The following is a 57,671-nucleotide window of genomic DNA, read 5'->3' as shown; positions in this document are numbered from 1 at the left end:
CTATCCCAGCGAATGGGCCGCGCGAGCATTACATGCGCGCTATCGTGACTGGTGATGGAATTAAAGCCTGCCAAAACCAGGACAGTTCGCTGCTCAGCGTGCTTGCCGAAGCAAACGCGCTTTTGGTTCGGCAACCCAATGACCCGGCACGCCTGGCCGGAGACGAAGTGATGTTCCTCCCGATCTGAGACCGCGCAAAACCATTGACACAAAACGTGAACATGCGTAGAACAAAAGAAAACGTATGAGCGACGAGGTGTGAGCAATGCTGACCAAGAAGCAGTTGGATTTGTTGGAGTTCATCCATAAACGCGTTCAGGCGGATGGCGTCCCCCCAAGTTTCGATGAAATGAAAGCTGCGCTGGACCTGCGGTCCAAATCCGGCATCCATCGGTTGATCACAGCGCTTGAAGAACGCGGCTTTATCCGTCGTCTGGCCCATCGTGCCCGTGCCATCGAAATCGTCAAACTTCCTGAAAGCCTGGGAGGAGAGCCAACAGTCGCTTTCAAACCCCGTGTTATCGAAGGTGACAAGCCCGAAGGCAGACGCCCCGCGAATTTCGAACCAGTGACCGTTGACGCAATGGAATTGCCGGTCATGGGACGCATTGCAGCAGGTGTTCCGATCGAGGCGATCAGCCATGTCTCGCACCGCGTTGCCGTCCCCGGAAGCATGGTTTCCGGCAGAGGCGAGCATTACGCGCTTGAAGTACGCGGCGATTCGATGATTGACGCTGGCATCAACGACGGCGATGTGGTCGTCATCCGCGAGACCTCTGCGGCTGATAATGGCGATATCGTTGTCGCGCTGGTCGAAGATCAGGAAGCAACGCTCAAACGGTTCTTTCGGAGAGGTCAGGCGATAGCGCTTGAGGCTGCCAACCCGGCCTATGAAACGCGTGTACTGCCCGAAGATAAGGTCAAGGTTCAGGGCCGTTTGGTTGGGCTGATCCGAAGCTATTGATCTTTAGCTGTCTGGCGACCACAGCCTTTTGCCTATGACTTCGGCACTGGTCATTACGTTTCCGCTGGACAGTGCAATACTTCCTGTCTTGTTCAACAACTCGGGATCAATCACCATACAGGTGCCGGACAGCTGGACCGGAACAGCAGAGATGACGATTTGGTCATCTCCACATTCGCTGAATTCGCGCGCAGATCGTTTGCCAGTGAGGTGAATCAGCTCTTTGCCCTGCCAGAAATATCTTTGCGACAGATCTTTCCCATCGGGCCAGCGATTTGCGGCAGTTTTCTGGCTCGCGCCGTCTCCGTCGTTTTCAAGCCATACAGTTGCAATAAATTTGCTGCCCTTTTCCTTGCTCAGCGCGCGCCCCTGATCAGTCATCACACCAACCAACCCACCGGAGTCTGCGACCAAAACTTCCGGACGGTTACCGTGCCCCCAAAGCGCAATCGCCACCATGCAAGGTGCGACGCCGACCCATCTTGCCCCACCGCGCCACAAGGCGATCCACAGCGCGCCCAATGCAAATATGGGCAAGACGTAGGACGGTGGACTGACCACATAACCTTGCGCACCTTCCAGTCCCGAGATCCAGTCTGAAACCGCCAGAATCCATTCCAACCCTGCCCCCATGACCGCCAGCCCAAACCACTCAAGCCCGAATGGCGCCAGGATTGCGGCAATAACGGCCGCAGGAACCACGACGGTTCCCATCACCGGGACCGACAGCATATTCGCAACCAGCCCATAGTGAGACAGTGAATTGAAATGCGCCGCCCCAATCGGTGCGGTGGCAAGCCCCGCTATGGCAGATGACATCAACACCCCGATAATGGGCCGTAGCCATTTTGGCCCGAAAGCAGAACCGAAACCGCGTAAGGCTCCGAAAACGGCCACCAGTGCCGTTGTTGCAGCAAAGGACATCTGAAAACCGGGACTTAACAGAGATTCTGGTCGCAACGACAGCACGATAAGGGCAGCGACGGCCACCGCGCGTAGCGAAATTGACCTTCTGTCGATCAAAATGGCCCCCAGCATTACGCTGACCATGATAAAGGCCCGCTCTGTTGCGACATTCCCGCCAGACAGCAATAGATAAACAACCGCTGCGACCAAGGCGCAAACCGCTGCAATCTTGCGGACCGGAAGTCTAAGAGCGAGCACCGGGACAGCAGACAGCGTGACCCTGCAAATTAGGTAAACAAAACCTGTCAACAACCCCATATGCAATCCGGATATCGCCAACAGATGAGCCAGATTAGATGCCCGTAGATTGTTCAGCGTTTCCTGTCTCATTCCGCTGCGATCACCCGTCGTGACAGCCGCGGCGAAACCTCCGACCTCTCCAGGCAGCAATGCGCGCACATGTTCAGAGATCGCCGTCCTCCACGCCGTGATGCGGAGATTGGTCCTGTCCGGCGGGGCAACCGACAACACCGGTACGCGCGTGTACCCGACCGCCCCTAAACGTTGAAACCATGCGTGGCGACGGAAATCGAAACCGCCGGGCTCAACAGGACCCTGGGGTGGCGACAGGTAGCCGGTCGTCATGATCCGTTGCCCCGGCACAAGCTGGGCATCACCACCGTGTAAGGAAAGTCGGACGCGCTGCGGGCGTCGATCCAAAGGCACGTCCCCTAATCGCACCCGATCGAGCGTTACCCGCAGCGCATCCGACGCAGAGCGGTCTATGGCGACAACACGTCCCTCGACCGGGCCATAGTACCGCCAAGACAGAACCGGCTCTGCCACCGTATGGGCACGTGTACCAGCCAGGATAAACCCGGCAGCGATCAGCGCCCCCCCGATTGCCAACGAAGCCCAGCCAGACCGTGACTTGCGGGCCATCCCCATAGCCACAACAATCACCGCGCCGAAACAGACGTAAATCTGCCACCCCGGCTCAAACCGGAGCGCGAAATAAAGGCCGATGCCAATGGCCAAGCACACTGGTGACCATTGAAACAAATAGCCTGTCTGGCTCAGCAATGCGGTCTCGACCCGTGCCAGAACACGCATGGTTGCCCCCGTCCTTCGGGCTCGTTAGACAGGCGCCAAGTTAAGCTCGACACGGTTACCAAAAGGTTAATCCACACAATGTCCGATCAGGTCGTCACCCGTTTTGCCCCCTCACCCACCGGTTTCCTTCACATCGGCGGCGCGCGTACTGCGCTGTTCAACTGGCTCTTTGCGCGGGGACGTGGTGGCAAATTCCTGCTGCGGATCGAAGACACCGACCGCGAGCGTTCGACACCCGAGGCGACGGCTGCAATTCTTCAAGGAATGTCCTGGCTGGGCCTGGACCATGATGGCGACGTGATCAGCCAATTCGAAGGCGCCCCGCGTCATGCTGAAGTGGCACATCAGCTGCTGGCGGACGGCAAAGCCTACAAATGTTTTTCGACCCAGGACGAGATCACAGCCTTTCGCGAACAGGCGCGTGCAGAGGGAAAATCGACACTGTTCCAGAGCCCCTGGCGCGACGCTGACCCTTCGACCCAACCTGACGCCCCATATGCGATCCGCATAAAGGCACCGCGGGACGGGGTCACCGTGATCCGCGATCAGGTTCAGGGCGACGTGACAATCCGCAACGATCAGTTGGACGACATGATCCTGCTGCGCTCGGACGGAACACCGGTTTATATGCTGGCGGTTGTTGTGGATGATCACGACATGGGTGTGACCCATGTTATCCGGGGCGACGATCACCTGAACAATGCCGCACGCCAGATGATGATCTATGAAGCCATGGGTTGGGATGTTCCGGTCTGGGCACATATTCCGCTGATTCATGGTCCGGACGGCAAGAAACTATCCAAACGTCACGGAGCTTTGGGTGCCCAAGAATATCAGGCGATGGGGTACCCGGCCGCGGGTATGCGCAACTATCTAGCCCGTCTCGGCTGGAGCCATGGGGATGACGAATTCTTTACAGATGAGCAGGCGAAAGAGTGGTTCGATCTGACTGGAATCGGTAAAAGCCCTGCACGGTTCGATCTGAAAAAGCTCGAGAATCTATGTGGTCAGCATATTCCAATCACTGGCGATGCCGCATTGCGGCAGGAAATTCAGGGATACCTGGCGGCGGCGGGACTGCCCGCTCTCACCAATGCACAATCAGGTGATCTGGAACGTGCGATGTATTGCCTCAAGGATCGGGCACGCACTTTCCCGGAACTCCTTGAAAAAGCGCATTTTGTGCTGACGTCACGCCCGATTAAACCTGATGAGAAGGCTGCAAAGGCGCTGTCCTCTGTATCCGACGGTATACTGAGTGAATTGACGCCGCACGTGCAAAATGCTAGCTGGACCCGGAACGAACTGGAGAGTGCCCTGAACTCGTTTGCAGAAGCGAAAGGGCTAAAGTTTGGCAAGCTAGCAGGGCCATTGCGCGCTGCATTGGCTGGTCGGGCTGTAACGCCTTCGGTTTTTGATATGATGCTTGTGCTTGGGCGGGATGAAACCCTGGCACGGCTCTCCGACGCAGCGACATAACCAAAGGTTTCACATTTGGGTAACGCTGCTCCGCTAACACCCGGGCTGCGCCCCTGTGCGCAACCGTTGCCCGCCGAAACGGACGACGATCCGTTTCACGTATGAATGAGGAAGGGACATTATGACCGACAGCAATAAATCAGCCACTTTGACCGTACATGGTAAAACATACGAGTTGCCGGTTCATTCGCCTACCGTGGGACCTGATGTCATCGACATCCGCAAGCTGTACAGCGAAGCGGATGTGTTCACCTATGACCCCGGCTTCACCTCGACAGCCAGCTGCGACAGCACCATCACCTATATCGACGGCGAAAAAGGTGAACTGCTGCACCGTGGCTATCCGATCGACCAGTTGGCCGAGAAATCGCATTTCCTCGAAGTGTGCTACCTGTTGCTTTATGGAGAGCTGCCGGCGGCCAAGGAACTGGAAAAGTTTGAAACCACGATCACCCGCCACACCATGCTGCACGAACAGATGCAGTATTTCTATCGTGGCTTCCGCCGTGATGCACATCCGATGGCGATCATGGTTGGTGTCGTGGGCGCGATGTCTGCGTTCTATCACGATTCGACCGATGTTTCGGACCCGCATCAGCGTGAGGTCGCATCCCATCGTCTGATCGCCAAGATGCCGACCATCGCTGCCTGGGCTTACAAGTATCACACCGGTCAGCCCTTCGTGTACCCGCGCAACGATCTGGATTATGCTTCAAACTTCCTGCGCATGTGCTTCAGCGTCCCTGCCGAAGAATATGAGGTGAACCCAATCCTCAGCCGCGCGATGGACCGCATCTTTACTCTACACGCGGATCACGAACAGAATGCCTCGACTTCGACTGTGCGTTTGGCCTCCTCCTCGGGGGCGAACCCGTTTGCGTGTATTGCCGCTGGTATCGCGTGTCTTTGGGGCCCTGCCCATGGCGGCGCAAACCAGGCCTGCCTTGAAATGCTGGAAGAAATTGGCACGGTTGACCGTATCCCGGAATATATCGCCCGCGCCAAAGACAAGGCTGATCCGTTCCGCCTGATGGGCTTTGGTCACCGCGTCTATAAGAACTTTGACCCGCGCGCCAAGGTTATGAAGCAATCCGCCGACGAAGTGTTGGATCTGCTGGGGATTGAGGACAATCCCAAGCTGCAGGTCGCCAAGGCGTTGGAAAAACAGGCGTTGGAAGATCCGTATTTCTCCGAAAAGAAACTGTTCCCGAACGTGGACTTCTATTCAGGGATCATCCTCGAGGCGATGGGTTTCCCGACGTCGATGTTCACCCCGATTTTCGCACTGTCGCGCACCGTTGGCTGGGTCAGTCAGTGGAAAGAGATGATCGCAGATCCACAGAACAAAATCGGCCGCCCGCGCCAGCTCTATCTGGGCGAAACCAGTCGCGATTACGTGGACATCGAAAAACGCTGATTTCGATTCCCAACAAACCAAACAGCCCCGGACCAGAATCCGGGGCTGATTTGTTAGAACAGCGTCAACTGGTCCCCGGCTTGGGGCGGGATATCGAACAAATCGCACCGCAGCTTCGGGGTGCGCGTTGCAAGGCCTAGCCGCTTTACAGCCAGTGAAAACCGTTTAGCCACCATCTCGGCATATTCGCCCTCACCGCGCATTCGGTGGCCCCAACGCGGATCATAGTCCCGGCCCCCGTGCATTTGCCGAAGCTTGGACATGACTTTTTCGGCGCGCGTTGGCTCTTGCTCTTGCAGCCAGGTTTGCCAAAGTTCCGAAACTTCGCGCGGCAACCGCAGCATAATCCAGCTTGCTGCATCCGCCCCGGCATCCCTGCCCGCCTCTAACAGGCTTTCCATCTCATGATCTGTCAAACCGGGAATTGAAGGAGAGGTCATGACCCGCACCGGAACCCCCGCTTCGGTCAGCCTGCGAATGATTTTCAGGCGCCGATTTGGCGCGGGTGCCCGTGGCTCCATTCGGCGCGATAAATCCGCATCTAACGTGGTCAGAGATATCCCGACCCGAACCAAACCCTGTTCCGCCATCTGTGCGAGCAGATCGAGATCACGTTCGATCAATGCCCCCTTGGTCACAATCGCAACCGGATGGCGAAACTCTGTAAGCACCGACAAACAAGACCTTGTGATTCCATGGTTTTTTTCAACTGGCTGATAAGGGTCGGTATTGGGTCCAATCGCAATCGGCGCAACACTGTAACCTTTCGCAGAAAGCTCTTTGCGAAGAAGCTCGGCCGCATTGGGTCGGGCAATCAAGCGCGTCTCAAAATCCAGCCCCGGCGACAGACCCAGATAGGCGTGGCTGGGCCGTGCAAAGCAATAGATGCAGCCGTGCTCGCACCCCCGGTAGGGGTTGATCGAACGATCAAATGGCAAGTCGGGGGAGCGGTTATAAGTGATTATGCTGCGTGCCGTCTCGTGCCTGACTTCAGTCCGCAACGGAGGAAGATCGTCATCATACCCCCAGCCGTCATCGCAGGGGATTGTGTCAAACCGTTCGAATCTGCCTGCCGTATTTTCCGTGGCTGCTCGCCCCTTGGCAATGGCCGAAGGAAGGTTTGTTCTACTTTTGTTCATGCCATTTGGTATATGGAATATCGACCGGTCCGGCAAGCGGCACATTTACCTTTCTGAGGCATCATCAGAGCCCCAATCAGCCCCTGGACATTTGGTGCATTTGAACGAATTGCAGGATGTTCATGTGTAAAATGACGTCGAGATAACGACAAATTTGGCCTATAGGTCGGTCTCGGAACTGCCAAGGTCGCAATCGTCACAGTAGTATTACGGCGAAATGGCCAAAACGGAAAAAATGCCACCACGGGCGCAAGGCCCGAACAGCTCAGGGAAACGCCCCATGTCCGATGAAGAAGACATCGTCCTGTCCGAACTGAACGACGACGAACTGGTCGAACAGATGTTCGATGACCTTTACGACGGTCTGAAAGAAGAAATCGAAGAAGGTGTGAACATCCTGCTGGAGCGCGGATGGACACCTTATGACATCCTGACCAAGGCACTGGTCGGCGGCATGACGGTTGTGGGCCACGACTTCCGTGACGGCATTCTGTTCGTACCCGAGGTCTTGCTGGCCGCAAACGCAATGAAGGGCGGCATGTTTATCCTCAAGCCGCTGCTGGCCGAAACCGGCGCACCGCGCGTTGGTAAAATGGTGATCGGCACTGTTAAAGGCGACATTCACGACATTGGCAAAAACCTGGTGTCAATGATGATGGAAGGAGCCGGATTCGAGGTTGTTGATATCGGCATCAACAACCCCGTCGAAAACTATCTGGAAGCGCTTGATACCGAACAGCCCGATATTCTGGGCATGTCGGCCCTGCTGACGACGACCATGCCATATATGAAAGTCGTGATCGACACACTGATCGAACAGGGTCGGCGCGATGACTATATCGTTCTGGTTGGCGGCGCGCCCCTGAACGAAGAGTTCGGCAAGGCGATCGGTGCTGATGCCTATTGCCGTGACGCGGCCGTAGCTGTTGAGACGGCAAAGGATTTTGTTTCGCGCAAGCACAATCAGCTGGCGGGTTGATCGACATCTAAACCATTTCAGGGCCGTCCGGTTTTCGGGCGGCCTTTTTCATTTATTCACCCTACCCTGATCCGAAGCCGACATTATGTGTCGAATACGGGCTTGCCAGCCACCGAATAAGCCGATTTTCTAGATAACGAGAAAGAGGCGCGAAATGACTCAGGACCAACTTCCCGACGATGCCAGCCTGACAACGCAGGGCTATTCAGACCATCACGGCGCAGGGCGAATTCTGTTATTGGCCTGCGGTGCGCTGGCGCGGGAAATCCTGGACCTAAAGCGTCGTAATGGCTGGGATCATATGGAACTGACCTGCCTGCCCGCCATCTTGCACGTCCACCCGGAACGGATCACGCAGGCGGTGGAAGAGGCCGTTGCCAAACACCGCGACCAATACGATAAAGTTTATGTCGTCTACGCAGATTGCGGCACCGGTGGCCTGTTGCAGAAAGCCTGCGGGGAGATGGGCGTGGAGATGATTAAAGGGCCCCACTGCTATTCTTTCTTCGAGGGGAACCAGGTCTTTGAAAATCGCGGCGAGGATGAAACTACAGCGTTCTACCTAACAGATTTTCTGGCACGTCAATTCGATGCCTTCGTCTGGAAGCCGCTGGGGCTGGATCGCCACCCCGAGCTTAGGGAAATGTATTTCGGCAACTACACGAAACTGGTTTATCAGGCACAGACTGATGATGCGGTTCTGACCGAACGCGCCAAGGAGTGCGCAGACCGAATGGGCCTGGCTTTCGAGCGCCGATTTACCGGCTATGGTGATCTGCAATCCACGCTGAGCGACTGGGCCAGCCGCCCGCTTTAGGCGGCCTCTATCGCGACCTCGCGGATACGGTCGATCATCGCCCTCAAACCGTTAGATCGTTGCGCGGAAAGATGATCGTTTAACCCCAGCCGCGCCAGTTCGCCTCCTGCGTCAACCTGCGGGACTTCTTGAACCGGCAGGCCGTTATATAGGGATCGCAGAACCGCAATCAGCCCCCTCACGATCAGAGCATCACTGTCGCCGTCAAAATGAAAGATCCCTCCCTCGACACTGGGATGCAGCCAGACCTGGCTGGCGCAACCATGGACTTTGGTTGCCTGCACCTTCAACGCATCATCCAATGGCGCCATCGCTTTCCCCTGCTCGATGACATGGCGGTACCGGTCTTCCCAGTCCTCCAGGAATTCGAAATCTTCGACGATTTCTTCAAAAGCAGGTGTCGCCATCTCGGGGCTGTCCTCTCATTGGGTTCACATTTTTGAACTATGATCCTGACCAGCATCTGTCCAGCCCCCCACGTGGCTTTTCAAACCCGGAAAAGTGCGATAACTCATTGCCATATAGACTGCTCTGGGTGTTGTGACGATGAAGAAATCACTGTCTGTTCTTTTGGCTGCTGCCTTGACCCTGTCGGCTTGCAGCGCTTGGCGTGATTCTCGGGTCAACCCGACAAACTGGTTTGGGTCCAGTACTCCGGCACCCTCTGAAGTCTCGGTGAACGATGCAAATGCACTGGTTCCCCAGACAGACGATGGTGTTGGCCTGTTTTCCAAGAAGCCACCCGAGGATAAGAGCTTCCCGATCGCCAAGATCGAAGAATTGCGGATCGATCCAATTCCGAATGGAGCTATCGTTTACACGACTGGGATTGCTGCAAGGCAGGGTGCATATAATGCGCGGCTTGTTCGTGTTGAAAGCGAAGAGAATGCAAAAAACGGCATTCTCGAATTCACGTTCCGTGTCGACTACCCGTCATATGCGACAAGCCAGGGGACCGAACGGTCCCGAAGGGTATCCAATGCAATCAATATCAGCCGAGACGAGCTTGCAAACATTCGGCTGGTCCGTGTCAAAGGGGAACAAAATGCCCTGGAATCCCGCCGCAGATAATTCCTGCTAAAGCTCTACGACCGTGACGGTCTGCCCTTTAGCTGCCAGGGCGATTTTGCCATCGCACAGTTTCAGGGCATCTTCGCCGAATACCTCGAACCGCCAACCGGACATTGCAGGTAATTCCCGTTCACCGGCTGCGATCTGATCCAGTTCGGAACTGGTAGCAATCAGTTTGGCGGCCACGCCCGAGCTTTCCGTTTTTGATTTCAGCAGCACCCGCAATAGGTCGGCAAGCGCAGGATTTACCTTCAACTTGTCACGGCTGGTATCAATCTTGGGCAATTTTTCTGGTGGGCAATTAACACCCTTTTTGACGGCGGCCAGAATCCCATCCGCAATGACCCCTTTGCGGGCCTCGCGCAGCAGCAGGCGCGATCCACCCAAATCTGAGAAAGATTTCGGCTTGGTCGATGCCAGTTCGATCAGCGCGTCATCTTTGAACACACGGCTGCGCGGTACGTTGTTTTCCTGCGCATAGGCTTCGCGGAACTCGGCCAACTCGCGAACAACGGCCAGAAACTTGGCCGAGTTCGTCCGGGTTTTGATACGCTTCCACGCGTTTTCGGGCTGGATCTCATAGGTGCCGGATTGCGTCAGCGTGCGCAGCTCTTCCGCGACCCAATGGCTGCGCTTGGTTTTCGTCAGCTCGGCCGCCAGATATTCATAGATTTTCCGCAGATGCGTTACATCCGCCAGCGCATAGGTCTTTTGCGCCTCGGACAGCGGGCGGCGTGACCAGTCGGTGAATCGAGAGGTCTTGTCCACGCCTTCCTTACAAATCTTGCGCACCAGGGTTTCATAACCAACCTGCTCGCCGAATCCGCAGACCATGGCGGCGACCTGAGTGTCGAACAGAGGATTGGGGAACACACCCGCCTCAACCCAGAAAATCTCAAGATCCTGACGGGCTGCGTGAAAAACTTTGACCACGCTTTCATCGGCGAAGAGCTCGTACAAAGGCTCCAGAGTCATCCCTTCGGCCAACGGGTCGACCAAAACGGCGCTGTCTTCGTCGGGCGACGGGACCGCCAGTTGAAGCAGGCAAAGTTTTGAATAGTAGGTCCGTTCGCGCAGGAACTCGGTATCTACGGTTACGTAATCAAAGGCCGCAGCCGCTTTGCAGAAATCGGCCAGCTCTTGCGTCGTCGTGAGGGTTTTCATTCGTGGTGCTATTCTTGCTTTTGTTTTTAATCACCCGTCAGTCCTACACGTTTCCGGGCCGTCGGGCGAACCATAGGCCGAATGGCAACCGCGTGTAAATCACCCCGCGGGATTCACGGCAAAAGCACCGGCGTGCGGTCATTTCCGGCAAAGCGGCGCAATACGGCCGGATAAAGCCTGTGTTCGTAGGTCAGAACGCGCGCCGCCAAAGTCTCAGGAGTGTCTCCAGCCTCAATATTCAGGCGGGCTTGCCCCAAGATTGGGCCATCGTCCAGCGCTGCGGTCACCTCGTGAACCGAGCATCCATGCTCGATATCACCTGCTGCAATCGCACGGGCATGGGTGTTCAGACCCTTGTATTTTGGCAACAGTGACGGGTGGATGTTCAGCATCCGACCCTGAAAACGCAAGACGAAATCACCGGTCAGCACCCGCATGAAACCGGCCAGGCAGACGATATCGGGCTGTGCCTCCTCTAGCGGTTTCAGCAGCTCGGCTTCGAAAGCCGCGCGGTCGCCTTTAAAGGGACGGTGATCTACGGCAGCGGTCGCGATTCCCCGATCAGCGGCCTTTTTCAGCCCGCCTGCCCCGGCATCGTTCGACAACACCAGACAGGGCCGCGCCGGATGGTCGCCGGTCATGCTGTCGACCAGAGAGACCATGTTCGACCCCCCGCCCGAGAGCAGAATGGCGACGCGCTTATGGCTCACAGCAATTTGCCCGAATAGGCCACTCCTGCGGTGTCGGTCACGGTGCCAATCCGCGAAACCGTCTCACCAGCTTGGGCCAGCAGTGCCGACAGGTCGTCGGCCTGCTCTGCGCCGCAAACCACGATCATGCCGATGCCGCAGTTGAAAGTCTTGAGCATCTCGGATTCAGCAATACCGCCGGTTTCTGCCATCCAGCGGAATACGGGTGGCAAATCCCAGGAGTTCAAGTCGATCTGGGCACCCAGCCCCTCGGGCAGCACCCGTGGCAGGTTTTCGGTCAGGCCACCGCCGGTGATATGGGCGAGCGCATGCACCCCGCCTATCCGGATCGCCTGTAGCGCAGGTTTCACGTAAAGGCGCGTCGGGGTCAGCAGTGCCTCGCCCAGCGATCCATCCCCAAAGGGCGATGCCGCATCCCAACCCAGGCCCGAGATCTCGACCAGCTTGCGCACTAGCGAATAGCCATTGGAATGCACCCCGTTTGAGGCCAGCCCAAGCAACACGTCACCCTGTTGAACATCTGCAGGAAGGTGTGCGCCGCGCTCCATCGCACCGACCGAAAACCCGGCCAAATCGAAATCACCATCGGGATACATGCCCGGCATCTCGGCAGTTTCGCCACCGATCAATGCGCAATCCGATTGAACGCAGCCTTCGGCAATGCCCTCAATAATCCGTGCGGCGGTCTCGGTATCCAGTTTGCCTGTTGCGAAATAGTCGAGGAAGAAAAGTGGCTCGGCACCCTGACAGATCAGATCGTTGACGCACATGGCCACAAGATCGATACCGACGCCATCGACCAGGCCTGTATCAATCGCGATCCGCAACTTGGTGCCTACACCGTCGGTGGCGCCGACAAGAATCGGATCCCGATAACCTGCATCCTTCAGGTCGAACAATGCGCCGAACCCGCCCAGCCCGCTCATCACACCGGATCTGTTGGTCCGCTTGGCAGCAGGTTTTATCCGGTCGACCAGAGCATTCCCCGCATCAATATCAACGCCCGCATCCGCGTAGGTGATTCCGTTTTTGCCTGCTGTCATGGCCAACCTCTTTTGAATGGTTCCCGCGCGGGTTAGTCGATTGTTGGAGATGTTGCAACGGTCAGGCTTGACGCGGGCGTTCACCATGATAGGCAAAGCGCCTAGGCGGGCCTGTAGCTCAATTGGTTAGAGCAGAGCGCTCATAACGCTTTGGTTGGGGGTTCGAGTCCCTCCGGGCCTACCAAAATCCGCAAATTTTCCTTTAGAAACAACGATCGATCAGCCCGAAAATAGAGAGAGATGCTCCACGACCTAACAATAGGTTGCGAGGCAAGTGCCCCACGGTTTCAGGACATATCTTCGATTCCCGCCCGGGATATCCCGGTAACTTTTCAGGCGCTTGAATCAGTTTATCGGTCACTGAACATCCGACAATCCAAGATGAACTCACACCAGATTTGGCAGAGCAGAGGTCCGGTGCACGATGCTCTAGCGACCGATGATAATATCGGCACACAGACCGCCCAGATGTTCGCTTTTGCCCAATCGAAGCACGCCGCCATGGGCTCGGGCGACATCTGCCACAATGGCCAACCCCAGACCAACACCGCTGCCCCGATTCTGGTTGCGCGCAGGATCCAATCGCGAGAAAGGTTTGACCGCTTCGGTGCGCTGCTCGGGCGGAATACCCGGACCATCATCTTCGACGCGGATACGCAGCGATTTGGAGGAGACCGACAGGCTGATCTCAGCGCGATTTCCGTACCTGACCGCATTCCCGATCAAGTTCTCTACCGCGCGACGAATAGCCGTCGGGCGCAACATCGCGGTTCCTGCGCCATCAACCTTTACCAATTCGACCTTATGCCCTGCCCTGCACGCATCCTTGACGATCTGCCGAAGGAACCTCTCAGGGTCTACGGATTCCGGCGCCACCTCTGCCGCTCCTTTGGAAAAGTCCAAAAACGCGTCCAGCAATAGCTGCATTTCATCCACGTCCTGTTGCAATGGCGCTGCCTCACCTTCGGGCAACAAAGACAGCCCAAGCTTGAGACGCGTCAAAGGCGTTCGCAAATCGTGGCTGACACCGGACAGCATCATGGTGCGCTGCTCCATCTGACGCTCAATCCGGGCGCGCATATCCAGAAATGCACTGCCAGCGGCCCGCACCTCGATCGCGCCGCCTGGCGAATAAGGAACAACCCGCCCGCGTCCGAACGCCTGTGCAGCCTCGGCCAGACGGGTGATCGGTCGTAGCTGGTTGCGCATGTACAAAAACGAAATGGTTGTCATGATGATCGCAAAGAACAAGACGGTCACAATCAACTGATGCGGCGCGGTTGGGGACAATCGCCGACGGTCGAAAGTTAGCTGCAATACACCCAAATCCGTCTGCAGATACAATCGAGCCTCCTGCCCGCTTGGCAAGGCGACCGCTACAAGATCGGGAAGCAAAGCGCGCAACTCGGATTCGACTTGAGGTGCAATGAAATCATACCAGCGGCGATTCCCGATGACTGGCGTTTCGTTTATCCCGAGAAACCGCAGTTTCATATCAAGCGCGGCCAGATCGGGCCGAAGTTCGGCCACCGCCTGATGCTGCGTTTCAGAATGTTCTATCACATCCGTAACCAGCGTAACCTCACGCGATGCGGCACGAGTCATTTGCGCGGTGACATCTTCCAGGTGCTTTTGCAAAAAGGCGACACTGATCACCAGCAGCATCACCACCACCGGCAAAATGAGAATCAAAGCCGCCCGTGCGTACAGGCTGCGCGGCATATAAAGTTTGAGCCATTGCGTCGTCATGGGTTAAACCTAACGGGCTGTTCAGACGAGAGAAAGAGTGCAGAATGCAAGCACCGGACGATTTCAATCCAATGCCAGGTCGAGATGACGAGTTACAACCGGGCCTAAGGCGGATTCTCGCCCCCAACCCGTCTCCGATGACATATCGCGGCACCAATACATACTTGCTTGGCCAAACCGATCTTGCGGTGATTGACCCCGGCCCTGCCAATGCGGACCATCTGGATGCAATCCTGAACGCGGTTAAACCCGGACAACGGATCAGCCACATCATTGTCACACATTCTCATCTGGACCACTCTCCGCTGGCTGCACCGCTGGCCGAACGAACGCAAGCAAAGATCATTGCTTTCGGAGGCCCTGAAGCAGGCCGCAGTGAGGTGATGTCCGAATTGGCCAATCAGGGGCTCGCAGGCGGAGGTGAAGGGATCGACACGGCGTTCCGCCCGCATATCGAAGTCGAAGATGGTGATGTAATCGCCGCCGAAGGGTGGCAGTTGAATGTGATCCATACGCCTGGTCATCTTGGTAACCATATTGCGCTGGGTTGGGGGGATGTCTGCTTTACCGCCGATCATGTGATGGGTTGGGCCAGTTCATTGGTGTCACCACCTGATGGTGATCTGACCGATTTCATGGCGGCTTGCGAAAAGCTAGGACAACATAACTGGTCCGTATTCCACGCAGGGCATGGCGCACCGATTAACGACCCTGCCAAAAGGCTCGATTGGTTGATCACCCACCGGCGCGCCCGGGAAAAACAGATTCTGTCCGCATTGGAAACCAGGCCAGGAACCGCCCGGGAATTGGCCGAGCGAATCTATACCGAAACCCCCGCTGCCCTGTTGCCCGCTGCCGAACGGAATGTATTCGCCCATCTCGTTGATCTTACATGCCGATTTCTGATTGCACCGCAGTCAAAATTATCCGTCGGCGCGATCTTCGCCAGAACCCCATAGATGCCGAGGTAATTTTTTTTCCAAAACCGCGCTTCCCCTCTGGACGGCGAAATTTCGGGTTGCTATATGGCGCGAACCGTTCCGGCGTAGCTCAGCGGTAGAGCAGTTGACTGTTAATCAATTGGTCGTAGGTTCGATCCCTACCGCCGGAGCCAATTTCCCCAAAACACACCGCAAATTATCATGGATGCCCGCCTTCGCTGTGTGCATGTTTTTTCGACGAAAAAACTCACACCCCCCTCTGGACGCCGAAGAGTCGGGTTGCTATACGGCGCGAACCGTTCCGGCGTAGCTCAGCGGTAGAGCAGTTGACTGTTAATCAATTGGTCGTAGGTTCGATCCCTACCGCCGGAGCCAATCTTCCAAAATCTTTACGACTATAGAAACACCCTGCTTCAGGCCGTTCGCCATAACTCAGGGCAGATGATAAACGGTTTCAAAGGTTCATCTTCTAATTTTTCCATTCCCTTCAACCCAAAGTTGAGGGATAAGTTCCCAATTACATTTGCATTGAAGGACTTAGTCTGGGCCCAAGTTATTAGCAGGCTCAGGTGAACTTGAGATAAATTGAAAGAAGATTTTATGCCGGTCACGCTTGTCCCAAAGCCAAACCAGGCAGATCAGAAACGCCACTGGCAAGTCGCGAAACGGACATACGAGCATAAGGAAGTATCATGAAGCAGGTGAACTGTTTGATCATAGGTGCTGGCTTTGGCGGCATTGGTATGGGCTACCAGCTCAGACAAGCGGGAATCGACAGTTTCGCAATACTCGACAAGGCCACTGATTTTGGGGGCACTTGGCAGCATAACACCTATCCCGGTGCGGAATGCGATGTGCCCTCGCATTTGTATTCTTACTCTTTCAGCAAAACGCCGGACTGGAGCCGAAAATGGTCGGGACAGAAAGAGATTCTGGATTACATCCGGGATTGTGCGGAAACATTCGGAGTGATCGCGCATTTACGCCTTGGCTGCGCCGTCACTTCAGCAAGCTTCGATCCGACAAGTGAAATGTGGACTGTAACGACCAAGGGCAATGGAGATGAAACCTATCTCTGCCGCCACGTGGTTTGCTCGGTTGGTCAGTTGCACTTTCCCAACCGTATTGGGATACCGGGGATGAAGCTCTTCGGGGGAACCATATTCCATTCTGCCGAATGGCGCCATGATATCGACCTGAAGGACAAATCGGTTGCTGTGATTGGAAATGCAGCCAGCGCGCTGCAGTTCATCCCAGAGATCGCCAAACAGGCAGACATTCTGACAGTTTATCAACGCACGGCAAATTGGGTCATGCCCAAAGGCAACAAGACCTATGGCGAGAGCTTCAAGTCGCTGATGCGTTCGATGCCCTTCCTTCAAAAACTTTATCGCTTCCGCCTTTGGGCCGAGAATGAATTCAAGATCTTTCCAGTCATGAAAGGATCGAAACTGCACGAGATGCTGATGCAGAACATACTGAACCGGCATCTGGAAAAGACGATATCGGACCCAAAACTGCGCGAGGCGCTTCGGCCCAAATACCCGCCCGGCGCGCGTCGCCTTTTGGTCTCGGACAGCTACTATCAGACCCTGAACCAGGACAAGGTTGAGTTGGTGACGGACGGAATCGACTGTTTCACCAAAGATGGGATCAAGACCACAGACGGTACCGAACGCAACCATGATGTGGTCATTCTTGGCACCGGGTTCCAATCCAACCCCTTCCTGCAAGCTATTGATATCAAGGGACGTGATGGTATCTTGTTGCGCGATGTTTGGGATAAGGGTGGTGCGCGGGCCTATCTTGGTATTTCGGTTCCCAAATTCCCCAATCTGCACATTATTTACGGACCAAACACAAACCTTGGCCACACGACGGTACTGGCCATGATCGAAGCGCAAATCGGTTTTGTCATCCAACTTATCAAGGCGGCCGATCACGGCACGATCGAAGTAAAACCTGAGGCGGCATTGCGTTTCGATGACGAGATGCAACAGCGTCTTGCCAAAAGTCAGTGGGCGCGGATCAAGCGCAGCTATTACAAAGATGGCGAGCGGATAACCACCAACTGGCCAGGCAGTTCGTTCGAGTATTTCAGGCGCACGAGGAAACCCAAACTGGCAGATTTCAGGCGTGGAACTTCAGAAGGCTGAGGGGCTATAGATCTACGTTCGCCGCGAAGTCAGAAAACCCGGCAAACCATCTCGCTTGTGTCTGCCAGACCAGTGATCTTGCGCTAGGTACTCAGCAGACCTTTGAAGTCTTCCCGCAGGTTGCGTTTCAGGATCTTGCCAGTCGCGTTCAGTGGCAGCGCGTCCACAAAGACTACCCTGTCCGGGATCTGCCACTTGGCGATCTTACCACCAAAAAACGCCAGCAATTCTTCTTCGCTTGGGTTTGCCCCCTCGGCTTTCACCGCCACAAGAACGGGCCGTTCGTCCCATTTCGGATGCGGCACACCTACAACGGCTGCGCCTGCCAGCTTTGGATGTGCCACCGCGATATTTTCGAGCTCGACCGAACTGATCCATTCACCGCCGGATTTGATGATGTCCTTTGAGCGATCTCGGATCGTCATATACCCGTCTGGGTCCAATGTCGCCACGTCGCCAGTGGCAAACCAACCGTCTTGCAGCAGACCCTGATCCTGCATCATGAAATAGCTGTCCAATACCCAGTATCCGCGCACCATCAGGTCTCCCTGTGTTTCACCGTCGCGCGGAAGCTCATTGCCGAGATCATCAACGATTTTCAATTCGACCCCATAACAAGGACGGCCCTGACTTTCCCGAAGCCCATACTGCTCTTCTTTGGGCAGTTTTCCATGTTTCGCCAAGGGCTGGTTCGCGGTTCCCAGCGGGCTCATCTCGCTCATCCCCCAGGCGTGGACTGTATCAACACCGTAGGTTTCGCGGAACGTCTCGATCATCGACGGCGGACATGCGGCCCCACCAATAACTGTGCGCTCAAGACTGGACAGTTGACTGCCCGACTTCTTGGCAGAGGCCAGCAGACCCTGCCAGATCGTCGGCACACCCATGGCCAGTGTCACCCCATAGTTGTCAATCAAATTGACCAATGCCTCGCCATGCAAATCTGGTCCCGGTAATACCATCCGAGACCCCGACATCGCGCAAGCGTACGGCGATCCCCAAGCGTTCACATGGAACATCGGTACAACTGGCAGTACCACATCCATCGCCGAAAACCCGATCACGTCACGCGTGTTGGACCCAAAACTGTGCAAAACTGTCGAGCGATGGGAATAGAGCACCCCTTTGGGGTTGCCAGTTGTGCCCGAGGTGTAACAAAGGCTTGAGGCTGTGTTTTCGTCCAGTCTGGGCCATTGAAAGCCGGAATCACCGGTTTCGATCAGCTCATCATAGAACTGCACCCCTGGAACCTGCGCGATTGCGTCATCATTCCGCGGACCCATTAACACGAAATGCTGCACCTCTGTCAGGTAGTCCTTCAAAGCGGCGACAAGCGGGATGAATGTGGCGTCGAAAAACAGAACCCGGTCCTGCGCATGATTGATGATATAGGTCAGCTGCTCTGGAAACAGCCTGGGGTTTACGGTGTGGCACACGAATCCAGCACCCGAAGTGCCATAGTAAATTTCCAGATGGCGGCGGTTGTTCCATGCCAATGTCGCTATCCGAGCGTGCGGTTCCAGCCCAAGACCTAACAGTGCAGAACCCAATTTTCGCGCGTTTTCGGCGACTTGCGACCAGTTTGTTTCAGTTAAACTGCCGTCAGTTTCGACAGAATAAATCTCGGTTTGGCCATGATAGCGATCGGCATGCTCGATCAGTGACGAGATCAGCAACGGTTGCGTCATCATTTGTCCCAGCATGGACATCCTCCCTGTGTCGGGGCCGCTTTTTGCAGCACCTTCTTGTTTGCCACGCATCTTTGACTGTTGGCGCGGTCAAAAGAAATCCTGCCAAGCATTTAATTGTCTGACAATAGAAGAATGCGTCATGCAAGGGCTGCAAAGCTGGCTTTTATTCGGTTTCCCGGTGCAACATGGCATAGGCAACAAGGGCGGCCGTTGACCCGTCTTTGGTCTCGGTACCTTCTGCACCGTCCACGATTGGCCCCAGTGAAGTCGCCAGTTCCTTGCCCAGTTCAACGCCCCACTGGTCAAAAGAGTTGATCCCCAACAGGACCCCTTCGACGAATACGCGATGCTCGTACAGGGCGATGATCTGCCCCAGAACAAAAGGCGTTAGCTTGGGGTACATCAGCGTGGTCGAGGGACGATTGCCAGCAAACACCCGATGTCGGGCCTGACGTTCGCATTCTTCACCCGTCAACCCTTTGTCGGCCATGCGCTGCCGCGCCTCGTCCAGCGATCGGCCGCGCATCAGCGCCTCGGACTGGGCCAGACAGTTGGCCAGCAGCAGACGGTGATGGTGGGTCAGCTCGGGTTCATGTCCCTCGGCAGCGACCATGAATTCGCAAGGGATAACGTCTGTGCCCTGATGGATCAGCTGATAAAACGCATGCTGACCATTGGTACCAGGCTCACCCCAGACCACCGGACCCGAAGGAATGGTCAGCGCACTGCCGTCCACGGCAACGGATTTGCCATTCGACTCCATCTCGAGCTGCTGAAAATATGCGGGCAAGCGCAGGAGACGCTGATCGTATGGCAGCACGGCCCGGCTGGCATATCCCAGAACCTGCCGATGCCAGACACCGGTCAAAGCCAACATCACCGGCATATTCTCGGACCAATCGGCGGCGCAAAAATGCACGTCCATTGCCTGTCCACCACGCAAAAACGCGTCAAAGGCCGTCGAGCCTACGGCAATCATCACCGGCAGGCCCACAGGCCCCCAAACCGAATAACGCCCGCCGACCCAATCGGCGAAACCAAACACGCGCTGTTCGGGAATGCCAAAGGCCTGAGTCTTGTCCAAAGCGCTGGAAACCGCAGCAAACTGTCGGGCCGGCTCCCCGCCGCCATCGACCATCCAGGCGCGCGCGGTGCGGGCATTGGTCATGGTTTCAATGGTCGTGAACGTCTTGGACGCGACAATCACAAGTGTCCGCGTCGGATCCAGCTGCCGTAGAACATCGGCAATATGTGCCCCGTCTACATTCGAGACATAGTGCAGCCGCGGCCCGTCGTGATACGGAGCCAGCGCATGCGTAGCCATAACCGGTCCCAGATCAGACCCACCAATTCCGATATTCACCACATCGGTAAAGCTGCCCCCTGCCCCGGACACGGCACCCCCTCGGACCTCTTCGGCAAAGACACGCATCCGCTGCAGCGTATCCAGAACGCCAGGCATGACATCCAGACCATCCACGTCGACCGGACCGCCATCCAGATTCCGCAATGCCGTATGCAGAACCGAGCGTTCTTCGGTTTCATTGATCTTGGCACCCGCAAACATCGCGTCGCGCCTGTCGGCAAGCCCCGCCTCGTCGCATAGGCGGATCAGGGCTGCGCGAATGTCTGCGTCAATCTGCGTCTTTGAATAGTCAAACAGCATATCGCCCGTTGAGGTCGAGAAAACCTGTGCCCGATCCACGTCTTGTTCAAACAAGTCCAAAATGGAATGACCGCCATCTGACGCAAATGCCTTGAGAGTATCCAGGTTCATAACTCTACTCCGCCCAATGGACCGTCATGCCGCCCAACACAGCAGCAATCGGCGCCTCTTTGGGATGCAGGGACATGGCCCGGTCCAGCGCCTTGCGTTTGGTTTCCCCAAAAATCACCAGATGCTTAGACAATGCGCCGTCCAAGACCGGAGCCGTTAATGTAATCCGCGCCTCGGGCTGAACTTCGGGTCGGGCCACGGCCAAAGGTGGCGCATGCCCGTCCAATGCGGCGGCCAACCCGTCCATCCCCGGAAACAGCGAGGCGGTGTGCATATCTTCGCCCATACCCAGCATGAGAACCGAAAGAGGCAGCACAGGCGCAATCAAGCTTTCAATTTCGGGCAGCACCGATTCCGGATCTTTGCCATCCAGATACAGCGGCACATATTGCGCGACCGAGGCGCGATTGGTCAGCAAACGCTCTTGGATCAGCTGCGCATTTGCGCGATCGCTGTCGCTGGATACGCACCGTTCATCTGTTGGCAGAATTCGGACCCGATCCCAATCCAAATCAGCGGCACACAATCCGTCAAAGACCGGCCCGGGTGTGGTACCGCCCGGCACAGCAAAAGAGACCAGATCGTGATGCAGCAGCGCCGCCTCAAGATCTCCGGCGATAGCATTGGCCACGTCGATGGCTAGCATATCCCGGTCGGCGTATTCCTGAATTTTCATGGGTTTATCCCTTGCCAACGGCGACCGTCCCGTTTCATCAGCAGCTCGGCGTCGCCCGGCCCAGTGCTGCCGCTCTCATAAGGTTTCGGCACGTCGCCACGCGACTGCCATCCTGCGATGATCGGGTCTGTCCAGGCCCAGGCGGCCTCGACCTCATCACCGCGCATGAACAGCGTCTGATTGCCTCGGATCACATCCATCACCAGACGTTCATAGGCGTCTGGCGGGTCCTGGTTCTCGGCGCCCAGGGCCTCGGCAAAGCTCATGTCCAAGGGCACGTCGACCAAACGCATGCCGCCTTGCCCGGGCTCTTTGATCGTTACTTTCAGCGTGATGCCCTCATTTGGCTGCAGGCGGATCGACAGCGCATTCGCATGACGCCCGGCATCCGCTCCAAAGATCGAGTGCGGCGCGTCTTTGAACATCACATTGATCACCGAAGACCGGGCCACAAGGCGCTTGCCCGTGCGCAAGTAGAACGGTGTTCCCGCCCATCGCCAGTTGCTGATATGCGCCCGCAGCGCCACATAGCTTTCCGTGGTCGAGCGCGGATTTCCAACGGCTTTGCGGTAACTTGAACTTTCGCCCTCAAACTGCCCCCGCACGATATGATGCGGCTTTACCGGGTCCAGAGCGCGAATGACCTTGAGCTTTTCATCACGCACCGCATCCGGGTCGAACTTGGCCGGAGGTTCCATGGCGATCAGGCACAAAAGCTGCATCAGGTGGTTCTGCATCATGTCGCGCATCGCGCCTGCGCGCTCGTAATACTCTTCACGGCCGTTAATTCCGACGGATTCGGCTACGGTGATCTGGATATGGTCGACATACTGGCTGTTCCAAAGTGGTTCGAACAACATGTTGCCGAACCGAACAGCCATCAGGTTTTGGACGGTTTCCTTGCCCAGATAGTGGTCGATTCGATAGATTTGACTTTCCCTGAAATGCGCGGCCAGCGTGGCATTCAAAGCCCGCGCACTTTCCAGATCATGGCCAAAGGGTTTTTCAACCACGATCCTCGTCTGCGGCGTAGTCAGATCATAAGCCTCGATCCGTTCCGCCAGAGGGCCAAACAACCGCGGCCCCACCGAAAAATAGAACGCCCGAACCCGATCCGGCTGAAGTTTCTGCGCAAGCTCGGCCCAGCCATGATCCGCAACAGCATCCAATGTCACATAATCAACCCGCTGCAAAAACGCGTTCTGTGCAGCGGTGTCCTGACTGTTTCGTCCGGCATGTGACTCAAGCGAGTTGCGGACCAAATTGCGGAACTTGTCACGATCGTAATCCGTTCGGGCCGCCCCGATTACTTGCGCGCCTTCAGCCCACTGGCCAGCACAAAACCGGCGAAACAGAGCGGGCAGGATTTTACCCTGCGCCAGATCGCCGGTTCCGCCAAAAATGACCAGATCAAAGGGGTCTACAGGTATGACGCGAGAAACCATGTGTTTTCCTTACCTTGCCCTATGCTCAATGTCCAATGTTAGCGCAACCATTTTTGCGGATTTCCGCGACATCAATTCTCTGTCAGTTCACCCATGTCTCACTTTGCGAAACGGTCTGAAACCTCTAATTCAAGGTGACAACAGAAAAGAACCGGAAACCGGAATGAAAGACAACGCCCCTCAGATCGTCAATATCGGCAAGTTTCAAAACAAATTGGTGACAGCGGATGGCCAGACTCGTGCCTCGGTGGCGTTGACCAACCCCGAGACGCTCTGGTTCAATACCGGGACTCTGTGCAACATCGAATGTGTGAACTGCTATATCGAAAGCAGCCCGACCAATGATGCGTTGGTCTATATCTCGGCGGGTGAAGTGCGGGACTATCTGGACCAGATCGAAGACAGAAACTGGCCCGTGCGTGAGATTGGCTTTACCGGTGGTGAGCCGTTCATGAACCCCGACATGATCGAGATGGCACGCGCGGCGCTGGAACGCGGCTATGAGGTGTTGATCCTGACCAACGCGATGCGGCCAATGATGCGCCAGAAGATGCGCGAGGGATTGACTGAACTTCAGCGCGACTACGCTGGGAAACTGACGCTGCGGGTATCGCTCGACCATTATCGTGCCGACCTGCACGATAAGGAACGTGGCAAAGGCAGTTTTGACAAAACCGTGGAAGGTATGAAGTGGCTACTCGATGGCGGATTCCGGATGGCTGTTGCCGGCAGAACCGTATGGGGCGAGGACGATGAAAAAAGCCGTCAGGGATATGCTACGTTATTCAACCACTACGGGTTTGACATCGACGCGCATGATCCTGCGCGAACGGTCCTTTTCCCTGAAATGGACGAAACCGTCGAAGTGCCGGAAATTACCACCGCCTGCTGGGGTATCCTGGACAAATCACCCGCGACTGTGATGTGCGCCAGTGCCCGGATGGTGGTCAAACGCAAGGGCGCTGAAAAACCGGCCGTTCTGGCCTGCACGTTGCTGCCTTATGAGCCGGAGTTCGAGATGGGGCATACGCTGGCCGAGGCGGAAGCGGACGTGCACCTTAACCATCCGCATTGTGCCAAATTCTGCGTTCTGGGCGGGGCCAGCTGCTCGGGTTGATCAGTTCAGTTCCGGCGATTTCCAGAATTTTGTACCCGACGCGCCCGCTGCCACGCGCCACCCTGTCTTGGACAGTGCAAAAAAGGACCGACCGTCGGTGAATCGCACGGTTTCCGTCGTGTTTTCGTCGCCGTACATGGCACCGGTTTCGGCGGTCGCGTCATAGCCTTGAGTGATGAACTTATCCAGATCAGCAGATGTTTCGAACATGATCACAAATTTGGATTCAAAACCGCCGATGCCGATCGCGCCACCCACGCCGCCTGTTCCCATGTTCATATATGTGTGCTGGCCGGTGTCCTTTGACACCGCCACACCCCGCCCATACCCAGCCGAGACTGGAAACACCGTAACCTTGCGCGAGTCGAACACGGCATAGCCGGCACAGACCTCGTACAGCGCATGCGCTTCGTGATTTTCGGCCAGCAACTGATCCAGAATCTGCGTGGCCAATGTGTCCAGCTTGGCGCGCGTCTCTTCCGGAGTGGCCTCATTGCTTAGCAATTCGGTGGTCGAGTCGACCGTACCCTCAACAGCTTTCGCGCCTTTATCGATTGTCTCGCCAACGGTTTCGGCCCCTTGCCCGACAACGTCAGCCGCGTTTGCCGCACCTTTTTTGATCTTGTCCAAAACTCCCTCAGCGGCGACTGGCCCACCAAGCAAAACGGCGGCGACAAACAGCAACATTCTGGGCATGCGGCATTTCCTTAGCTGATCAATGGTTTGGACACGACCCTAGCCTAAGAAAATCAAATCGAACACGCCCTTTCGTTACACAGCCGATAATCTGTCAGGGCGGCTAATTCACCCGAAACTCGCCAACTTGATTGCGCCACTCGCCGGGCGCGATCATCTTACGGTGGGTGAATTTTACGGAATGTAAGGGGCCTTCGATCTCTCGCTGCCAGAAATCAATGAACTCGAACAGTTTCGGATGATCCGGCGCCAGATCGTATTCCTGCCAGATGAAGGTGTTCAGAACATGGATATAGTCGGGCATGTGGTAGAATAATTCCGCCGTTGTCAGCCCATAACCTTTAAGCATCAATTCCGTTTCGCTGCGCTCCATTTCGACCTCAATATTAATTGCAAGGTCCCCCTATTGTATCACGAAAACACCCTAATCCTTAGTTAACAATATGTTACCGTGATGTTACCGGAGTTTCTCACTTGCAAAATGGTTGCTTGCTTGCACCTTATGTGCCGGGTCTGATAAGGTGTATCCACAAGATATAGAGTCTGCATACAGAACGGGCAGTTTACGTGAGCGATACGCCAGAAGTTCCTGAAAATATGGATGAAAACCCACCAGAACGCCCCGTTTACGGTGGCCCGACGGTCTCCATCGAATCCGAAATGCGCACGTCCTATCTGGACTATGCGATGTCGGTCATTGTTAGCCGTGCGATTCCTGATCTGCGCGATGGGTTGAAACCGGTACATCGGCGCATCCTTTACGCGATGCACGAGACCGGAAACACCCATGACAAATCCTATCGCAAATCGGCCCGTCCGGTCGGCGACGTAATGGGTAAATACCACCCACATGGCGACAGCGCGATCTATGACGCGTTGGTGCGGATGGCTCAGGATTTCTCGATGTCGCTGCCGCTGCTGGACGGTCAGGGCAACTTTGGCTCGATGGACGGCGACAACCCGGCGGCCATGCGCTATACCGAAGTGCGGATGGACAAGCCCGCCGCCTCTCTGCTCGCGGATATCGAGAAAGACACCGTCGATTTTCAGGACAACTATGACGGCAAAGACAGAGAGCCGACAGTCCTGCCCGCACGGTTCCCGAACATGCTGGTCAACGGCGCTGGCGGCATTGCCGTGGGCATGGCGACCAATATCCCGCCGCACAATCTTGGTGAGGTGGTCGACGCCACCCTCGCCCTGATCGACGATCCCGATCTGACGTCCGAGCAGCTGATCGAGTATGTTCCAGGCCCCGACTTCCCGACCGGCGGCGTAATGCTGGGCCGGTCCGGCGCGCGTAAAGCCTATCTGGAAGGTCGCGGCAGCGTCATAATCCGCTCGAAGACCCGCGTCGAAGAGATCCGTAAAGACCGCTATGCCATCGTGGTTGATGAGATTCCCTATCAGGTGAACAAGGCTTCGATGATCGAAAAGATCGCCGAGGCCGTGCGTGAGAAGAGGATTGAAGGCGTCAGCCACGTTCAGGACGAATCCGACCGTAACGGCGTACGCGTGGTGGTCGAACTCAAACGTGATGCCACGCCCGAAGTTGTTTTGAACCAGCTTTTCCGTTTCTCGCCGATGCAGACCTCGTTTGGCTGCAACATGCTGGCGCTGAATGGTGGCCGGCCCGAGCAGTTGACCCTGCGCCGGTTCCTGACCTCCTTCATTGACTTCCGCGAGGACGTCGTCGCCCGTCGCACCGCCTACGACCTGCGCAAGGCCCGCGAACGCAGTCACATCCTGTGCGGTCTGGCCGTGGCTGTGTCGAACGTGGATGAGGTTGTCGCCACAATCCGGTCATCCGCTGACGCGGCGCAAGCGCGAGAAAAGCTGATGACCCGTCGCTGGCCCGCGGCTGAGATCGAAAGCTATCTGCGCCTGATCGACGACCCTCTGTCCAAGATGAACGACGACGGCACCTATAACCTGACCGAAGTTCAGGCCCGCGCGATCCTCGACCTGCGTCTGCAGAGATTGACCCAGATCGGTGTCAAAGAGGTTACAGACGAACTGGAAGAACTGGCGGGTAAGATCCAGGAATACCTGGATATTCTGTCCTCGCGAGAGCGCATCATGTCGATTATCGGGGATGAGCTGCGCAGCGTGCGTGAACAGTTTGCCGTGCCCCGTCGCACCGAGATCGTCGATTGGTCCGGCGACATGGAAGACGAGGACTTGATCGAGCGTGAGGATATGGTCGTGACCGTCACGTCGGGCGGCTACATCAAGCGTACTCCGCTGGCCGATTTCCGGGCGCAAAAACGTGGTGGCAAGGGCCTGTCGGGAATGCAGACCAAGGAAGAGGACGTCGTTACCAACCTCTTCGTGGCGAACACGCATACACAGTTGTTGTTCTTCACCACTGACGGGATGGTCTACAAACTCAAAACCTGGCGTCTGCCGCAGTCGGGGCGCACTGGTAAGGGCAAGGCAATCGTCAACATCCTGCCGATTCCGACCGGGGTTTCCATCGCGGCGATCATGCCCGTGGATGTGCCGGACGAAGAATGGGAAAACCTGCAGATCATCTTTGCCACCAGCGCAGGTGATGTGCGACGGAACCGACTGTCGGATTTCACCAATGTCCGCCGCAACGGCAAGATTGCGATGAAATTGCCCGAGGGCATCGAACTGGTGAATGCACGCATCTGCTCAGAAGACGAAGATGTGATGCTGGTCACCAATTCGGGCCGCGCAATCCGGTTCCGCACCACTGATGTGCGCGTGTTCAATTCACGCGAATCCACCGGTGTTCGGGGGATCAGGCTGACCAATGGCGACCGTGTCGTCTCGATGTCGGTGATCCGCCACTTTGAAGCTGATCCGGATGAACGCGCCGCCTATCTCAAGATGCGCCGCGCAGTGGCAGGCATCGCCGATGACGGTGAGACGGATGAGGATGAAGTAACCCCCGGCACCATCACGCAAGAACGCTATGCCGAGATGTCTGCGGCCGAAAACATGATCCTGACGATTACCACGGGCGGTGCAGGCAAGCTGAGCTCCAGCCACGACTACCCGGTCCGCGGACGCGGCGGCATGGGTGTTGCGGCGATGGACAAGGCAATGCGCGGCGGGGCACTTGTGGCCTCGTTCCCGGTCGATATCGAAGATCAGATCATGCTGGCCACGTCCAAAGGTCAGTCGATCCGGGTCCCGATCGAAGGCATCTCATTCCGTTCGAGGTCGGCAGGTGGTGTGAAGGTATTCAACACCGGCAAAGGCGAAGAGGTTGTCAGCGTCGCCTGGATCGCCGATCAGGGTGACGAGGAAACCGAAGAGTAACGCGGCCGTCGAGAATTGCGGATCGTGGAACCTGTTTCCGCGATCCGTTTTATGTTTGGGGCTATTGGCCGTGGTCAGCTAGGCCCTCAAACCAGTTCAGGATAAGATCCGCCCACCCGGTTGGAACACTGTGTCCGCCTTGAAAACCGATCACTGACAAGGACCTTTCCTTTTCTGCAACCGAACGGCATCCGTGATAAGTTCTTTGATCAAAGCCGTTTCCTTGGGTTAGATCGACCGTATCGCACCCCAATTTATAGGCCATTCCGTCTGCAGCTTCGACAGCACCCATATAGTTATGCGCCCGAAGGGATGAGTCTGTCCCGGCAAATGGAATGACAGAGTCTGCGTAGCCATGCATATAAAGCAAATCAAAGTCGAAACTGGCCGTGGCACAAGGGCCAGGCTGACGGCGCATCGGCGTCCCACCTATTGGCGCGAAGGTCTTAAGGCGCGGATCAACCTCAGAGCAAGCCAAATACCAGGCGAATGAACCGCCACGAGAATGTCCCGCGACTAGAATGCCATCCGGTTGGATGGAAAACCTTTGAATTGCATCTTCGACGACGACCGCGACAAACCGGAAATCATCCCGGCTGTATCGGGTAGAATCCCACACCCACCCAGTACCAGGGCCGTTTCGATATTCGATCTCCAATGCTGTTGGTGCGATCACCGCATAACCACGATTCAGAAAAGGTTGAACCAAATCAATGTTTTCTACCGTTTTTTGTCCACTTCCGTTTGAGCCATGCAAGAACACGATGGCTGGAAAAGGTCCATCCCCGATTGGGATCAGGGCGTTATAGTGTCGGTCTGAAACCTGACAAGGCATGTCGGCACCACCGCAGTCGGTCACCTGATACAATTCGGAAAAGGACGCGTTTGGCCTATTGCCACGCAACGCCAAATAACCAGCGAGTGCTGCGATGCAGATTGTAACCAGCCTGACGACCAATGCAGGTTTCTTTGCGATCAAAATTTGTACAAGGCCCTGAACTTCGCCTCGAGATAGTCCAGCAGAGGCTCCGGCCCAGGTTCCATGCCACTGGCGCGTTGGATGATGTCGCGGGGGGCGAACAGGCCACCATGGCGCTGCACGTTGTCGCGCAGCCAACCAGTGGCACCCGACGTATCGCCTATGGCCAGTTGGGCGTCCAGATCAGGCAGTGCGGACCGCAGGGCCTGATTCAAGCACCCTGCATAGACATTGCCCAACGAGTAAGTCGGGAAATACCCGAACAGACCGACGGACCAATGGACATCCTGCAAGCATCCGTTCGACGGCCTATCGACCGCATAGCCGAAATCCGCCTTGAACCGGTCGTTCCATGCACCCTCAAGGTCTCTGACCTGCAGATCGCAGCTCATCAACGCACGCTCAAGATCAAAGCGCAGCATGATGTGCAGGTTGTACTGCACCTCATCTGCCTCGGTGCGGATATATCCATTATGGACCCGGTTGACTGTGGCATAGAACGCATCGGCATCGGCGACGCCGAAATTGCCAAAAGCCTCGACCATCTGGCCAAACAGCCAGCCAGTATAGGCGCGTGATCGACCCAGTTGGTTTTCGTAAATCCGGCTCTGGCTTTCATGCACGCCCATCGACACGCCCTGCCCCAACGGGGTCAAAAGGTAGGCTGGGTCGATGCCCTGTTCATAGGCGGCGTGGCCGACCTCGTGAATGGTTGAATAGAAACAGTTGAACGGATCGGTCTCGCTGGTGCGCGTGGTGATCCGCACGTCCAACCCGCTGCCCGAGCTGAACGGGTGAACGGCCTTGTCGACCCGGCCAGTGTTCAGGTCGTAACCGAATCCGGTGGCCAGCTTCTGTGACAGGCGCATCTGGGTCGCTGAGTCAAACGTCCCAGTCAGGGCGGCCGGTCCGGGCTGATCCAGTACGGCTGCTCGCAATGCCACCAGACGCGGACGCATCTGGTCAAAGATCGCAGCGATCTGAGTGCCGGTCGTATAGGGCTCGTAATCTTCGACCATGGCGTCATAGACATCACCGCCCTGTGCCAGGGCCTGACCTTCCTGACGTTTGAGCGCCACAACCTCTTCCAGTACGGGCAAAAAGGCCGCCACATCCTCATCGGCGCGTGCCTGTGCCCATGTGCCCTGCGCGGCTGAGGTAACGCGTGCGATGGTCTTGGCCAAATCGGCGGGCACTTTCACGGTCCGCTCATAGGACCGGCGGATCTCGCGCAGTTGCGCGCGGGCGACATCGTCCTGCGGCTCGGCCTGCTCCAGCCACTCTGGCACACGCGGATCAGACCGTCGGGCATGCAAAACAGCTTCGATCGCGGCCATTTCTTCTGCGCGCTGCGGTGCTGCGCCGCGCGGCATCACTGTTTCCTGATCCCATCCCAGACGCCCGGCAATCTGACCAAGTGCCGAGGTTTCACGTTGGAAGGCCATCAGTTCATCATAGGCAGTCATCTGGGTCAGGCTCCGCGGATCGAAGTTGCGATGGGATAGGCTGTCAGGAAGCGCGCACGCAGGGTCAGAGTCCACACGATCACGGCCATGAACTGGTGGAAAATGGCGATCTGCCAGGGGGCCGCGTAGATCACGGTCATGATCCCAACAACCACCTGCAGCGACAAGGCTGCGAACATCGTGTTGAAGGCAAAGCGCGTTTGCGGATGCGCACTGGAATTGCCACGACGCCAGACAACGATGGCAAAGATGAACAGCAGATAACCCGCGCAACGATGGATGAACTGCACAAGCCCGGGGCTTTCGAAAAAGTTCCGCCACATCGGTTCCAGTATCGCCGCGTCCGGCGGGAAAATCTGCCCGCCGATCAATGGCCAGTCGGTATAAGACCGCCCAGCGTCGATACCTGCGACAAGTGCACCGATGAGGATCTGCAGGAATGCGAAATGCATCAGGCCGGTAGACAGGGAAAACAGTTTGGCCTCTTTCGCGCGGCGGGCTTGCATCAGGTCACGCTCATCCCGGCCAAGTTCGAACATATACCAGGCGAGGAAACCCAAGATCACAAAGGCCAGACCCAGATGGATCGCCAGGCGATAGCTGGCAACGGCGATCATCCCCTCGCCCTGCGTCACGCCTGACGCAACCATCCACCAGCCAACCGCTCCCTGAATCCCACCCAAAGCACCGGGGATCATCAGCTTGCCGGTCCAGCCTGTTGGTATCTTGCGGGCAATAAGGAACCCGAAAAAGCCAAGTGCCCATACCAGCCCGATCACACGGCCCAACTGCCGGTGGCCCCATTCCCACCAATAGATGGATTTGAAGTCCGCAAGCTCCATCCACTGGTTTTGGATGCGCCACTGGTCGATTTGCTTGTACTTGTCGAACTCGGCCTGCCAGTCGGTTTCGGTCATCGGCGGGACAGCCCCGGTGAGCGGGCGCCATTCGGTGATCGACAGCCCGCTATCGGTCAGGCGGGTCAGCCCACCCACCGCAATCATCACAACCACAAGCGCAAACAGGATCATCAGCCAGGCCCGGATAGCCTTACGCGCACCACCGCGGCCCCGGTCAATCATACCAGGTTGAACCGCTTGTTGTTTTTCAGAGTCTGAGACCTCTTCGAAGATGCTGCGCTTGCCGCTCATGCGTTCCTCATGTGTCTTGAATTTCGTTGCAAGCTAGGACCACCATGGGACGAGGTCCAGCCTTACCCTTTGTCTTTCCAACGGACCATCTGACGCATGACCCCGTGCAACATCTGCACATCCGCCCGCGTCATCCGCATCCGTGACCACAGATTGCGCAGATTGGTCTTCATGCTTTCGGCTTTTTCAGGCGGGTAAAAGAACCCCGCCTCTTCCAGCCGGTCTTCATAATGTTCGACCAGTTTTTCGACCTCGATGCCTGTGGCCCAGTCGCCTTTGCCCAGATCGGTTGCCTCATGCACGACGTCGCCTGTCTGGCGCATCCACTCATAGGCGGTCAGCAACACGCATTGCCCAAGGTTCAATGAGGCATATTCCGGATTGACCGGGACCGAGATGATGGCATTGGCCTTGGCGATATCCTCATTCTCAAGCCCTGCCCGTTCCGGGCCAAACAGCACGGCGACTTTTTCGCCCGCAGCGACCTTTTCGGCCGCGATCTGCATAGCGCGTTCGGGGCTGAAGACCGGCTTGGTCAACCCGCGCTGGCGGGCCGTAGTAGCAAAGACATAGGTACTGTCAGACAGCGCGCCAGCCAGATCGTCAAACAGCTGCGCCTCATCTAGTAGACGGCCCGCACCGCTGGACATCGCCACTGCCTTGGGGTTTGGCCAGCCATCACGTGGGGCCACGATCCGCATCCGGTCCAGCCCGAAATTCCACATCGCCCGCGCGGCGGCACCGATGTTTTCACCCATCTGCGGGCGCACGAGCACAAATGAGGGCTGGGATTTGTCGCTTGGCATGGTTGTCTCCGAAAACTGCGCCTGCTGTAATCGTCGCGCAAACGCAGGGCAAGCCATTGGCGGCGCCAATTCTGCCTGAAACAGGCATAAAAGTTTGCTTCCGCCCCGCAATCCGCTAAACCGCGCAAAAGACTTAAAGCTAAGGACGCGCCGATGGACACCCCCGAGCAGCCGCAGATTTACCTGATTACCCCGCCGACCATCACGTTGAGCACGTTCCCCGACCAACTGGCCCGCGTTCTGGACAGCACCGAAATCGCCTGTATCCGACTGGCTCTTGCGGGAAATGACGAGGATACGATTGCCCGTGCCGCTGATGCCTGCCGCGAGGTTGCGCATACGCGGGACGTGGCGCTGGTGATTTCCAACCACGTCCTGTTGGCGCAGCGTCTGGGTCTGGATGGGGTGCATCTGGATGATGGCGCGCGCTCGGTCCGGTATGTGCGTAAGGAATTGGGTGCCGATGCCATTGTCGGCTGCTTCTGCGGCACCTCCAGCCATGACGGCATGTCAGCTGGTGAGGCCGGGACGGATTATGTGGCCTTTGGCCCGGTTGGCACGTCCTCCTTGGGTGACGGAACCGTGGCCGAGCACGATCTGTTCCAGTGGTGGTCCGAGATGATCGAAGTGCCGGTTGTGGCAGAAGGCGGCCTGACCCCCGAATTGATCCGTGACCTCAGCCCCTGCACCGATTTCTTCGGCATCGGGGATGAGATCTGGTCACAGGATGACCCGGCCGCTGGACTGAACGACCTGATCACCGCCATGGGCTGAGCAGGATGTGAGCGTTAACCCTTGCACCCACGCCGGGGCTGCGGCATGACGTCGACATGACTCAGAACAGCGAAATTCTTTGTATCGGTTCTGTCCTGTGGGACGTGATCGGACGTTCTGCTAGCGCCATGCGGCAGGGGTCGGATGTTCCCGGCAGGATCACCCGCCTGCCCGGAGGCGTGGCAATGAACATTGCCATGACGCTGGTGCGGTTTGGCATGACGCCCACCCTGTTGACCGCCATTGGCCGCGATCCCGAAGGGGATGAGCTGGTCAATGCCTGCGCCCGGCTAGGGATGGTAACGGATCACATCTATCGCTCGCAGGACCTGCCGACCGACCGATATATGGCTGTCGAGGGCGCCAATGGGTTGATTGCCGCGATTGCGGACGCCCATTCACTTGAGGCTGCAGGGGCAAAAATTCTGAAACCCCTGATGCAAGGCCCATTAGGCACAGAGACCATGCCATTCGATGGTCCTGTTGCTTTGGATGGCAACCTGACGCTGTCGCTTTTGGAAGAAATCGCGCAAAGCCCAGCCTTCGCCGGGGCCGACCTGCGCGTGGCACCGGCCTCTCCCGGCAAGGCCGATCGCCTGCTGCCTTTCCTCAAGCATGCCCGCGCGACGCTTTATGTGAACCTCGAAGAGGCTGGCATCCTGTGCCAGCGCGAATTCGCGGATTCGGCAAGCGCCGCCAAGGGGCTGCTGGATCGCGGCGCGCTGCGCGTGCTGGTGACTGATGGCGGCAGCTCGGCAACCGTTGCCAGCGCTGAGGAAATCTTGACCCAAAAACCCCCATCCGTTCTGGTCACCCGTGTGACCGGCGCGGGTGATACATTCATGGCGGCGCATATCGCATCCGAGGCCACCGGTGCCCCAAGCGATGAGGCCCTGTCACGTGCCCTGCATGCCGCCGCAACTTACGTTTCCGGAGAAACCCCACTGTGATCAACATTCAATATTCTGCCGAGGTCCGCGCCGCCAAAGACGCAGGCCAACCTATCGTTGCGCTGGAAAGCACGATTATCACCCATGGTATGCCCTACCCGCAGAACATCGAGGTCGCGGCACAGGTTGAACAAGACATCCGAGAGGCGGGCGCGGTGCCAGCCACCATGGCGGTGATCAATGGTACGCTTCACGTCGGTCTGGAAGCCGAAGAGTTGAAAGCGCTGGGCCAAGCGCATGGGGTCGCCAAACTGTCCCGTGCCGATATGGCCGCCTGCATGGCAACCGGTGGGACCGGTGCAACAACGGTCGCCGCAACCATGATCGCCGCCCATCACGCCGGGATCGACGTTTTTGCCACCGGCGGTATTGGAGGCGTCCACCAAGGGGCTGAAACCTCATTCGATATCTCTGCTGACCTGCACGAATTGGCCCATACCCCGGTCACGGTTGTTGCCGCAGGCGCCAAAGCCATCCTCGATCTGGCCAAGACGCTTGAGGTTCTGGAAACACTGGGCGTTCCGGTCATTGCCTATGGCCAGGACGAATTTCCGGCCTTCTGGTCGGCAAAATCCCCGCTGGCAGCCCCTCTGCGCATGGACAGTGCGGAAGACATCGCGCACGCACATGCGACCAGACGTGCGCTTGGCCTGCCCGGCGGCCAACTTGTCGCCAATCCGATCCCGGGGGCCGATCAGATCCCATCCGAGGAACTGGCCCCGATTATCGCCTCGGCACAGGCGGATGCAGATGTGCATCGGATCAGCGGTAAAGGGGTCACACCCTACCTGTTGCAACGGATTTATGAGCAGACCGAAGGTCGTTCTCTGACCGCCAATATCGCATTGGTCCGCAACAATGCCCGTCTGGCAGCCGGGATCGCCCGCGCCCTGTCCGCCAAGGCGGATTGACATATTGCTATTGTACCAAGGCCAAGGACTGCTTAACTAAATTCGCAAGCCACTCAGGACCGTAATGAACACTCCTTTTGACGAAGAACCCAACCGACAGCCCGGCCTGTTCTCACGGCTGCGCGCGTCCTTTCTGACGGGCATCGTCGTTATTGCGCCGGTGTGGTTGACGATCTGGCTGATCTGGTCTGTTGTCGGCTGGATCGACAGTGCGGTTCTGCCGCTGGTTCCCCACCAATTCCAGCCTGAACAATATGTTGGCATCAACCTGCGCGGTGTAGGTGTCATCTTTTTTCTGGTGTTCACCGTCGTGGTTGGCTGGGTTGCCAAGGGCATCCTGGGCCGATCCTTTATCTCGTTCACCGAAAGCCTGGTGAACAGGATGCCGGTCATCCGGTCCATCTATTCAGGCATCAAGCAGATTTCCGAGACCGTCTTTGCCCAGACTGAACGGTCATTTGAAAAAGCCTGTCTGGTTCAATATCCGCGCCGTGGCATCTGGGCCATCGGGTTCGTCTCGACCACCGCTAAGGGAGAAGTCAACGAACGCGCAGAAGCGGGTGGCGATCTGTACAGCGTGTTCATTCCGACGACACCCAACCCGACATCGGGGTTCCTGCTGTTCTTTCCGATCGAGGACGTCATCCTTTTGGACATGTCGATCGAAGATGCCGCCAAACTAGTGATTTCGGCCGGTCTTGTTTACCCGAACGACAAAGACCCGACCCAGCCACCAGAGTGACTATCCAAACATTTCCGGCAGATTGACCGTGCTGCGTGCACCCAGATCGGCCTTGTGATCTGTCAAAAACTGATCAGCTGCATTGCGGCCAGCTTCTTTGAGCTTATGCAGGACCACAGGGTTGGGCACTGTCTTGGTCGCGACCGAGAGGTCATTCATCAACGCGTCATCGGCAATCATGTGAACCAGAACACGGCTCATTTCGCCCGTTTTCAGCTTGCCATCCTCCAGCAAGCGCTGAACGAAGCTTATGGCCCTCAGTTCCCGAAACAGCGATGAGTTAAAGCCGATCTCATTGATCCGGTTCTGGATCTGCTGCGGCGTCTTGGGGATTTCTTCCCGTTCCAGAGGGTTGATGTTCACGATCACCACGTCCTCGGGCAGATCGGAATTGAACAAGGGATACAGAGCTGGATTACCGGTATATCCGCCATCCCAGTAAGCCTCAGTCCGGCCCGATTTTGGATCGAATATCTCGACCGCCTGAAACAGGGTTGGCAAACAGGCGGAAGCAAGGATGGCCTCAGTCGACAGCTCATTCCCTGTGAACACCCGTATCTTTCCGCTGCGCACGCATGTCGCGCAGACATACAGACGCGGACCTTCGGCAGCGCATATTTCATCGAAATCAAAGCGCTCAACCACGGGCTGCAAGGGGTTACAGTAGAACGGCCCATAGGCATAAGGCGATACCAACCGCGACCAGGTGTCGCCTACAGCAAACGGCAGCGAATTTTCGATAGACTGTGCGATATGTGAGGGCTCAAACGCACGCATCCAGTTGGTCAGGTTCGTATCGACGACGGCCCCCATACGGGCCCAGAGCGCATCCAGATTGGCGCGCGCACCCTCCCGGCCGCCCCGTACCATGCCAGACTTATAGGCCGCACCGTTCAGTGCGCCTGCCGATGTTCCCGTGATCGCCGCGACTTCGATATCATCTTCCTCCAGCAGACGATCCAGCACACCCCAAGTGAACGCTCCGTGCGCGCCGCCGCCCTGCAAAGCCAGATTGATACGTTTCACTGCCCTACTCCCCAAGGCTCAGAGCGCGGTCCACCCGCCATCAACTGAAATCGTCGTGCCGGTGATCTGCGCCGCCGCATCCGAGCACAGAAAGATCGTCGTACCGCCCAGTTGTTCGACCGTAGCGAATTCTTTCGAAGGTTGCCGCTTTAGCAGGACATTCTTCACGACATCCTCACGGCTCATATCGTATTCTTTCATCGTATTGGGTATCTGCTCTTCGACCAGCGGCGTCAGCACATATCCCGGGCAAATCGCATTACAGGTAATCGGCTCTTGTGCGGTCTCGAGGGCTACGGTTTTGGTCATCCCGACAACACCGTGCTTGGCCGCGATATAGGCGGCTTTGAAAGGCGATGCCGTCAACCCATGGGCCGATGCAATATTCACCACCCGTCCCCAGCCCGCCTTGCGCATCATCGGCAACGCGGCGGCAGTGGTGTGAAAGGCCGAGTTCATGTTGATCGCAATGATCGCGTCCCATTTGTCGGTTGGAAACTGATCAATCGGCGCCACATGCTGAATGCCGGCATTGTTGACCAGGATATCGCAGGCTCCAGCCTTTTCGATCAGCGCCCGACACTCGTCACCCTTGGACATGTCCGCTTTGATATAGCGCGCGTTGGTTCCGGTTTCCTGCCCGATCTCTGCGGCCAGAGCATGATCTTCGTCGCGGTCAGTAAACGAATTCAGCACCACATCTGCCCCGGCCTTGGCCAGCTCGCGGGCGATGCCTAGCCCGATGCCCGAATTCGATCCTGTGATGATTGCTGTTTTGCCCGAAAGACTCATGGGTGCTCTCCGTCAGATTCCGTGTTGACGGCACAGTGCCATGCTGCACCTGCAAAGAAAACGGGGAAAGATTGGGCGCGCTGTATCAGCGAAAATCGCACAAAAAAAACGCCCGCACGAAGCGGGCGTTAAGTTATTGAGGCAGGTTTCATACAGGCAAGAAACCTATCGAGCAGTACGCCCTTTATAAGCAATTCCACGCCTTCGTCCAAGCTAAAAGTTTGATAATATGAAAAATCATCGGTACGGTGAATCCCAACAAAATAAGGCCAGAGCAGGATTGTTTCCAAAATGAGCCCCGATTTTCTTCGCCCCGTTCGCCCTATGATCGCGGGAATCGTTAGTGTTTTTGCCGTTGCAGCAGCCCATGCAGAATCGACCCATGGCATAGCTATGTATGGTGACCCTGCCCTTCCACCGGATTTTGTGTCGCTACCCTATGTCAATGCTGATGCACCCAAAGGCGGCAAAGTCGTATTTGGAAATACCGGCGGCTATAACAGTCTTAACCCGTTTGTGCAAAAAGGCACGTCACCCTGGCAGTTGCGATTTTGGACCCATGAAAGCCTGATGGGGCGTTCCTGGGACGAACCTTTCACTCTTTACGGGTTGTTAGCCGAATCAGTTGAGACGGCTCCAGACCGATCCTGGGTCGAATTTACCCTGCGAGAGAATGCCCGATTCTCGGATGGATCACCGGTCACTGTCGAGGATGTCATCTGGTCATATGAGACTTTGGGAACCGAAGGGCACCTGAGATATCGCGGCCTTTGGGGAAAGATCGACAGTATCGAACAAACCGGACCGCGTTCCGTTCGCATCACGTTTAACGACCCCGACCGCGAGCTTGCGCTGATCGCCGGGATGCGCCCGATCCTTCAGAAGGCACAGTGGGAGGGTAAAGACTTTGCCGACGCGCCGCTGCAAGACATCCCTCTGGGGTCTGGACCGTATGTCATCGACGGGTACGAAGCTGGACGGTATGTGAACCTGCGTCGCAATCCGGATTACTGGGGCGCTGACATTCCGTTTCGGCGCGGCACCATGAATCTGGATGAGATGCGGATCGAGTTCTACGGGGATGGCACAGTCGCATTCGAGGCCTTCAAAGCAGGCGAGCTCTCAGCCGTGCGCGAGTTTAACGCCGATAAGTGGAACAACCAGTATGACTTCCCCGCGGTACAGCGCGGCGATGTGGTGAAAACCGAAATCCCGCATCGCAAGCCTTCGGGCATGACCGGATTTGTCATGAATACGCGCAAGCCACCCTTCGATGATTGGCGCGTGCGCGAGGCTCTGACTCTGGCTTTCAATTTCGAATTCATCAACGACACCGTCACTGGAAGCGCGCAACCGCGGATAACCTCGTATTTCTCGGGCTCGGATCTGGCGATGCAGCCCGGTACTGCCACCGGTCAGGTGGCTGAGCTGCTGCAGCCATACGCCGATACACTGTTGCCCGGTACACTGGAAGGTTACGAGCTTCCGAAAGGTGACGGTTCGGAACGCAACAGGGCCAATCTGCGCAAGGCAACCAAGCTGCTGCAAGAGGCTGGCTGGACAGTTCAGGATGGCGTGTTGCGAAACGCAGATGGCGAAGCGTTCATCGTTGACATGGTCATCAGCCAGGGCAGCCTCAACGTTGTCCAGAATGTCGGAACCATCGCAGAAATCTATGCGCGTACGCTTGAACGGCTTGGCATCGAGCTTACAGTCGAAAAAATCGACGACGCACAATACACCTCTCGGATGGATGCCCATGATTTTGACATGACCCCATTTCGCCGGGCTCTTTCCCTGTCGCCGGGCAACGAACAACGCCTGTATTGGGGCAGTGAAAATGCCGACACGGCAGGAACACGTAACCTGATGGGGGTTCAGTCACTAGCAGTGGACGGTTTAATCGATACGATGCTGGCCTCTGAAAGCCACGAAGATTTCGTGTCTGCGACCCGCGCGCTGGATCGCGTTCTAACCGCTGGCCGGTATGTCATCCCGATCTGGAGCTTTGACGTCGGCCGGATTGCACATGCGCGTGAGCTGAAACAGCCGGAAACCCTGCCCATATACGGTGACGGGCCGGAATACATGCCGCAGGTCTGGTGGTACGAGGAATAGCGCCTCAAAAGAGGCGGCCCCGTCCTTTCCTAATTGCTAACTGTCCGTGCCAATCTCGTTCCAGAGGATCGCAACCGCTGCAGATGTGATGCAATAAGACCCGTTCGGCGTTTGCTGTGTGGGTCTCATACCCTTCGGCGGATTCTGGCACAGACCCGCAGTACCACGACATGCAGGTAAATGCTGTGGGCATTCCGCTATAAATTGATGCGATCCCTAGTTTCAGACAAATTTGAAAAATTTCAACAAGGGGCTTTACGTAACGGGTTCGAAAGATATAGCCTGCGACTAGTACAAATGTATCCAATTTGAATTACGCCAAACATTACCGACACATAGCTGTGTTACAACATCAGGAACAGTATTTTCGGACCAGCCTCCACTCACTCAAAACTATTTGGTCCGTAGGCCCGTCTCAGATTTCCTGTGGCGGGCCTAACTGATTTAAACTTCGCACGCTCAAGGTGCGACATTTTGCCATAGCCCTACCTGCAAACACCATTCGTACCCTGAATTCAGGGCCGAGCAGATCTGTAGCCAGACAAACAGAAAGCCCAATAGATGTTTAAGTGGAACGATCTGACGCAAGATTGGAATGAAATGTACGCCCGTGCAAAACGGCGGTTTCCCAATTTGCGCGACCGAGACATGGATGCGGTAGGGCGCGACCGTGCGCAATTCGAGGCTTATCTGGCCGAACGTCATCATCTGACGGTGAACGAGGCACATGAAGAGCTTGAGGATTTCCTGTTCACCGAAGCGCTAACCCGTGAAGTCACCAAACATCTAGGTAAGTGACGTCACCCACAGGATCATCGCGTCTTCTTCACTGACCGAAACGACATTATGCCCCATGCTGCCGTCGTAATAGGCGCTGTCACCGCGGCGCATTTCGACGGGTTCGTAGAACTCGGTATACAGGCGAACGACACCCGTCAGCACGTACAGGAATTCTTCGCCATCGTGGCGGACCCACCCGTCAAACTCATCCATCGACCGGGCACGTACACGGGCGCGATAGGGCAGCATCTGCTTTTTCGTAAGCGTCTCAGCCAGCAGTTCGTGCTCGTATGTTGTGGTTGCGTGGCTGGTGCCTTGCCCCATCCGGGTCACGGCCATACGCCCGATCACCTGCTCGCGCTGTGGCGGCGTGAACAGCTGCGGAACAGAGATTTCCAGCCCGATCGCCAGTTTCTTCAGCGCATCGTATGTAGGCGACATCTGCCCGTTTTCGATTTTGCTGAGCGTTGAACGCGCCAATCCCGCCTGATTGGCCGCTTGTTCCAAAGTCCAGTTTCGCGCCTTGCGCAATTCACGCACACGGACGCCAAGGTCCAGCGGTTCGACCTCTGTATGCTCGCCCGAGTTTCGGGCAATTCGGATCAGAGATGTCTGCTCTTTGGTTCTCATGCGCCACTCTATAGGGCCAGCCTGTCCCGCTTGCAACGCAGCAGTTGCCGCGTTAGCCAGACGCCATGCTTTCCCTGTTCGATCAAGGCCCGCCCAAGGCCTGCCCTACCCCTTTCAATCTGGCCGCGCATGTGTTGCGTCAAGCAGATCGCAATGGCGACAAGATTGCCTTGTCGGTACTTGGCGCAACGTCGGCACAGAACTGGGGCTTTGCTGCGTTGAAACGCGCGATCCTTGCAACCGGTACAGGTCTGCTGCGGGCCGGTTTGAAGCCGGGCGATCTGGTCTTGATGCGTTTGGGGAACACGGTTGATTTTCCAATAACCTATCTGGGTGCAATCGCGGTCGGCATTGTACCCGTGCCGACATCGTCACAGCTGACGCAGCCAGAAACGGCAAAGATCATCCAAGATCTGAAGCCCGCCGCCATATTGCGTGATCCCGATATCGCCAGCGCGGATCACCCGAACCAAATATCTTTGAGCCAACTGCGCGAGATGCGCGATCTACCTCTGGCCGAGTTTCGGATGGGCGACCCCGAAGACATGGCTTATGTGGTCTATACGTCTGGCACCTCGGGCAAGCCACGGGCCGTTGCACATGCCCATCGTGCAATTTGGGCGCGGCAGATGATGGTGGATGGGTGGTACGGCCTGCAGGAAACGGATCGATTGTGCCATGCAGGTGCGTTCAACTGGACCTATACGTTGGGGACAGGACTGATGGATCCCTGGACCATTGGCGCGACAGCGTTGATACCGGAGCCCGGCACCGATCTGTCGACCCTACCCGATATGCTGCGCAATCACCGTGCCACGATTTTTGCTGCAGCTCCGGGCGTGTTTCGGAAAATTTTGAACGAAGCAAACGATCTACACCTTCCCGATCTGAGGCACGGTCTTTGCGCTGGCGAAAAACTCTCACGGCATCTGCACCAGAAATGGACACGGATCACCGGGCGCGAGTTGTATGAAGCTTTTGGAATGTCCGAATGCTCGACCTTCATCTCTTCAAGCCCAGCCTATCCGGCACGTGGCGATGCACTGGGGCAACCACAACCGGGGCGGCGTGTGGCAATTCTGGGTCCAGACGGGCCGGTTCCACAGGGGAAAGAAGGGACCATCGCCATCCACCGATCAGACCCCGGCCTAATGCTGACCTATCTCAACGCGCCGGACGAAGCGCAGGCCAGGATGCAGGGCGAGTGGTTTCTGACCGGCGATCAGGGTGCAATGGCAGTTGATGGACAGATCACCTATCTTGGCCGAGACGATGATATGATGAATGCAGGCGGCTACCGGGTCTCACCGATCGAGGTCGAGGCCACATTGTCCCGATATCCCGGCATCTCGCAGGTCGGCGCGGCCGCCGTTGAGGTCAAGCAGGACAGTTTTGTCATAGTGGCCTTCTATACCGGGCCGGAAAAGCTGGACGAGGACGCCCTGCGCGCCTATGTCGAGACAAATCTGGCGCGCTATAAGCAACCGCGCGCCTTTATCCATCTGCCTCAGCTGCCAACAGGCGGCAATGGCAAACTTTTGCGCCGGGCGCTGCCGGCCTATTTCAAGGCGACCAATACATGACCCAGACCGTCAAGCTCGACATCATGTCTGACCCGATCTGCCCCTGGTGCTATATTGGCAAGACTCATCTGGACAAGGCGTTGGCCGCAACTCCGGACCATCCATTCATCATTGAATGGCACCCCTTTCAGCTGAACCCCGATATGCCGGTCGAAGGCATGGATCGGCGCGAATACTTGGAGCGCAAATTCGGCGGCAAAGACGGAGCCATCCGTGCGTATGCCCCGGTGGTCGAGCATGCCGAAAATGCAGGGTTGGGCATCGACTTTGAGGGGATGAAGCGCACCCCGAACACGCTGGATGCTCATCGGCTGATCCACTGGGCCGGGATCGAAAACAAGCAGAACGCTATAGTTGATGCCCTGTTTCAGGCCTATTTTGTACAGGGTCGCGATATCGGCGACCACGAGGTTCTGGCGGATATTGCCGACAGTCAGGGGATGGACGCCGCCGTCGTCATGAAGCTGCTGAAATCCGACGCCGACCGCACAGACATCAGCAACCGTGACGCGCATTCCCGGCAGATGGGTGTGACGTCGGTACCGACTTTTATCGTTGCCAACCAACATGCTGTCCCCGGCGCGCAACCACCGGAAATGTGGGAACGCGTGTTCGGTGAAATCATGTCTCAAATCGAGACTTCCCCTGCAAAATAGCACAGCCTCCTGTGCATTCTGATCACTGGCCGTGCCCAATCCGCTGTGATAGCGCGAACGGGTCAGGAGAGCCCCATGAGTAATCGCATGCCGCGCGGAGAATTTGTCGCTTTGATCGCAATGATGTTTGCGACAATCGCGTTTTCTATCGACTCGATGCTGCCCGCCCTGCCGCAGATCAGCGCGCAACTCAGCCCAGGTGATGCAAACAAGGCGCAGTTGATCCTGACCTCATTTGTGCTGGGCATGGGGATCGGCACCTTTTTCACCGGCCCTCTGTCGGATGCATTCGGGCGCAAGCCGGTAATTTACGTCGGCTCTGCGCTGTATATCCTGTCTGCCGCAGTCGCCTGGGCCACCTCCTCGCTTGAGATGCTGTTGATTGCGCGCATCTTTCAAGGCATCGGCAGCGCGGCCCCACGCGTGGTGGCCATGGCCATTATCCGTGACCTCTATTCCGGCCGTGAGATGGCCCGCATCGTCTCGATTGCCATGATGATCTTTACGCTGGTTCCCGCCATCGCGCCCATGATGGGTGCCGGGGTGATCGCTCTGGCCGGGTGGCGTGGCATCTTCGCTTCGTTCATGTTGTTCTCTTTGATCACCATCACGTGGATGGGCCTGCGTCTGAGCGAACCTCTGACACCCGAAAATCGCCGCCCCCTGCGCCTGCCGCTTATGATTGATGCCGCGCGGCAGATGTTTGCACACCCGACTGTGCGGGTTTCGATCATGGTGCAAACGCTTTGCCTTGGGATGCTGTTCACCATGCTGACGATGGTACAACCTGTTTATGACATCATCTACGACAGAGCCGACAGTTTCCCCTTCTGGTTTGGTTTCGTTGCTCTGATGGCTGGCTCGGCCAGTTTGTTGAACGCGACTTTGGTCATCCGATTGGGGATGCGCCGGATTGTAACCTGGACTTTGGGCGCACAGATCATCTTTACGTGTTTTGTCATGGTAATGAATGGTCTGGACCTTTCTGATGGCGCCTCATTTGCGCTTTTTGTCAGTTGGCAGACTGCCGTGTTCTTCATGGCCGGTATGACGATGGGCAACCTGAATGCCATCGCGATGGAGCCGATGGGCCATATTGCGGGCATGGCAGCGTCAGTCATAGGCGCGGTATCAACCGTTCTGGCCGCTGCAGTAGCAGCCCCCTTGGGACAGTTGTTTGACGGATCGATCCTGCCCTTGGCAATAGGTGTCCTGACTATGTGCACGATGGGGTTCGGCCTGATGCTGTATATGGGCCGGATAGAAGACAGATTGCCCGCCTGATCTGTGCAGAGCGCGTGAAACACGTTATCCTCCCCTTGTTTCGAGGGGAGATTTTCAATGAGCGACTACTACGATCTGGGCACGCATTCCTGTCCGGTAAGCACCTCTTCGCCCGATGCGCAACTGTGGTTCGACCGGGGGCTGGTCTGGACCTATGGCTATAACCACGAAGAGGCCGTCGTCTGTTTTCAGCGCGCGCTAGAGCATGACCCGAACTGCGCCATGGCCCATTGGGGCGTCGCCTATGCGGCGGGGCCGAATTACAACATGCCCTGGGACCTGCACGATGACGCAGGCAGGCAAAAGGCGCTGACGCTGGCCTATGATGCGACGCAGCTGGCCATGTCTCTTGTGGGCGAATGTACGCCGGTTGAACGAGCGTTGATCCGCGCGCTTCCCGCCCGCTATCCCCAGCGCGAAGCCATTGACGACATGCACAACTGGGATAACGATTTTGCCGATGCTATGCGCGCAGCGTTTGCATCGCAGCCCGCTCATCTGGACCTGCGCACGATCTATGTCGAAGCGCTTTTGAACCTCACTCCCTGGCAAATGTGGGATTTGACGACCGGCCAGCCCGCCGAAGGGGCCGCCACGGTCGAGGCGCAAAAAGCGCTGGAGGAGGCGATGGCTGATGATCCAGCAGCGATGTCTCATCCCGGGTTACTGCATCTTTATGTCCACCTGATGGAGATGTCTCCGACCCCGGAAAAAGCGCTGAAAGCGGGGGATGTTCTGCGGACGCTGGTTCCCGATGCGGGCCATTTGGTGCATATGCCCACCCATATCGATGTGCTGTGCGGCCATTACCAGAACGTCGTCCACTGGAACCAAAAAGCCGTTGAGGCCGACCTGAAATTTTACGAACGCGAAGGCGCGTTCAACATCTACACCGGCTACCGCCAGCACAATTATCATTTTGTCATATATGGCGCCCTATTTCTGGGACAGATGGAACCGGCTCTGCGGGCCAATCAGGGATTGTGGGACACCACACCCGAAGACATGCTGCGCATAGAAAGCCCGCCTATGGCGGATTTCTTCGAAAGTTACATGTCAATGGGCCCGCATATCCTGATCCGGTTTGGCCGTTGGGAAGAGGCAATGGCGCTTGAGCTGCCCTCGGACCCCGAACTGTACTGCACTCTCACGGCAACCACGCATTATGCCCGGGCCATTGCTTTTGCCGCCACTGGGCAGGTCAGCGAAGCCGAAGCCGAAGAGCAGTTGTTCCTCGCTGCCAAGGCCCGCGTGCCAGAAACGCGATTGCTGCACAATAACCGCGTGATCGACCTGCTGGACATTGCCCGCGAAATGCTGCGTGGCGAAATCGAGTATCGCATGGAAAACTACGATGCGGCCTACGCCCATCTGCACCGCTCGGTCGAACTGGACGACACCTTGCCCTATGACGAGCCATGGGGATGGATGCAGCCCACTCGACACGCGTTGGGTGCATTGCTGTTCGAACAAGGGCATACCGCCGAAGCCGAGGCCATATACCGCGAGGATTTGGGGTTGGGCGGTACGCTCAGCCGCGCCTCTGTCCATCCTGACAATGTCTGGAGCCTCAAGGGCCTGCATGACTGCCTGAAGGCGCGCGGTGAGACGGTTGAGATTGTGCAGATCAGACAACGGCTGGATTTGGCTCTGGCTCGTGCGGACCGGGCTGTTGGCGCGTCCTGTTTCTGTGCTCAAGCCGCCATGAGGGCCGCCGAATGAGATACGCCTTTCTGCTCGCTTTGCTCTGCAACCCGGCGCTGGCGGATCGACAATCCTTTCCGCCGGTCAACGAGGCCGAGCGGGATGTCACCCTCGTCTCGTTCCGGGCAAACCTGCTGAACATGGTAGCCGAGCGCGACATCGAAGGCGTGCTGTCTGTTGCCTGCCCGGATATTTACCTTAGCCACGGCGGCAATGGCGGCCCGGACGAGCTGCGCGAGTATCTTACTCCCGGACCGGCAACGTCAGAGCAAGATGATGATGACAGGGAAAAGGTCGTTGAAACCTTTTGGTCCGATCTGGAAAACACCCTGACACAGCCTGGCTATTTCAACGAAGACGGCGAGTTCTGGATGCCCCACCAATGGCAGCTCACCCTACCCGCTTCGCTGGATCCGGCGTTGGCCTATTTTGTGACCGCTCAGGATGTAACTCTGCGCAACGCACCAAATCGAGGCGCGGCCATACTCGACCTCATCAGCTATGAGGTCGTCATCATCCGCGACGTCTCTCCCATCGCGCAATACCAGAGGGTTCTGCTGACTGATGGGGGTCAGGGCTATATGCACAGCGATTTCCTGTGGCCTATGACTGGTTACCGGGCAGCATTGGCAAAATCCGAAACTGGTGAATGGCAGTTGTGCACCTTTGTCAGCGGTGACTAGGCTTTGGCCTTTTTCTTTTCGGCCACAAGTTTTTCCGCCAGATCGCGGGCGATGGCAAAGGCCCCCTTGATCTTGTCGCTGTCCTTCTTCCAATCGCGGCGCACGACGATTTTGTTATCCTTGACCTTGGCCAACCCGCGCTGGTTCTGGATGAACTCGACCAGCCCCTGAGGCGAGGCGAATTTGTCGTTGTGAAACTGGATCGTCGCGCCTTTGGGCCCGCCATCTAGCTTGGCAATCCCTGCCCGTTTGCACATCGCCTTGATGCGCACGACCAGCATCAGGGTGTTGACCTCTTTCGGCAGCGTGCCAAAGCGGTCGATCAATTCAGCGGCGAAGCCTTCCAATTCCACCTTAGTCGACAGCGACGACAAACGGCGATACAGGCCCAGGCGGACATCCAGATCGGGCACATAATCCTCGGGGATCAGGACCGGGACGCCAAGATTAATCTGCGGTGCCCACTGGTCATCTGCATCCGACAGGCCTTCCATCTCACCGGCCTTGATCTTGGCAATCGCCTCTTCCAGCATCGACTGGTAGAGTTCATAGCCTACATCGCGCATTTGGCCCGACTGTTCCTCGCCCAACAGGTTACCCGCCCCTCGAATATCAAGGTCCTGAGACGCCAACGTGAACCCCGCGCCCAACGTGTCGAGCGAGCCCAGAACGCGCAGGCGTTTTTCGGCCGTGGCGGTCAGGCGGGCACGCGGCTTTGTGGTCAGATAGGCATAGGCGCGGGTTTTCGACCGCCCGACCCTGCCGCGGATCTGATAGAGCTGCGCCAGCCCGAACATATCCGCCCGGTGCACAACCATCGTATTTGCAGTCGGGATATCCAGCCCGCTTTCCACAATCGTGGTGGCCAGCAAGACATCGTATTTGCCGTCGTAGAACGCATTCATCCGATCGTCGAGTTCCCCCGCCGCCATCTGCCCATGCGCCACCATATAAGTCAGCTCGGGCAGTTGCTCTTTCAGGAATTCTTCAATCTCGGGTAGGTCCGAGATGCGCGGGACGACATAGAAACTCTGCCCGCCACGGTAATGTTCACGCAGCAGGGCTTCGCGGATCGTGACCGCGTCGAACTCACTGACATAGGTGCGGATCGCCAGCCGGTCGATGGGAGGTGTGCCGATGATCGACAGGTCACGCACGCCGGTCAGGGACAGTTGCAGCGTTCGTGGAATCGGCGTCGCGGTCAGGGTCAGGACATGGATATCGCTACGCAGCTGTTTCAGACGCTCCTTGTGGCCAACACCGAAATGCTGTTCCTCGTCGATGATCAGCAGACCCAGATTGTTGAACCGAATCCCTTTTGCCAGCAAGGCATGGGTGCCGATTACAATATCCACCGTGCCGCGCGCCAACCCATCACGGGTCTGTTGCGCCTCTTTGGCCGAGATGAAGCGGGACAGCTGCCGCACCTCAAGCGGGAAGCCCCGGAAGCGATCCTTGAAGCTGGCCGCGTGCTGACGCGCCAACAGCGTTGTCGGTGCGATCACCGCCACTTGCACGCCCGACATTGCGGCAACGAAAGCGGCACGCATTGCGACCTCGGTCTTGCCAAAGCCCACGTCGCCACAAATCAGACGATCCATCGGCGCGCCGGAATGCATGTCTTCCATGACCTCACCGATTGCGCGCAGCTGATCGTCAGTTTCCTGATAGGGAAAGCGCGCACTGAACTCCTCCCACGCGTGCGGAGGCGGGTCCATGATCGGGGCCTTGCGCAAAGCCCGTTCGGCAGCGATGCGGATCAGTTTATCCGCCATCTCGCGGATGCGCTCTTTCAGCTTGGCCTTCTTGGCCTGCCACGCGCCGCCGCCCAATCGGTCCAGCAGACCCTCATCATGACCGTATCGCGACAGCAGTTCGATGTTTTCGACCGGCAGGTACAGTTTGGATTGTTCTGCGTATTCCAGCAGCAGACATTCATGGGCGGCACCGGCCGCCGTTACGACCTCCATCCCCAGATAACGCCCGATGCCATGATCCACATGGACCACCAAATCACCCGGGCTGAGGGATTGGGTTTCGGTCAGGAAATTCTCGGCCTTGCGGCGCTTTTTGGGCTGCCGGATCAGCCGGTCGCCCAACACATCCTGTTCGGCGATCACGGTCAGGTCGGGCGTTTCGAACCCGTGCTCCAGCGCCCAGACGGCCAGATGCAGCCCGCGTTTGCCGATGCGCGTACCGTCGGGCACAGGGATCGCTTCGGCAAGGCCTTCATCCTCGATCAGCCCAGTCAGACGTTCGCGGGCACCCTCGGAGTAAGACGCAATCAGAACCGGCCCCTTAGCCATTCTGTCCGTGATATGGCTGGCCAGCGCTCCGAACAAGCTGATGCTTTCCTGCTGCCGTTCGGGCGCGAAATTCCGTCCAATCCGTCCACCTGCGTCAATCACCCCGGGCCCAAGGGCCTGAGGCAATGCATTGAATTGCAGAACGCGCCTATCGCCGACAGCTTGTTCCCAAGCAGTGTCATCCAGATACAATAGGCCCGGTGGTGTCGGTTTATACACCGTGTCCATGCGCGACCGGTTCTCCAGTGCGAGCCGCCGCGTTTCGTACTGATCCGCAATGGTTTCCCAACGTGCCAAACGAGCAGGCGTGACCTGATCATCCAGCGAGATTGTGGCACCAGGCAGATAATCAAACAGCGTTTCGAGCTTTTCGTGAAAGAACGGCAACCAATGCTCGATGCCTTGATGCTTGCGGCCTGCGCTGACGGCCTCGTACAGGGGATCATCGGTGCCCGCCGCCCCAAACTCGATGCGATAATTTTGCCGAAACCGGGTGATGGCGGCGTCATCTAGAATGACCTCGGACACTGGTGCCAGCTCCACAACAGCCAGCTTTTCGGTCGTACGTTGCGACACCGGATCAAACCGACGTGCTCCATCCAGAACATCCCCGAACAGGTCCAGCCGCACCGGCCCGGATTCGCCGGGCGGGAAAATGTCGATGATACCCCCTCGAACGGCATAATCGCCAGGCTCCAACACGGTCGGGCTTTGCGTGAACCCCATGCGCACAAGGAAATTCCGCAGCGCGGTTTCATCAATGCGGTGATCGACACGGGCGGTAAACGCCGCCTCTCGCAGCACCGCACGGGCGGGCACGCGTTGGGTTGCGGCGTTCAGAGTTGTCAGCAGCACATATTGCTGCGGCATCTGGTGCACAAGTGCGGCAAGGGTGGCCACACGCGCTGCCGAGATATCGGCATTGGGCGATACCCGATCATATGGCAGACAATCCCAACCCGGGAACACAAATACCGGCATGTCAGGCGCAAAAAAGGCAAGCGCCGCGCGCATCGCCTCAAGCCGTTTGTCATCACGCGCGACATGGCACACCGGCCCGCCCGAGCGCGCCAGCTCATTCAGGACAAGCTGCGCGTCAAACCCTTCGGGGGCGCCGCCAACGATTACTTGGTTCGGACCCGACATCGCCAAGCCTTTCTGATTTTACCAACCCGGGACGCCGATGGAAAAATTCTGGTACATGCCCCAAAGCGAAGTGATCAAGATCGAAATCATACCAACTATCTGGGTATAGATCCGGCAGCGCGTGAGAATCTTGGAAATATACTCCAGACTGGGTGTTTCCCGGCGCAGTTTCCGTGCGGCTGATACATTGATCAGCACGACAAGACAAACCGGAAACAGCAACAAAAACACGGCCTGCGCAAATTCAAGCCCGTAGTAGAACCCCAAAGTCGCGAGACCCGTGAACAGAAAACAACTGAACGCTAAAATCGCGAGGCCGGATACCTCCAGGATATAAAGCAATCGGTTTCCGTTAATGCGGACAATATCCATCAAATCCTGTTCCGATTGCCCGCCTACCCGTCTTGCGCGCACAACAAGGTCAAACGGCACGCCCATGGCCCAGTGGCTGGCCGATGACCACAACACCGCAAGCCCGATCCAATACCAGAGATTCGAAAAGCTGCGCATGTCGATGAGTTCAAAAATCGAAGAGTATAAGTCCACGCGTCAGCCCTTAATTTCCGTCTTCAGGGACCTTCTTCGCAAAGACGCGTCCATCGTTACCCTTGAGACTACACGGAATTCATGCCACCCAATGCTGGAATTTACAAGGAGAGCGCGTCATGAAACCGACCATTGCCCCCTATCCTCTGGCCCGTTTTCGTCGAACACGCCAATCACAGGCGGTGCGGGCGCTGGTCCGCGAGAATACACTGACCACCGATGATCTGATCTGGCCGGTTTTCGCCCGAGACGGCGAAGGTATTGAAGAGCCTGTCCCCTCGATGCCTGGTGTCATGCGCCGCTCGGTCGATCTGATCGCACAGGCTGCGGTCGAGGCGCAGGCCCTGGGTATCCCGGCAATCTGCATCTTTCCCTACACCGACGCATCCCTAAAGACCGAAGATTGCGCCGAAGCGTGGAACCCCGATAACCTGTCCAACCGAGCCATTCGCGCCATCAAGAAAGCCGCACCCAATATCGCGGTGATGACGGACGTGGCGCTGGACCCATACAATATCAACGGCCACGACGGTTATGTGGTCGATGGTGAGATCATAAACGATCAAACGATCGAGGCGCTGGTAAAGATGACGCTGGCGCAAGCAGATGCGGGCGCCGACATCATCGGACCGTCAGATATGATGGATGGCCGGATCGGTGAAATGCGGCGCGCCTTGGAAGGCGCAGACCATCACAACGTGATGATCCTCAGCTATGCGGCCAAATATGCGAGTGCGTTCTACGGACCGTTCCGAGATGCAGTGGGCGCCTCGGGCGCGCTGACCGGGGACAAGAAGACCTATCAGATGGACCCCGGAAACTCGGACGAGGCGCTGCGCATGATCGAGCGTGACCTGACCGAAGGCGCGGACATGGTCATGATAAAACCCGGCATGCCCTATCTGGATATTTGCCGCCGGGTGAAGGACACGTTCGGTGCGCCAACCTATGCCTATCAAGTCTCGGGCGAATACGCGATGATACAAGCCGCGGCTCAGAACGGCTGGATCGACGGAGAGAAGGTCATGCTCGAAAGTCTGCTGGCGTTCAAACGCGCGGGATGCGACGGGATCCTGACCTATTTCGCGCCTCAGGCCGCCCGGATCCTGCAGGGCTAATCCCCCGCGTTTCCGCGATTTTTCGCCGACTATCTTTGGTCACCCGGCAGCTTTCCCGTGACACGAGGCGACAATCGGCGTATTCTTGCGGACAAGATCGGGAGCACCCGACAATCAGGCATTTATACAGAGATAAAAAACATGAGCAGTTCCAAACCTACTCGATTAAGCCGTCGTGGCTTTGCTTTTGGCATGGCCGGTCTGTCAGTGACCGCCGCTTGCGGCAATGGCGTCGGCAGTTCCAACGCAGCGACGATTGACGCCCGTGTGGATGCGACATTGAACCAGATGTACGCCACCTACCCCAACACGCTCGAAATCGCGAACAAGGCCAACGGCATGCTGGTCATGCCTCTGATAACCGATGCCGGACTAATCGTCTTTGGCGGTGCCTACGGCACAGGCGCGCTACGCATTCAGGGCGCGACAGTTGATTACTATTCCGCAATTTCGGGAACCGCCGGCCTGCAAATCGGTGCCCAGCAATATGCGCATGTCCTGTTCTTCATGACACAGGACGCGTTGAACGATTTCCGCCGTTCCAGCGGATGGACCGCCGGGGCCGAGGTCGGCTACGTGGTCGATGCGACGGGCGACTCTCTGTCGACCGACACCACCACCCTGCGTTCGCCGGTTCTGGCGGCGGTCTTCGGACAGGCAGGGCTAAAGTTCGGCGCGACGGTCGAAGGCACGAAATACACCCGCATCATTCCCTGATACCGGACTACCCTCCCCCTTCAAGAAACCCCGCTTTCGGCCTTTGGCCCGAGGCGGGGTTTTTCATTCAAACCGCGGTAAACACGCATGTTCTCATGCGGTTCCTCTTTCGATCCGTGCGGCCATCCTCTAGTGTCTGCGCAATCATAGAGTGAACGGAAATGTGACCGCTGATGGGAATTGTCTTTCGCTGGCTTGTGCGTATCGCCTCGGGTCTTGTTCTGCTGACATTGGCGGCTGTAATGCTGGTGTATTTTCTGGCCAGTCAATCCCTGCCGGATTACGATCAGACCGTTAAAGTTGATGGCCTGACTGCGCCGGTTGAGGTTGTCAGGGATACTGCGAATGTTCCCCATATTCTGGGCGCATCAGACCCGGATGTCTTCTTTGGGCTTGGCTATGCCCATGCACAGGATCGCCTCTGGCAGATGACCGTTCTGCGCCGGACAGCGCAGGGCCGATTGTCCGAAGTCTTTGGCGCTCGCACTGTTCATATCGACAAGCTGTTGCGGCGGTTTGATCTGTACGGGCTTGCACACCGGTCGGTACAAGCCCAGGACGACTATACCAAAGAGGCCCTGCGCGCTTATGCTGCCGGGGTGAATGCACGATTGGCCGAGATTAACGAAAACGCATTGGGCCGTGGTGCGCCAGAGATGTTTTTGTTCAATGCGCCTGTATCGCCCTGGCAACCGGGCGACAGCCTGGCCGTCATCAAACTCATGAGCCTGCAACTTTCTGGCCATCTTGAGGATGAAGTGCTGCGCGCGCGCACATCGCTTATGCTGGATGACCAGACCCGACTGGCGGATATTCTGCCTGATGTCCCCGGGCCGGGAATCGCCGCTCTGCCCGAATACGCCGCCCTGTTTCCCAACCTGCCCAGATATGCGGCCGGATCGTCGATGCCGGACATGCCCATCTCGCCCTTTCCAAAGCGCGGATTGGCCGGAGCATCGAACGCATGGTCTGCCGCGCCCACAAGATCTGCCAGCGGAGGGACGCTTCTGGCCAATGACCCGCATTTGGGTTTCACAGCGCCGGGCATCTGGTATCTGGCCCGTCTGGAACTGGCCAAGGGCGGCGTGATCGGTGCCACGATCCCCGGCATCCCGGCGGTGATGACTGGACGCAGTGATCGACTGGGCTGGGGTTTGACCTCATCCTATCTGGATGATCAGGACATCCATATCGAGCAGTTGAACCCAGAAAACCCCGAGGAATACCTGACCCCCGAAGGATACAAGACCTTTCGCAGCCGCCCTTCGATCATCGAGATCAAAGACGAAGCCCCAATCACTCTGACCCTGCGTTGGACCGAGAACGGACCGGTTCTGCCGGGCACCCATTACGATCTTGGGACGATCACGCCGCCGGGTCATGTCGCCTCGCTGTCCTGGACAGCCCTGAGCGCACAGGACACATCCATGTCAGCCTCAATGGCGCTGATGAATGCGGACACTGTCCGACAAGCCATCACCGCAGCCGAGCTGTTCATGGCGCCATCTCAGAACCTGTCATTGGTCGACAAGGACACCATCGGCATGAAGCTGATCGGCGCAATGCCGCACCGTGCCGCAAAGAACCAAAGCCGGGGGCGTATTCCGACGCCTGGCTGGCTGGCCGAAAACCGGTGGCAAGGCCGCCTGCCCTATGCTGACAACCCCGAATTCGTCGCACCTGCGGGCGGCATTCTGGGCAACACAAACAACAAGATCATCGACCGGCCATTTCCCGAACATGTCTCATATGAATGGGGGGATACGCAGCGCATCCATCGCTGGGAACGGCTGATGCAATCGCGCGAGGTACACACCCGCGACAGCTTTATCGAGGCACAGCTGGACACTGTCAGCTTTACCGCCCGCTCTCTGCTGCCGCTGATCGGGGCTGATCTGTGGTACACCGGCGCCTCTGCCCCCGAAGGCACCCAGGAACGCCAACGCCAGATCGCGCTGAACCTTCTGGCCGAATGGAATGGCGAGATGAATGAGCACCTGCCCGAGCCGCTGATCTATGCGGCATGGCTGCGGGCACTGCAAATCCGGCTGATCGCGGATGAGCTTGGCCCCCTGGCGGCTGAATACAAACATGTCGAACCACTGTTCATCGAACGTGTCTATCGCGACATCGACGGAGCTTCGGCCTGGTGTAATGTGCGTCAGAGCGCGCCGATAGAGACCTGCACCGATATGGCACGCATGGCACTGGACGATGCGCTGATCTGGATTTCCGAAAAATACGGAGGATCACTGGAATCTCTACGCTGGGGTGACGCGCATCAGGCGACGCATGACCACCCGGTTCTGGGATCGGTTCCGGTGTTGCGATTCTTTGTGAATATCCGGCAGTCCACCAGCGGTGGTGATAATACCCTGCTGCGCGGCAGAACCTCGGGTGAAGGCCCTGAGCCGTTCCAGAACGTGCACGGAGCCGGTTATCGCGGCGTCTATGATTTTGCAGACCCCGACAGCTCGGTCTTTATCACGGCTACGGGCCAGTCGGGTCACTTCCTGTCACGCTACTATGACGATCAGGCCCAACTTTGGCGTCGGGGTGAATATATCCCGATGTCGCTGGACCTTGACCTGGCCCATGCGGCCGCCGTCGGCGTGACCACTCTTATCCCCCGCTAAGGCCCCCGCTTCGGCAAGACCTCGCCCGTTTATTTTCCATCGCGTGGACGCTGAATGGCGTTTGGCATACGATCCAAAGGCCTAGGATTTGTGTGCGGGGGACCAAATGGCCAGTATCCGGGATAAGCTGAACAATCTCGCGCGGGATTATGCGATCGCCTGGAGCTCGGGCGACCCCGAGGCCGTTGCCAGTTTCTATGCGCCCGACGGACAGATCACGATCAACCGTGGAGAACCGATCATAGGCCGCGCCGCGGTGGCGGAAATGGCTCGCGGGTTTTACACTGATTTCCCCGATCTTGAGGTCCGCTGCGACATGTTTCGCTGGGCGGGAAGCCACGCAATATTTGTCTGGACACTTGAAGGGCACCATTCCAAAACCGGCAATCACGTCGTGACGCGGGGCTGGGAAGAATGGGAAATGACCGACACCAACCAGGTCCAGAACTCTTTGGGTTGGTTCGATGCCGAGGATTTTCAGCGCCAGATTGACGGCTGATCACGGACCACTTTGTTCGATGGGTATAGGAAAGTTCTTCCCCAGTCAGGGTTCAAAGCGCTGCGTATTGCGAAGCTTGTTTCTCTGTCCACAGCACGTCGATCACAAAGCCATCTTCGGTCTGCTTTTCGGACTGCACGACCTCCTGGCGGAACAACCACGCGCGCTTGTTGCCTTCGGCAAATCCCAGTTCCAGCGTTGCCTCAGAACGTACGCCCTGTAGCGTGACGGCAATTTCCGCCAAAAGCGGGGCGATCCCTTCTCCGGTGACGGCTGAAATCGCGAAAATCCCCTGATCCCGCTCTGCCCGCGCCATCGCGGCTTCGCGCTCATCCGGGGACAGCAGGTCGATCTTGTTCCAGACCTCAATCCGGGGCCGCGTATCGTCAATACCCAGTGAAGTCAGGATAGTTTCGACATCCTTCGCCTGCGCCTCAGATTCATCGTGGCTGATATCGCGCACATGAACCACGATATCCGCACCCAGAACTTCTTCCAGCGTCGCACGGAAGGAGGCGACCAACTCGGTGGGCAAGTTCGAAATGAACCCCACCGTGTCCGACAGGATCACTTCGGGACCATCGGGCAGTTCGACCCGACGCATGGTAGGGTCAAGCGTGGCGAACAACATATCCTTGGCCATGACATCAGCCCCGGTCAGGCGGTTGAACAGGGTTGATTTGCCCGCGTTGGTATAGCCTACCAACGCCACAATCGGATATGGCACCTTGGCCCGCGCCGCGCGATGCAGCGTGCGGGTCTTGACCACCTTCTGCAACTGACGCCGCAGCCGCACCAGTTGTTCATCAATGGCCCGGCGGTCCGCTTCGATCTGGGTCTCACCCGGTCCACCCACAAAGCCCAATCCGCCCCGCTGCCGTTCCAGGTGGGTCCAGGCACGCACCAGCCGGGTCCGCTGGTAACTCAGCGCGGCCATTTCCACCTGCAATACGCCCTCACGGGTGCGCGCACGGTCGCTGAAGATTTCGAGGATCAGCCCGGTCCGGTCGAGGATCTTGACCTTCCACGCCTTTTCAAGATTGCGTTGCTGAACGGGCGTAACCGATCCGTCGATCAAAACCAGCTCGACTTCGTTCTCGTGCAACCGTTCGGCCAGTTCCTCGATCTTGCCGCTACCGAACAGAAAACCGGCCTGCGCTCGAGGTAAGCGCACAACTTCGGATCCGATCACATCAAGGTCGGGCAATGCAGCGGCCAGCGCCACCGCTTCTGCCAGCGCCGGTCCTGGAACGCGGCGCTGTTCATCTGATTTGATTTCCGGATGCAGCACCCACGCTCGGGTGCGCACCCTTTCATGTTCCATCAA

50 protein-coding genes and 3 tRNA genes (2 of these 53 running past the window's edge) are annotated in these 57,671 nt (G+C 57.2%); 29 read left to right on the top strand and 24 right to left on the bottom strand.

Features of this window, described 5'->3' with window-relative positions:
* Together AC2FJ5_RS04620 and lexA are read left to right on the top strand one after the other, a co-directional pair.
* A protein-coding gene (locus tag AC2FJ5_RS04620) for a molybdopterin molybdotransferase MoeA (RefSeq protein ID WP_496792603.1) crosses the window boundary here: on the top strand, positions 1-188 show its 3' portion. It extends 985 nt beyond the left edge of the window; only the last 188 of its 1,173 coding nucleotides appear in the window; its start codon lies beyond the left edge, outside the window; it ends in the stop codon at positions 186-188.
* Positions 189-265: 77 nt separating this feature from the next.
* On the top strand, positions 266-964 hold the full coding sequence (gene lexA, locus AC2FJ5_RS04615) for a transcriptional repressor LexA (protein ID WP_142633603.1): 699 nt from the start codon (positions 266-268) through the stop codon (positions 962-964).
* A 3-nt stretch (positions 965-967) separates the two neighbouring features.
* Here the strand turns inward: lexA and AC2FJ5_RS04610 are convergent, their stop codons facing one another.
* Complete coding sequence (locus AC2FJ5_RS04610; RefSeq protein WP_496792602.1) at positions 968-2,983, bottom strand: ComEC/Rec2 family competence protein; 2,016 nt, start codon at positions 2,981-2,983, stop codon at positions 968-970.
* 78 nt (positions 2,984-3,061) lie between these two features.
* Between AC2FJ5_RS04610 and gltX the strand changes: the two genes are divergently transcribed.
* Complete coding sequence (gltX, locus tag AC2FJ5_RS04605; protein ID WP_496695569.1) at positions 3,062-4,462, top strand: glutamate--tRNA ligase; 1,401 nt, start codon at positions 3,062-3,064, stop codon at positions 4,460-4,462.
* A 121-nt stretch (positions 4,463-4,583) separates the two neighbouring features.
* Positions 4,584-5,879, top strand: a complete 1,296-nt coding sequence (gene gltA, locus AC2FJ5_RS04600; protein ID WP_281972039.1) for a citrate synthase — start codon at positions 4,584-4,586, stop codon at positions 5,877-5,879.
* Positions 5,880-5,932: 53 nt separating this feature from the next.
* On the opposite strand, the gene AC2FJ5_RS04595 is transcribed toward gltA, so the two are convergent.
* Entirely contained in the window at positions 5,933-7,018 is a 1,086-nt protein-coding gene (locus AC2FJ5_RS04595) for a PA0069 family radical SAM protein (protein ID WP_496792600.1), read from the bottom strand.
* A gap of 280 nt (positions 7,019-7,298) precedes the next feature.
* Here AC2FJ5_RS04595 and AC2FJ5_RS04590 point away from each other — a divergent pair, with 280 nt between their 5' ends.
* Both AC2FJ5_RS04590 and AC2FJ5_RS04585 read left to right on the top strand, forming a co-directional pair.
* Positions 7,299-7,997 (top strand): corrinoid protein, encoded by a 699-nt coding sequence (locus tag AC2FJ5_RS04590; RefSeq protein WP_271947279.1) that lies wholly within the window; start codon positions 7,299-7,301, stop codon positions 7,995-7,997.
* Between the two features lie 154 nt (positions 7,998-8,151).
* Positions 8,152-8,814: a DUF1638 domain-containing protein gene (locus AC2FJ5_RS04585; RefSeq protein ID WP_496792599.1), complete on the top strand. Its 663-nt coding sequence runs from the start codon at positions 8,152-8,154 to the stop codon at positions 8,812-8,814.
* On the opposite strand, the gene AC2FJ5_RS04580 is transcribed toward AC2FJ5_RS04585, so the two are convergent.
* Positions 8,811-9,221 carry a SufE family protein gene (locus AC2FJ5_RS04580; RefSeq protein WP_496792598.1) on the bottom strand — a complete coding sequence of 137 codons (411 nt, stop codon included), beginning with the start codon at positions 9,219-9,221 and terminating at the stop codon, positions 8,811-8,813. The two genes, AC2FJ5_RS04585 and AC2FJ5_RS04580, sit on opposite strands and share 4 nt — an antisense overlap.
* Positions 9,222-9,360: 139 nt before the next feature.
* Between AC2FJ5_RS04580 and AC2FJ5_RS04575 the strand changes: the two genes are divergently transcribed.
* Entirely contained in the window at positions 9,361-9,885 is a 525-nt protein-coding gene (locus AC2FJ5_RS04575; RefSeq protein WP_271947285.1) for a hypothetical protein, read from the top strand.
* Between the two features lie 6 nt (positions 9,886-9,891).
* Here the strand turns inward: AC2FJ5_RS04575 and rnd are convergent, their stop codons facing one another.
* The 3 genes from rnd to purM form a co-directional block, all read right to left on the bottom strand.
* Complete coding sequence (gene rnd / locus AC2FJ5_RS04570) at positions 9,892-11,049, bottom strand: ribonuclease D (protein WP_496688199.1); 1,158 nt, start codon at positions 11,047-11,049, stop codon at positions 9,892-9,894.
* Positions 11,050-11,162: 113 nt separating this feature from the next.
* A complete protein-coding gene (gene purN / locus AC2FJ5_RS04565) occupies positions 11,163-11,759 on the bottom strand; it encodes a phosphoribosylglycinamide formyltransferase (RefSeq protein WP_496792597.1) in 597 nt (198 codons plus the stop codon).
* Positions 11,756-12,802: a phosphoribosylformylglycinamidine cyclo-ligase gene (gene purM / locus AC2FJ5_RS04560; RefSeq protein ID WP_496792596.1), complete on the bottom strand. Its 1,047-nt coding sequence runs from the start codon at positions 12,800-12,802 to the stop codon at positions 11,756-11,758. Before purM ends, purN begins: the two co-directional genes overlap by 4 nt.
* Before the next feature lie 107 nt (positions 12,803-12,909).
* Between purM and AC2FJ5_RS04555 the strand changes: the two genes are divergently transcribed.
* Positions 12,910-12,986: transfer RNA gene (locus AC2FJ5_RS04555), tRNA-Ile, on the top strand.
* Positions 12,987-13,231: 245 nt separating this feature from the next.
* On the opposite strand, the gene AC2FJ5_RS04550 is transcribed toward AC2FJ5_RS04555, so the two are convergent.
* On the bottom strand, positions 13,232-14,551 hold the full coding sequence (locus AC2FJ5_RS04550) for an ATP-binding protein (RefSeq protein WP_142633580.1): 1,320 nt from the start codon (positions 14,549-14,551) through the stop codon (positions 13,232-13,234).
* A 44-nt stretch (positions 14,552-14,595) separates the two neighbouring features.
* On the opposite strand from AC2FJ5_RS04550, the gene AC2FJ5_RS04545 reads away from it, so the two are divergent.
* The 4 genes from AC2FJ5_RS04545 to AC2FJ5_RS04530 all read left to right on the top strand — a co-directional run bounded on the left by AC2FJ5_RS04545 (position 14,596) and on the right by AC2FJ5_RS04530 (position 17,648).
* Positions 14,596-15,510 carry an MBL fold metallo-hydrolase gene (locus tag AC2FJ5_RS04545; protein ID WP_496701117.1) on the top strand — a complete coding sequence of 305 codons (915 nt, stop codon included), beginning with the start codon at positions 14,596-14,598 and terminating at the stop codon, positions 15,508-15,510.
* Positions 15,511-15,590: 80 nt separating this feature from the next.
* A tRNA-Asn gene (locus tag AC2FJ5_RS04540) sits at positions 15,591-15,665 on the top strand.
* Between the two features lie 127 nt (positions 15,666-15,792).
* Positions 15,793-15,867, top strand: a tRNA-Asn gene (locus AC2FJ5_RS04535).
* 317 nt (positions 15,868-16,184) lie between these two features.
* On the top strand, positions 16,185-17,648 hold the full coding sequence (locus tag AC2FJ5_RS04530; RefSeq protein ID WP_496708496.1) for a flavin-containing monooxygenase: 1,464 nt from the start codon (positions 16,185-16,187) through the stop codon (positions 17,646-17,648).
* Positions 17,649-17,731: 83 nt separating this feature from the next.
* Here AC2FJ5_RS04530 and AC2FJ5_RS04525 read toward each other — a convergent pair whose 3' ends face one another.
* The 4 genes from AC2FJ5_RS04525 to zwf all read right to left on the bottom strand — a co-directional run bounded on the left by AC2FJ5_RS04525 (position 17,732) and on the right by zwf (position 23,237).
* On the bottom strand, positions 17,732-19,351 hold the full coding sequence (locus AC2FJ5_RS04525; protein WP_496792595.1) for a long-chain-fatty-acid--CoA ligase: 1,620 nt from the start codon (positions 19,349-19,351) through the stop codon (positions 17,732-17,734).
* Between the two features lie 151 nt (positions 19,352-19,502).
* The gene (pgi, locus tag AC2FJ5_RS04520) at positions 19,503-21,116 is read right to left on the bottom strand and encodes a glucose-6-phosphate isomerase (RefSeq protein WP_496792593.1); all 1,614 of its coding nucleotides are present in this window, start codon (positions 21,114-21,116) and stop codon (positions 19,503-19,505) included.
* A gap of 4 nt (positions 21,117-21,120) precedes the next feature.
* Complete coding sequence (gene pgl, locus AC2FJ5_RS04515) at positions 21,121-21,792, bottom strand: 6-phosphogluconolactonase (protein ID WP_496792592.1); 672 nt, start codon at positions 21,790-21,792, stop codon at positions 21,121-21,123.
* The gene (gene zwf / locus AC2FJ5_RS04510) at positions 21,789-23,237 is read right to left on the bottom strand and encodes a glucose-6-phosphate dehydrogenase (protein WP_496792591.1); all 1,449 of its coding nucleotides are present in this window, start codon (positions 23,235-23,237) and stop codon (positions 21,789-21,791) included. Before zwf ends, pgl begins: the two co-directional genes overlap by 4 nt.
* Positions 23,238-23,400: 163 nt before the next feature.
* Between zwf and AC2FJ5_RS04505 the strand changes: the two genes are divergently transcribed.
* Complete coding sequence (locus AC2FJ5_RS04505) at positions 23,401-24,354, top strand: radical SAM protein (RefSeq protein ID WP_496792590.1); 954 nt, start codon at positions 23,401-23,403, stop codon at positions 24,352-24,354.
* On the opposite strand, the gene AC2FJ5_RS04500 is transcribed toward AC2FJ5_RS04505, so the two are convergent.
* Both AC2FJ5_RS04500 and AC2FJ5_RS04495 read right to left on the bottom strand, forming a co-directional pair.
* Complete coding sequence (locus tag AC2FJ5_RS04500) at positions 24,355-25,050, bottom strand: lipid-binding SYLF domain-containing protein (RefSeq protein WP_496792589.1); 696 nt, start codon at positions 25,048-25,050, stop codon at positions 24,355-24,357. It abuts the gene before it with no gap.
* Positions 25,051-25,153: 103 nt separating this feature from the next.
* The gene (locus tag AC2FJ5_RS04495) at positions 25,154-25,423 is read right to left on the bottom strand and encodes an usg protein (protein WP_142633572.1); all 270 of its coding nucleotides are present in this window, start codon (positions 25,421-25,423) and stop codon (positions 25,154-25,156) included.
* 224 nt (positions 25,424-25,647) lie between these two features.
* On the opposite strand from AC2FJ5_RS04495, the gene gyrA reads away from it, so the two are divergent.
* Positions 25,648-28,341: a DNA gyrase subunit A gene (gene gyrA / locus AC2FJ5_RS04490; RefSeq protein WP_496792644.1), complete on the top strand. Its 2,694-nt coding sequence runs from the start codon at positions 25,648-25,650 to the stop codon at positions 28,339-28,341.
* A gap of 61 nt (positions 28,342-28,402) precedes the next feature.
* On the opposite strand, the gene AC2FJ5_RS04485 is transcribed toward gyrA, so the two are convergent.
* The 4 genes from AC2FJ5_RS04485 to AC2FJ5_RS04470 all read right to left on the bottom strand — a co-directional run bounded on the left by AC2FJ5_RS04485 (position 28,403) and on the right by AC2FJ5_RS04470 (position 32,743).
* On the bottom strand, positions 28,403-29,320 hold the full coding sequence (locus tag AC2FJ5_RS04485) for a CE1 family esterase (protein WP_496792587.1): 918 nt from the start codon (positions 29,318-29,320) through the stop codon (positions 28,403-28,405).
* Entirely contained in the window at positions 29,317-30,786 is a 1,470-nt protein-coding gene (locus AC2FJ5_RS04480; RefSeq protein ID WP_496792586.1) for a carboxypeptidase M32, read from the bottom strand. The genes AC2FJ5_RS04485 and AC2FJ5_RS04480 overlap by 4 nt, the downstream gene beginning before the upstream one ends.
* A gap of 5 nt (positions 30,787-30,791) precedes the next feature.
* On the bottom strand, positions 30,792-31,937 hold the full coding sequence (ctaA, locus tag AC2FJ5_RS04475; RefSeq protein ID WP_496691170.1) for a heme A synthase: 1,146 nt from the start codon (positions 31,935-31,937) through the stop codon (positions 30,792-30,794).
* Positions 31,938-31,999: 62 nt separating this feature from the next.
* A complete protein-coding gene (locus tag AC2FJ5_RS04470; protein ID WP_281972025.1) occupies positions 32,000-32,743 on the bottom strand; it encodes an RNA methyltransferase in 744 nt (247 codons plus the stop codon).
* 153 nt (positions 32,744-32,896) lie between these two features.
* On the opposite strand from AC2FJ5_RS04470, the gene AC2FJ5_RS04465 reads away from it, so the two are divergent.
* The 4 genes from AC2FJ5_RS04465 (at position 32,897) to AC2FJ5_RS04450 (ending at position 36,120) form a co-directional block, all read left to right on the top strand.
* Entirely contained in the window at positions 32,897-33,517 is a 621-nt protein-coding gene (locus AC2FJ5_RS04465; RefSeq protein ID WP_496675816.1) for a thiamine phosphate synthase, read from the top strand.
* Between the two features lie 56 nt (positions 33,518-33,573).
* On the top strand, positions 33,574-34,467 hold the full coding sequence (locus tag AC2FJ5_RS04460; protein WP_281972023.1) for a PfkB family carbohydrate kinase: 894 nt from the start codon (positions 33,574-33,576) through the stop codon (positions 34,465-34,467).
* A complete protein-coding gene (locus AC2FJ5_RS04455) occupies positions 34,464-35,378 on the top strand; it encodes a pseudouridine-5'-phosphate glycosidase (RefSeq protein ID WP_496792585.1) in 915 nt (304 codons plus the stop codon). Before AC2FJ5_RS04460 ends, AC2FJ5_RS04455 begins: the two co-directional genes overlap by 4 nt.
* A gap of 64 nt (positions 35,379-35,442) precedes the next feature.
* Positions 35,443-36,120 carry a DUF502 domain-containing protein gene (locus tag AC2FJ5_RS04450; protein ID WP_142633557.1) on the top strand — a complete coding sequence of 226 codons (678 nt, stop codon included), beginning with the start codon at positions 35,443-35,445 and terminating at the stop codon, positions 36,118-36,120.
* Here the strand turns inward: AC2FJ5_RS04450 and AC2FJ5_RS04445 are convergent, their stop codons facing one another.
* Both AC2FJ5_RS04445 and AC2FJ5_RS04440 read right to left on the bottom strand, forming a co-directional pair.
* On the bottom strand, positions 36,121-37,146 hold the full coding sequence (locus AC2FJ5_RS04445; RefSeq protein ID WP_496792583.1) for a patatin-like phospholipase family protein: 1,026 nt from the start codon (positions 37,144-37,146) through the stop codon (positions 36,121-36,123).
* Between the two features lie 18 nt (positions 37,147-37,164).
* Positions 37,165-37,938 (bottom strand): 3-hydroxybutyrate dehydrogenase, encoded by a 774-nt coding sequence (locus AC2FJ5_RS04440; protein WP_142633555.1) that lies wholly within the window; start codon positions 37,936-37,938, stop codon positions 37,165-37,167.
* 291 nt (positions 37,939-38,229) lie between these two features.
* Here AC2FJ5_RS04440 and AC2FJ5_RS04435 point away from each other — a divergent pair, with 291 nt between their 5' ends.
* Both AC2FJ5_RS04435 and AC2FJ5_RS04430 read left to right on the top strand, forming a co-directional pair.
* Positions 38,230-40,056: an extracellular solute-binding protein gene (locus tag AC2FJ5_RS04435; RefSeq protein WP_496701135.1), complete on the top strand. Its 1,827-nt coding sequence runs from the start codon at positions 38,230-38,232 to the stop codon at positions 40,054-40,056.
* 561 nt (positions 40,057-40,617) lie between these two features.
* Positions 40,618-40,854: a hypothetical protein gene (locus AC2FJ5_RS04430; protein WP_142633552.1), complete on the top strand. Its 237-nt coding sequence runs from the start codon at positions 40,618-40,620 to the stop codon at positions 40,852-40,854.
* Here the strand turns inward: AC2FJ5_RS04430 and AC2FJ5_RS04425 are convergent.
* Positions 40,843-41,466: a helix-turn-helix domain-containing protein gene (locus tag AC2FJ5_RS04425; protein ID WP_142633550.1), complete on the bottom strand. Its 624-nt coding sequence runs from the start codon at positions 41,464-41,466 to the stop codon at positions 40,843-40,845. The two genes, AC2FJ5_RS04430 and AC2FJ5_RS04425, sit on opposite strands and share 12 nt — an antisense overlap.
* A 65-nt stretch (positions 41,467-41,531) precedes the next feature.
* On the opposite strand from AC2FJ5_RS04425, the gene AC2FJ5_RS04420 reads away from it, so the two are divergent.
* From AC2FJ5_RS04420 to AC2FJ5_RS04400, 5 genes are all read left to right on the top strand, one after another.
* Complete coding sequence (locus AC2FJ5_RS04420) at positions 41,532-43,049, top strand: class I adenylate-forming enzyme family protein (protein WP_496792582.1); 1,518 nt, start codon at positions 41,532-41,534, stop codon at positions 43,047-43,049.
* Positions 43,046-43,705, top strand: coding sequence for a DsbA family oxidoreductase (locus AC2FJ5_RS04415; protein WP_496792581.1), 660 nt, complete (start codon positions 43,046-43,048; stop codon positions 43,703-43,705). The genes AC2FJ5_RS04420 and AC2FJ5_RS04415 overlap by 4 nt, the downstream gene beginning before the upstream one ends.
* A gap of 75 nt (positions 43,706-43,780) precedes the next feature.
* Positions 43,781-44,989 carry a multidrug effflux MFS transporter gene (locus tag AC2FJ5_RS04410; RefSeq protein ID WP_496792579.1) on the top strand — a complete coding sequence of 403 codons (1,209 nt, stop codon included), beginning with the start codon at positions 43,781-43,783 and terminating at the stop codon, positions 44,987-44,989.
* Positions 44,990-45,046: 57 nt separating this feature from the next.
* Entirely contained in the window at positions 45,047-46,711 is a 1,665-nt protein-coding gene (locus AC2FJ5_RS04405) for a hypothetical protein (RefSeq protein WP_496792578.1), read from the top strand.
* Positions 46,708-47,376, top strand: a complete 669-nt coding sequence (locus tag AC2FJ5_RS04400) for an SH3 domain-containing protein (RefSeq protein ID WP_496792576.1) — start codon at positions 46,708-46,710, stop codon at positions 47,374-47,376. Before AC2FJ5_RS04405 ends, AC2FJ5_RS04400 begins: the two co-directional genes overlap by 4 nt.
* Here AC2FJ5_RS04400 and mfd read toward each other — a convergent pair.
* Positions 47,373-50,828, bottom strand: coding sequence for a transcription-repair coupling factor (gene mfd / locus AC2FJ5_RS04395; protein ID WP_496792574.1), 3,456 nt, complete (start codon positions 50,826-50,828; stop codon positions 47,373-47,375). The two genes, AC2FJ5_RS04400 and mfd, sit on opposite strands and share 4 nt — an antisense overlap.
* An 18-nt stretch (positions 50,829-50,846) precedes the next feature.
* Positions 50,847-51,374 (bottom strand): component of SufBCD complex, encoded by a 528-nt coding sequence (locus AC2FJ5_RS04390; protein WP_496695607.1) that lies wholly within the window; start codon positions 51,372-51,374, stop codon positions 50,847-50,849.
* A gap of 119 nt (positions 51,375-51,493) precedes the next feature.
* On the opposite strand from AC2FJ5_RS04390, the gene hemB reads away from it, so the two are divergent.
* The 4 genes from hemB to AC2FJ5_RS04370 all read left to right on the top strand — a co-directional run bounded on the left by hemB (position 51,494) and on the right by AC2FJ5_RS04370 (position 56,344).
* On the top strand, positions 51,494-52,492 hold the full coding sequence (gene hemB, locus AC2FJ5_RS04385; RefSeq protein ID WP_496792573.1) for a porphobilinogen synthase: 999 nt from the start codon (positions 51,494-51,496) through the stop codon (positions 52,490-52,492).
* 141 nt (positions 52,493-52,633) lie between these two features.
* The gene (locus AC2FJ5_RS04380) at positions 52,634-53,209 is read left to right on the top strand and encodes a lipid-binding SYLF domain-containing protein (RefSeq protein WP_142633534.1); all 576 of its coding nucleotides are present in this window, start codon (positions 52,634-52,636) and stop codon (positions 53,207-53,209) included.
* Between the two features lie 173 nt (positions 53,210-53,382).
* Positions 53,383-55,845, top strand: coding sequence for a penicillin acylase family protein (locus AC2FJ5_RS04375; protein WP_496792572.1), 2,463 nt, complete (start codon positions 53,383-53,385; stop codon positions 55,843-55,845).
* Between the two features lie 106 nt (positions 55,846-55,951).
* The gene (locus tag AC2FJ5_RS04370) at positions 55,952-56,344 is read left to right on the top strand and encodes an SgcJ/EcaC family oxidoreductase (RefSeq protein WP_496691158.1); all 393 of its coding nucleotides are present in this window, start codon (positions 55,952-55,954) and stop codon (positions 56,342-56,344) included.
* Positions 56,345-56,396: 52 nt separating this feature from the next.
* Here the strand turns inward: AC2FJ5_RS04370 and hflX are convergent, their stop codons facing one another.
* Both hflX and hfq read right to left on the bottom strand, forming a co-directional pair.
* On the bottom strand, positions 56,397-57,668 hold the full coding sequence (gene hflX / locus AC2FJ5_RS04365) for a GTPase HflX (RefSeq protein WP_496751510.1): 1,272 nt from the start codon (positions 57,666-57,668) through the stop codon (positions 56,397-56,399).
* Positions 57,668-57,671 carry the 3' end of an RNA chaperone Hfq gene (hfq, locus tag AC2FJ5_RS04360; protein ID WP_010440340.1) on the bottom strand. Its footprint extends 236 nt past the window's final position, so only the last 4 of its 240 coding nucleotides appear in the window; the start codon falls outside the window, past its right edge; the stop codon is at positions 57,668-57,670. The genes hflX and hfq overlap by 1 nt, the downstream gene beginning before the upstream one ends.

It is taken from the genome of Ruegeria sp. CDSA221, assembly GCF_059611825.1.
This window is presented reverse-complemented; position numbering and strand designations above follow the sequence as displayed.

Excerpts from the sequence above, each read along its gene's own strand:
- lexA (WP_142633603.1), top strand. The coding sequence starts at position 266 with ATGCTGACCAAGAAGCAGTTGGATTTGTTGGAGTTCATCCATAAACGC.
- AC2FJ5_RS04610 (WP_496792602.1), bottom strand. The coding sequence starts at position 2,983 with ATGCGTGTTCTGGCACGGGTCGAGACCGCATTGCTGAGCCAGACAGGC.
- gltX (WP_496695569.1), top strand. The coding sequence starts at position 3,062 with ATGTCCGATCAGGTCGTCACCCGTTTTGCCCCCTCACCCACCGGTTTC.
- gltA (WP_281972039.1), top strand. The coding sequence starts at position 4,584 with ATGACCGACAGCAATAAATCAGCCACTTTGACCGTACATGGTAAAACA.
- AC2FJ5_RS04595 (WP_496792600.1), bottom strand. The coding sequence starts at position 7,018 with ATGAACAAAAGTAGAACAAACCTTCCTTCGGCCATTGCCAAGGGGCGA.
- AC2FJ5_RS04590 (WP_271947279.1), top strand. The coding sequence starts at position 7,299 with ATGTCCGATGAAGAAGACATCGTCCTGTCCGAACTGAACGACGACGAA.
- AC2FJ5_RS04585 (WP_496792599.1), top strand. The coding sequence starts at position 8,152 with ATGACTCAGGACCAACTTCCCGACGATGCCAGCCTGACAACGCAGGGC.
- AC2FJ5_RS04580 (WP_496792598.1), bottom strand. The coding sequence starts at position 9,221 with ATGGCGACACCTGCTTTTGAAGAAATCGTCGAAGATTTCGAATTCCTG.
- AC2FJ5_RS04575 (WP_271947285.1), top strand. The coding sequence starts at position 9,361 with ATGAAGAAATCACTGTCTGTTCTTTTGGCTGCTGCCTTGACCCTGTCG.
- rnd (WP_496688199.1), bottom strand. The coding sequence starts at position 11,049 with ATGAAAACCCTCACGACGACGCAAGAGCTGGCCGATTTCTGCAAAGCG.
- purM (WP_496792596.1), bottom strand. The coding sequence starts at position 12,802 with ATGACAGCAGGCAAAAACGGAATCACCTACGCGGATGCGGGCGTTGAT.
- AC2FJ5_RS04550 (WP_142633580.1), bottom strand. The coding sequence starts at position 14,551 with ATGACGACGCAATGGCTCAAACTTTATATGCCGCGCAGCCTGTACGCA.
- AC2FJ5_RS04545 (WP_496701117.1), top strand. The coding sequence starts at position 14,596 with ATGCAAGCACCGGACGATTTCAATCCAATGCCAGGTCGAGATGACGAG.
- AC2FJ5_RS04530 (WP_496708496.1), top strand. The coding sequence starts at position 16,185 with ATGAAGCAGGTGAACTGTTTGATCATAGGTGCTGGCTTTGGCGGCATT.
- AC2FJ5_RS04525 (WP_496792595.1), bottom strand. The coding sequence starts at position 19,351 with ATGCTGGGACAAATGATGACGCAACCGTTGCTGATCTCGTCACTGATC.
- pgi (WP_496792593.1), bottom strand. The coding sequence starts at position 21,116 with ATGAACCTGGATACTCTCAAGGCATTTGCGTCAGATGGCGGTCATTCC.
- pgl (WP_496792592.1), bottom strand. The coding sequence starts at position 21,792 with ATGAAAATTCAGGAATACGCCGACCGGGATATGCTAGCCATCGACGTG.
- zwf (WP_496792591.1), bottom strand. The coding sequence starts at position 23,237 with ATGGTTTCTCGCGTCATACCTGTAGACCCCTTTGATCTGGTCATTTTT.
- AC2FJ5_RS04505 (WP_496792590.1), top strand. The coding sequence starts at position 23,401 with ATGAAAGACAACGCCCCTCAGATCGTCAATATCGGCAAGTTTCAAAAC.
- AC2FJ5_RS04500 (WP_496792589.1), bottom strand. The coding sequence starts at position 25,050 with ATGCCCAGAATGTTGCTGTTTGTCGCCGCCGTTTTGCTTGGTGGGCCA.
- AC2FJ5_RS04495 (WP_142633572.1), bottom strand. The coding sequence starts at position 25,423 with ATGGAGCGCAGCGAAACGGAATTGATGCTTAAAGGTTATGGGCTGACA.
- gyrA (WP_496792644.1), top strand. The coding sequence starts at position 25,648 with ATGGATGAAAACCCACCAGAACGCCCCGTTTACGGTGGCCCGACGGTC.
- AC2FJ5_RS04480 (WP_496792586.1), bottom strand. The coding sequence starts at position 30,786 with ATGACTGCCTATGATGAACTGATGGCCTTCCAACGTGAAACCTCGGCA.
- ctaA (WP_496691170.1), bottom strand. The coding sequence starts at position 31,937 with ATGAGCGGCAAGCGCAGCATCTTCGAAGAGGTCTCAGACTCTGAAAAA.
- AC2FJ5_RS04470 (WP_281972025.1), bottom strand. The coding sequence starts at position 32,743 with ATGCCAAGCGACAAATCCCAGCCCTCATTTGTGCTCGTGCGCCCGCAG.
- AC2FJ5_RS04465 (WP_496675816.1), top strand. The coding sequence starts at position 32,897 with ATGGACACCCCCGAGCAGCCGCAGATTTACCTGATTACCCCGCCGACC.
- AC2FJ5_RS04460 (WP_281972023.1), top strand. The coding sequence starts at position 33,574 with ATGACTCAGAACAGCGAAATTCTTTGTATCGGTTCTGTCCTGTGGGAC.
- AC2FJ5_RS04450 (WP_142633557.1), top strand. The coding sequence starts at position 35,443 with ATGAACACTCCTTTTGACGAAGAACCCAACCGACAGCCCGGCCTGTTC.
- AC2FJ5_RS04440 (WP_142633555.1), bottom strand. The coding sequence starts at position 37,938 with ATGAGTCTTTCGGGCAAAACAGCAATCATCACAGGATCGAATTCGGGC.
- AC2FJ5_RS04435 (WP_496701135.1), top strand. The coding sequence starts at position 38,230 with ATGAGCCCCGATTTTCTTCGCCCCGTTCGCCCTATGATCGCGGGAATC.
- AC2FJ5_RS04430 (WP_142633552.1), top strand. The coding sequence starts at position 40,618 with ATGTTTAAGTGGAACGATCTGACGCAAGATTGGAATGAAATGTACGCC.
- AC2FJ5_RS04425 (WP_142633550.1), bottom strand. The coding sequence starts at position 41,466 with ATGAGAACCAAAGAGCAGACATCTCTGATCCGAATTGCCCGAAACTCG.
- AC2FJ5_RS04420 (WP_496792582.1), top strand. The coding sequence starts at position 41,532 with ATGCTTTCCCTGTTCGATCAAGGCCCGCCCAAGGCCTGCCCTACCCCT.
- AC2FJ5_RS04415 (WP_496792581.1), top strand. The coding sequence starts at position 43,046 with ATGACCCAGACCGTCAAGCTCGACATCATGTCTGACCCGATCTGCCCC.
- AC2FJ5_RS04410 (WP_496792579.1), top strand. The coding sequence starts at position 43,781 with ATGAGTAATCGCATGCCGCGCGGAGAATTTGTCGCTTTGATCGCAATG.
- AC2FJ5_RS04405 (WP_496792578.1), top strand. The coding sequence starts at position 45,047 with ATGAGCGACTACTACGATCTGGGCACGCATTCCTGTCCGGTAAGCACC.
- AC2FJ5_RS04400 (WP_496792576.1), top strand. The coding sequence starts at position 46,708 with ATGAGATACGCCTTTCTGCTCGCTTTGCTCTGCAACCCGGCGCTGGCG.
- mfd (WP_496792574.1), bottom strand. The coding sequence starts at position 50,828 with ATGTCGGGTCCGAACCAAGTAATCGTTGGCGGCGCCCCCGAAGGGTTT.
- hemB (WP_496792573.1), top strand. The coding sequence starts at position 51,494 with ATGAAACCGACCATTGCCCCCTATCCTCTGGCCCGTTTTCGTCGAACA.
- AC2FJ5_RS04380 (WP_142633534.1), top strand. The coding sequence starts at position 52,634 with ATGAGCAGTTCCAAACCTACTCGATTAAGCCGTCGTGGCTTTGCTTTT.
- AC2FJ5_RS04375 (WP_496792572.1), top strand. The coding sequence starts at position 53,383 with ATGGGAATTGTCTTTCGCTGGCTTGTGCGTATCGCCTCGGGTCTTGTT.
- AC2FJ5_RS04370 (WP_496691158.1), top strand. The coding sequence starts at position 55,952 with ATGGCCAGTATCCGGGATAAGCTGAACAATCTCGCGCGGGATTATGCG.
- hflX (WP_496751510.1), bottom strand. The coding sequence starts at position 57,668 with ATGGAACATGAAAGGGTGCGCACCCGAGCGTGGGTGCTGCATCCGGAA.